This is a genomic window from Pseudomonas antarctica (genome assembly GCF_001647715.1).
Lineage (GTDB): Bacteria > Pseudomonadota > Gammaproteobacteria > Pseudomonadales > Pseudomonadaceae > Aquipseudomonas > Aquipseudomonas antarctica_A.
The window spans coordinates 5,120,338-5,178,008 of sequence record NZ_CP015600.1 but is presented as its reverse complement, the minus strand read 5'-3'; the positions used below and the strand labels follow the sequence as shown (position 1 = coordinate 5,178,008).

At 58.8% G+C, this 57,671-nt stretch carries 52 protein-coding genes, 1 tRNA gene and 1 pseudogene (3 of these 54 cut by a window edge); 32 read left to right on the top strand and 22 right to left on the bottom strand.

Annotated features, from left to right (window positions below):
• Positions 1-4, bottom strand: partial view of a DUF4129 domain-containing protein gene (locus tag A7J50_RS23505; RefSeq protein WP_064453947.1) — the start only. The gene continues 1,523 nt to the left of window position 1, outside the view; the window shows 4 of its 1,527 coding nt (coding positions 1-4); it begins with the start codon at positions 2-4; its stop codon lies beyond the left edge, outside the window.
• Positions 1-971, bottom strand: the 5' portion of a protein-coding gene (locus tag A7J50_RS23500; protein WP_064453946.1) for a stage II sporulation protein M. Its footprint begins 10 nt before the window's first position; only the first 971 of its 981 coding nucleotides appear in the window; the start codon lies at positions 969-971; its stop codon lies beyond the left edge, outside the window. The genes A7J50_RS23505 and A7J50_RS23500 overlap by 14 nt, the downstream gene beginning before the upstream one ends.
• A complete protein-coding gene (locus A7J50_RS23495; protein ID WP_064453945.1) occupies positions 968-1,660 on the bottom strand; it encodes an RDD family protein in 693 nt (230 codons plus the stop codon). The genes A7J50_RS23500 and A7J50_RS23495 overlap by 4 nt, the downstream gene beginning before the upstream one ends.
• A 166-nt stretch (positions 1,661-1,826) precedes the next feature.
• On the opposite strand from A7J50_RS23495, the gene sbcB reads away from it, so the two are divergent.
• Entirely contained in the window at positions 1,827-3,254 is a 1,428-nt protein-coding gene (gene sbcB / locus A7J50_RS23490) for an exodeoxyribonuclease I (protein WP_064453944.1), read from the top strand.
• 90 nt (positions 3,255-3,344) lie between these two features.
• Here sbcB and mvaT read toward each other — a convergent pair whose 3' ends face one another.
• Positions 3,345-3,719: a histone-like nucleoid-structuring protein MvaT gene (gene mvaT, locus A7J50_RS23485; RefSeq protein WP_064453943.1), complete on the bottom strand. Its 375-nt coding sequence runs from the start codon at positions 3,717-3,719 to the stop codon at positions 3,345-3,347.
• A 347-nt stretch (positions 3,720-4,066) separates the two neighbouring features.
• Between mvaT and purU the strand changes: the two genes are divergently transcribed.
• Positions 4,067-4,915 carry a formyltetrahydrofolate deformylase gene (gene purU / locus A7J50_RS23480; RefSeq protein WP_015885632.1) on the top strand — a complete coding sequence of 283 codons (849 nt, stop codon included), beginning with the start codon at positions 4,067-4,069 and terminating at the stop codon, positions 4,913-4,915.
• A gap of 86 nt (positions 4,916-5,001) precedes the next feature.
• Entirely contained in the window at positions 5,002-5,172 is a 171-nt protein-coding gene (locus tag A7J50_RS31700) for a hypothetical protein (protein ID WP_167353710.1), read from the top strand.
• 36 nt (positions 5,173-5,208) lie between these two features.
• On the opposite strand, the gene A7J50_RS32325 is transcribed toward A7J50_RS31700, so the two are convergent.
• Both A7J50_RS32325 and A7J50_RS32320 read right to left on the bottom strand, forming a co-directional pair.
• Positions 5,209-5,973 carry a methyl-accepting chemotaxis protein gene (locus A7J50_RS32325; protein ID WP_407016290.1) on the bottom strand — a complete coding sequence of 255 codons (765 nt, stop codon included), beginning with the start codon at positions 5,971-5,973 and terminating at the stop codon, positions 5,209-5,211.
• A gap of 93 nt (positions 5,974-6,066) precedes the next feature.
• A pseudogene (locus tag A7J50_RS32320) lies at positions 6,067-7,101 on the bottom strand (cache domain-containing protein); the annotation flags it as partial.
• A 205-nt stretch (positions 7,102-7,306) separates the two neighbouring features.
• Between A7J50_RS32320 and A7J50_RS23470 the strand changes: the two are divergent.
• On the top strand, positions 7,307-8,785 hold the full coding sequence (locus tag A7J50_RS23470; RefSeq protein ID WP_064453941.1) for a helicase HerA-like domain-containing protein: 1,479 nt from the start codon (positions 7,307-7,309) through the stop codon (positions 8,783-8,785).
• A gap of 4 nt (positions 8,786-8,789) precedes the next feature.
• On the opposite strand, the gene A7J50_RS23465 is transcribed toward A7J50_RS23470, so the two are convergent.
• Positions 8,790-9,245 (bottom strand): DUF721 domain-containing protein, encoded by a 456-nt coding sequence (locus A7J50_RS23465; protein WP_064453940.1) that lies wholly within the window; start codon positions 9,243-9,245, stop codon positions 8,790-8,792.
• A 305-nt stretch (positions 9,246-9,550) separates the two neighbouring features.
• On the opposite strand from A7J50_RS23465, the gene secA reads away from it, so the two are divergent.
• From secA to A7J50_RS23450, 3 genes are all read left to right on the top strand, one after another.
• A complete protein-coding gene (gene secA, locus A7J50_RS23460) occupies positions 9,551-12,286 on the top strand; it encodes a preprotein translocase subunit SecA (RefSeq protein WP_064453939.1) in 2,736 nt (911 codons plus the stop codon).
• A 122-nt stretch (positions 12,287-12,408) separates the two neighbouring features.
• Positions 12,409-13,626: a bifunctional glutamate N-acetyltransferase/amino-acid acetyltransferase ArgJ gene (gene argJ / locus A7J50_RS23455; protein WP_064453938.1), complete on the top strand. Its 1,218-nt coding sequence runs from the start codon at positions 12,409-12,411 to the stop codon at positions 13,624-13,626.
• 20 nt (positions 13,627-13,646) lie between these two features.
• On the top strand, positions 13,647-14,591 hold the full coding sequence (locus A7J50_RS23450; protein WP_064453937.1) for a Nudix family hydrolase: 945 nt from the start codon (positions 13,647-13,649) through the stop codon (positions 14,589-14,591).
• Between the two features lie 126 nt (positions 14,592-14,717).
• Here A7J50_RS23450 and A7J50_RS23445 read toward each other — a convergent pair whose 3' ends face one another.
• Genes A7J50_RS23445 through A7J50_RS23435 form a run of 3 tightly spaced genes read right to left on the bottom strand, consistent with a single transcriptional unit; the run spans position 14,718 to position 18,299 of the window.
• A complete protein-coding gene (locus A7J50_RS23445; protein WP_064453936.1) occupies positions 14,718-15,296 on the bottom strand; it encodes a cob(I)yrinic acid a,c-diamide adenosyltransferase in 579 nt (192 codons plus the stop codon).
• Positions 15,297-15,298: 2 nt separating this feature from the next.
• On the bottom strand, positions 15,299-17,335 hold the full coding sequence (locus tag A7J50_RS23440; protein WP_064453935.1) for a sensor histidine kinase: 2,037 nt from the start codon (positions 17,333-17,335) through the stop codon (positions 15,299-15,301).
• Between the two features lie 46 nt (positions 17,336-17,381).
• Positions 17,382-18,299 (bottom strand): putative 2-dehydropantoate 2-reductase, encoded by a 918-nt coding sequence (locus A7J50_RS23435; RefSeq protein ID WP_064453934.1) that lies wholly within the window; start codon positions 18,297-18,299, stop codon positions 17,382-17,384.
• Positions 18,300-18,422: 123 nt separating this feature from the next.
• On the opposite strand from A7J50_RS23435, the gene A7J50_RS23430 reads away from it, so the two are divergent.
• Together A7J50_RS23430 and A7J50_RS23425 are read left to right on the top strand one after the other, a co-directional pair.
• Positions 18,423-18,908 (top strand): YajQ family cyclic di-GMP-binding protein, encoded by a 486-nt coding sequence (locus tag A7J50_RS23430; RefSeq protein ID WP_053257767.1) that lies wholly within the window; start codon positions 18,423-18,425, stop codon positions 18,906-18,908.
• A 136-nt stretch (positions 18,909-19,044) separates the two neighbouring features.
• Complete coding sequence (locus A7J50_RS23425; RefSeq protein ID WP_064453933.1) at positions 19,045-19,887, top strand: mechanosensitive ion channel family protein; 843 nt, start codon at positions 19,045-19,047, stop codon at positions 19,885-19,887.
• Positions 19,888-20,077: 190 nt separating this feature from the next.
• On the opposite strand, the gene A7J50_RS23420 is transcribed toward A7J50_RS23425, so the two are convergent.
• On the bottom strand, positions 20,078-21,376 hold the full coding sequence (locus tag A7J50_RS23420) for an OprD family porin (RefSeq protein ID WP_064453932.1): 1,299 nt from the start codon (positions 21,374-21,376) through the stop codon (positions 20,078-20,080).
• 744 nt (positions 21,377-22,120) lie between these two features.
• Here A7J50_RS23420 and A7J50_RS23415 point away from each other — a divergent pair.
• A complete protein-coding gene (locus tag A7J50_RS23415; protein ID WP_064453931.1) occupies positions 22,121-22,546 on the top strand; it encodes an HIT domain-containing protein in 426 nt (141 codons plus the stop codon).
• A 3-nt stretch (positions 22,547-22,549) separates the two neighbouring features.
• A complete protein-coding gene (locus A7J50_RS23410) occupies positions 22,550-22,756 on the top strand; it encodes a SlyX family protein (RefSeq protein WP_053257763.1) in 207 nt (68 codons plus the stop codon).
• 69 nt (positions 22,757-22,825) lie between these two features.
• Here A7J50_RS23410 and A7J50_RS32145 read toward each other — a convergent pair whose 3' ends face one another.
• Positions 22,826-23,428: a cold-shock protein gene (locus tag A7J50_RS32145; protein ID WP_064453930.1), complete on the bottom strand. Its 603-nt coding sequence runs from the start codon at positions 23,426-23,428 to the stop codon at positions 22,826-22,828.
• A 439-nt stretch (positions 23,429-23,867) separates the two neighbouring features.
• Between A7J50_RS32145 and A7J50_RS23400 the strand changes: the two genes are divergently transcribed.
• The 19 genes from A7J50_RS23400 (at position 23,868) to A7J50_RS32000 (ending at position 39,032) form a co-directional block, all read left to right on the top strand.
• Positions 23,868-24,341, top strand: a complete 474-nt coding sequence (locus A7J50_RS23400; RefSeq protein WP_003193874.1) for a Dps family protein — start codon at positions 23,868-23,870, stop codon at positions 24,339-24,341.
• 181 nt (positions 24,342-24,522) lie between these two features.
• Positions 24,523-24,864 (top strand): ribbon-helix-helix domain-containing protein, encoded by a 342-nt coding sequence (locus A7J50_RS23395; protein WP_064453929.1) that lies wholly within the window; start codon positions 24,523-24,525, stop codon positions 24,862-24,864.
• Positions 24,865-25,035: 171 nt separating this feature from the next.
• Positions 25,036-25,257 carry an FmdB family zinc ribbon protein gene (locus A7J50_RS23390; RefSeq protein ID WP_017139808.1) on the top strand — a complete coding sequence of 74 codons (222 nt, stop codon included), beginning with the start codon at positions 25,036-25,038 and terminating at the stop codon, positions 25,255-25,257.
• Between the two features lie 107 nt (positions 25,258-25,364).
• Positions 25,365-27,140, top strand: coding sequence for an aspartate--tRNA ligase (gene aspS, locus A7J50_RS23385; protein ID WP_064453928.1), 1,776 nt, complete (start codon positions 25,365-25,367; stop codon positions 27,138-27,140).
• A 150-nt stretch (positions 27,141-27,290) separates the two neighbouring features.
• A complete protein-coding gene (locus A7J50_RS23380) occupies positions 27,291-28,037 on the top strand; it encodes a YebC/PmpR family DNA-binding transcriptional regulator (protein ID WP_064453927.1) in 747 nt (248 codons plus the stop codon).
• A 157-nt stretch (positions 28,038-28,194) separates the two neighbouring features.
• Complete coding sequence (gene ruvC / locus A7J50_RS23375; RefSeq protein ID WP_024077147.1) at positions 28,195-28,719, top strand: crossover junction endodeoxyribonuclease RuvC; 525 nt, start codon at positions 28,195-28,197, stop codon at positions 28,717-28,719.
• Between the two features lie 67 nt (positions 28,720-28,786).
• Positions 28,787-29,398, top strand: a complete 612-nt coding sequence (ruvA, locus tag A7J50_RS23370) for a Holliday junction branch migration protein RuvA (RefSeq protein ID WP_064453926.1) — start codon at positions 28,787-28,789, stop codon at positions 29,396-29,398.
• Positions 29,399-30,457: a Holliday junction branch migration DNA helicase RuvB gene (ruvB, locus tag A7J50_RS23365; RefSeq protein WP_064453925.1), complete on the top strand. Its 1,059-nt coding sequence runs from the start codon at positions 29,399-29,401 to the stop codon at positions 30,455-30,457.
• Positions 30,458-30,596: 139 nt separating this feature from the next.
• Positions 30,597-31,052: a tol-pal system-associated acyl-CoA thioesterase gene (gene ybgC / locus A7J50_RS23360; RefSeq protein WP_064453924.1), complete on the top strand. Its 456-nt coding sequence runs from the start codon at positions 30,597-30,599 to the stop codon at positions 31,050-31,052.
• Position 31,053: 1 nt separating this feature from the next.
• A complete protein-coding gene (gene tolQ / locus A7J50_RS23355; protein ID WP_024077143.1) occupies positions 31,054-31,749 on the top strand; it encodes a protein TolQ in 696 nt (231 codons plus the stop codon).
• Positions 31,750-31,772: 23 nt separating this feature from the next.
• A complete protein-coding gene (tolR, locus tag A7J50_RS23350) occupies positions 31,773-32,225 on the top strand; it encodes a protein TolR (RefSeq protein ID WP_161630238.1) in 453 nt (150 codons plus the stop codon).
• Positions 32,225-33,298, top strand: a complete 1,074-nt coding sequence (tolA, locus tag A7J50_RS23345) for a cell envelope integrity protein TolA (protein ID WP_064453923.1) — start codon at positions 32,225-32,227, stop codon at positions 33,296-33,298. The genes tolR and tolA overlap by 1 nt, the downstream gene beginning before the upstream one ends.
• Positions 33,299-33,315: 17 nt before the next feature.
• Complete coding sequence (gene tolB / locus A7J50_RS23340; RefSeq protein ID WP_152745290.1) at positions 33,316-34,596, top strand: Tol-Pal system beta propeller repeat protein TolB; 1,281 nt, start codon at positions 33,316-33,318, stop codon at positions 34,594-34,596.
• Between the two features lie 55 nt (positions 34,597-34,651).
• Positions 34,652-35,152: a peptidoglycan-associated lipoprotein Pal gene (pal, locus tag A7J50_RS23335; RefSeq protein ID WP_003209827.1), complete on the top strand. Its 501-nt coding sequence runs from the start codon at positions 34,652-34,654 to the stop codon at positions 35,150-35,152.
• Positions 35,153-35,158: 6 nt separating this feature from the next.
• A complete protein-coding gene (ybgF, locus tag A7J50_RS23330; RefSeq protein ID WP_064453922.1) occupies positions 35,159-35,995 on the top strand; it encodes a tol-pal system protein YbgF in 837 nt (278 codons plus the stop codon).
• A 164-nt stretch (positions 35,996-36,159) separates the two neighbouring features.
• Positions 36,160-36,807, top strand: a complete 648-nt coding sequence (gene queE, locus A7J50_RS23325; RefSeq protein WP_053257751.1) for a 7-carboxy-7-deazaguanine synthase QueE — start codon at positions 36,160-36,162, stop codon at positions 36,805-36,807.
• 1 nt (position 36,808) lies between these two features.
• The gene (gene queC, locus A7J50_RS23320) at positions 36,809-37,486 is read left to right on the top strand and encodes a 7-cyano-7-deazaguanine synthase QueC (protein WP_064453921.1); all 678 of its coding nucleotides are present in this window, start codon (positions 36,809-36,811) and stop codon (positions 37,484-37,486) included.
• A 63-nt stretch (positions 37,487-37,549) separates the two neighbouring features.
• Positions 37,550-37,625 (top strand) — tRNA-Lys (locus A7J50_RS23315).
• Positions 37,626-38,126: 501 nt separating this feature from the next.
• Complete coding sequence (locus tag A7J50_RS32000; protein ID WP_237140864.1) at positions 38,127-39,032, top strand: hypothetical protein; 906 nt, start codon at positions 38,127-38,129, stop codon at positions 39,030-39,032.
• 148 nt (positions 39,033-39,180) lie between these two features.
• Here A7J50_RS32000 and pstB read toward each other — a convergent pair whose 3' ends face one another.
• The 7 genes from pstB to A7J50_RS23275 form a co-directional block, all read right to left on the bottom strand.
• Positions 39,181-39,960, bottom strand: a complete 780-nt coding sequence (pstB, locus tag A7J50_RS23305) for a phosphate ABC transporter ATP-binding protein PstB (protein WP_064453920.1) — start codon at positions 39,958-39,960, stop codon at positions 39,181-39,183.
• Complete coding sequence (gene pstA / locus A7J50_RS23300) at positions 39,960-40,832, bottom strand: phosphate ABC transporter permease PstA (RefSeq protein WP_064453919.1); 873 nt, start codon at positions 40,830-40,832, stop codon at positions 39,960-39,962. Before pstA ends, pstB begins: the two co-directional genes overlap by 1 nt.
• Entirely contained in the window at positions 40,829-41,797 is a 969-nt protein-coding gene (gene pstC / locus A7J50_RS23295) for a phosphate ABC transporter permease subunit PstC (protein WP_167353738.1), read from the bottom strand. The genes pstA and pstC overlap by 4 nt, the downstream gene beginning before the upstream one ends.
• 82 nt (positions 41,798-41,879) lie before the next feature.
• Positions 41,880-42,896, bottom strand: a complete 1,017-nt coding sequence (gene pstS, locus A7J50_RS23290) for a phosphate ABC transporter substrate-binding protein PstS (RefSeq protein WP_082895948.1) — start codon at positions 42,894-42,896, stop codon at positions 41,880-41,882.
• A gap of 171 nt (positions 42,897-43,067) precedes the next feature.
• Entirely contained in the window at positions 43,068-48,011 is a 4,944-nt protein-coding gene (locus A7J50_RS23285) for a hemagglutinin repeat-containing protein (RefSeq protein ID WP_064453916.1), read from the bottom strand.
• 105 nt (positions 48,012-48,116) lie between these two features.
• A complete protein-coding gene (locus A7J50_RS23280; protein WP_064453915.1) occupies positions 48,117-49,832 on the bottom strand; it encodes a ShlB/FhaC/HecB family hemolysin secretion/activation protein in 1,716 nt (571 codons plus the stop codon).
• A 304-nt stretch (positions 49,833-50,136) separates the two neighbouring features.
• A complete protein-coding gene (locus tag A7J50_RS23275) occupies positions 50,137-52,167 on the bottom strand; it encodes a hybrid sensor histidine kinase/response regulator (RefSeq protein WP_407016251.1) in 2,031 nt (676 codons plus the stop codon).
• A 535-nt stretch (positions 52,168-52,702) separates the two neighbouring features.
• On the opposite strand from A7J50_RS23275, the gene A7J50_RS23270 reads away from it, so the two are divergent.
• Together A7J50_RS23270 and nadA are read left to right on the top strand one after the other, a co-directional pair.
• On the top strand, positions 52,703-54,103 hold the full coding sequence (locus tag A7J50_RS23270; RefSeq protein WP_064453914.1) for a hypothetical protein: 1,401 nt from the start codon (positions 52,703-52,705) through the stop codon (positions 54,101-54,103).
• A 231-nt stretch (positions 54,104-54,334) separates the two neighbouring features.
• Positions 54,335-55,393, top strand: a complete 1,059-nt coding sequence (nadA, locus tag A7J50_RS23265) for a quinolinate synthase NadA (protein WP_064453913.1) — start codon at positions 54,335-54,337, stop codon at positions 55,391-55,393.
• A gap of 131 nt (positions 55,394-55,524) precedes the next feature.
• On the opposite strand, the gene A7J50_RS23260 is transcribed toward nadA, so the two are convergent.
• The 3 genes from A7J50_RS23260 to gcvT form a co-directional block, all read right to left on the bottom strand.
• A complete protein-coding gene (locus A7J50_RS23260; RefSeq protein WP_064453912.1) occupies positions 55,525-56,013 on the bottom strand; it encodes an RDD family protein in 489 nt (162 codons plus the stop codon).
• Between the two features lie 94 nt (positions 56,014-56,107).
• Entirely contained in the window at positions 56,108-56,320 is a 213-nt protein-coding gene (locus tag A7J50_RS23255; RefSeq protein WP_003220045.1) for a cold-shock protein, read from the bottom strand.
• 389 nt (positions 56,321-56,709) lie between these two features.
• On the bottom strand, positions 56,710-57,671 hold the 3' portion of the coding sequence (gene gcvT, locus A7J50_RS23250) for a glycine cleavage system aminomethyltransferase GcvT (RefSeq protein WP_064453911.1). It continues 163 nt past the right edge of the window; the window shows 962 of its 1,125 coding nt (coding positions 164-1,125); its start codon lies off the right edge, out of view; its stop codon occupies positions 56,710-56,712.

Below are 57,671 nucleotides of genomic sequence, written 5' to 3'. Positions count from 1 at the left end.
GCATGGTGAGTCCGTCCGGCAAGGGTCAGGTAAGCGGCCATCAGCAGCCACAGCCCGGCGCCTGTCAGGTATTTGATCCAGGGGGCGATTGCGCTGGAAGAAGACCAGTAGGCTTCAATAAATGCCGCTATCAACAGGAATAACATGACCCCGCAGAGCATCTGCACGCTCTTGCGTGCCGCCAGGCGCAGAGATTCGCCGCGTGTCAGTTGCCCGGGGGCGATCAATGCCCATCCCATCTGCAGACCTGACGCGCCGGCCAGCGCAATGGCACTGAGCTCGAAAGCACCATGGCCGATGACAAATGACCAGAAGGTCTGGCCATAGCCGATCTCTGTGAGGTGCCCGGATACGGCGCCGATGATCAGGCCGTTGAAAATCAAAAAGAACACACTGCCCAGGCCGAACAGCAGGCCGGCGGCAAAGGTCTGGAAGGCAATACCGATGTTGTGCATCACGTAGTAGCCAAACATCATCCAGTCTTCACTGGATGCACGATCGGCGGCGCGTCCCAGGCGGCCGGCATCCGGGTCATACATGCTGTGCATCTCGGCTACCTGCTGGGGACTGACGATGCTGTAGATCAGGTCTGGAAACAGGTAGACCAGCAACCCAACCCCGACCAGGCTGCCGAAGAACAGCAGGCTGGCGATCAAAACGAAGCGCCACTGTTCACGTACCAGACGAGGAAAGTCAGCCAGGACGAAGCCCAATACGTTCGCCCCCAATTGGCTCCGATGGCGGTACAGCTGTTGGTGGCCGCGTAGAGCCAGTTGTTGCAATGGGTCTATCAGGTAGCTGCTGTAGCCACGCTCCTGGGCCAGCGCGAGGTGCTGGCACACGCGTCGATAATGGTGTGGAAAGTCAGCCACTTCGCTGGCTTTGGTCTTGCCTTGCTCCAACTGCTTGAGTTGTTCGGCAAAGGCTTGCCACTGCGGCTGATGGCGGCTTTCGAACAGGCTCTGCTTCATGTCGGCCCCAGCAAGCCGCGAGCCACGCCATTGAGTTGCTCCACGGCGCGAGCTGGCGAGACCTGCAGCGGCGTTGCAAGGATGGAAGCGAGTTCCTGTACCCGTTCGGCGGAGAGTTCACTTTGGCGTTCGGCGAAACCAAGGATGGCACGTTGCTCGCTGAGCTCCAGTGTAAAGGGCAGGCGCAGGGCGACGGCCTGAGGCACCTTGGGGCGAGCCAGTGGTTGTTCGCGGTAGATCACCAGCGTGCCGGCGGCAAGGTCGCCAAGCCGTTTGAAATGGGGGTGTTGCAGGCAACTGATGGCGCCGAGGAAGTAGCCGAAAGGCAGCATGTCGACAAAACGCAGCAGGTTGCGAATGAGTGAGGCGGACCAGCCAATGGGTGTGCCGTCATCCTGTACTACCCGCAAGCCCATGACCTGCTTGCCCGGAGAGCAACCCTGGTTGAGCACCTCAAAGAGCACCATGTACCACCAACTGATCAGGAACAGCAGCAGCGAACCCAGGCCGAAACCGATATTGCCGAGCAGCGCCAGCGGTACGAGCAGGATGCCCATGACCAGGCCGCGCAAACCCAAATCGAAAGCAAAGGCCAGTGCACGTGGCATCAGCCCGGCCGGGCGCAAGGGCAAGTCTATGCCCTCCGGGGTCTCGATCTGGTAATGGGTATCCAATGGAACTGATGGCATCGCGATCCTTGGCAGTGCGTGCGGCTCGAATGCACGGATGCTAGCAGTGTCGACGGTGGAAGCAACCATTCAAGGTTTTGCTGGATATTTGTACAGGTCAGGTATCGCTGGCCCCGGACGTATTACAGCGCCTAGACTTTGCCGATCTTCAGGACAGGAACAGCCCGTGACCACCATCTTCTGGTACGACTATGAAACCACCGGCATCAACCCGCGCAGCGATCGCCCGCTCCAGGTCGCCGGTATTCGTACCGACCTCGAACTCAACGAGGTCGGCCCGCCGGTCAACCTTTATTGCCGGCCGAGCGATGACATCCTGCCGCACCCGGCCGCCTGCGCGATAACCGGTATTACCCCCGGCATCCTGGCGGAAAAGGGCCTGGCCGAAGCCGACTTCATGACCCGCGTGCACGCCGAGTTGGCCGCGACGGGTACCTGTGGGGCCGGTTACAACACCTTGCGTTTTGATGATGAAATGACGCGCTACAGCCTGTACCGCAACTTTTTTGACCCCTACGCCCGTGAGTGGCAGGGCGGCAACAGTCGCTGGGACTTGATCGATGTGGTCCGCACAGCCTACGCGCTGCGCCCCGAAGGCATTGTCTGGCCCGAGCAGGACGGTCGTGTCACCCTCAAGCTTGAGCGGTTGACCGAAGCCAATGGCATAGACCATGGCCAGGCCCACGATGCCTTGTCGGACGTGCGAGCCACCATTGCCTTGGCCCGTTTGGTCCGCGAGAAACAGCCCAAGCTGTATGACTGGCTATTCCAACTGCGCAGCAAGCAGCGTGTGATGGATCAGGTTCGCCTGTTGCAACCCATGGTGCATATCTCAGGTCGTTTTTCCGCCGCGCGTCATTACCTGGGCGTGGTACTGCCCCTGGCCTGGCACCCGCGCAATCGCAATGCGTTGATTGTCTGTGACCTCGGGCTCGACCCGCAGGGTTTACTGGACCTGGACGCCAATACCTTGCGCCAGCGGCTCTACACGCGCCGTGAAGACCTGACGGACGGTGAACTGCCGGTGCCGCTCAAGTTGTTGCATATCAACCGTTGTCCGGTCGTTGCGCCCTTGAATGTGCTAAGGGCGCAGGATCGTGAGCGGCTTCAGTTGGATATGGCTGTCTGCCAGTCGCGGGCGCTGCGACTAACTGACGCACAGGAAGTTTGGCGCGACAAGTTGGCGGCGATGTATGCCGAGGAAGATTTTGTGCCGAGTCAGGACCCGGAGCAGCAGCTCTATGACGGTTTTATAGGTGACCGCGACCGGCGTTTATGCGAACAAGTCCGGGCGGCAGAACCTTCACAGTTAGCACATCAGCAGTGGCCTTTTGATGATCATCGATTGCCGGAATTATTATTCCGCTACCGTGCACGTAACTTTCCTGACACCTTGAACAACGAGGAGCAACAGCGCTGGAAACTTTTTTGCCAGCAACGTTTGTCAAACCCGGAATGGGGCGCGCCGAATACCTTGTTGGCATTTAAGCAGGCACGTGAGGAGTTGGCCGTTAGTGCTACATCGGTTCAGTGCCAGGTGCTGGATCAATGGCAGGAATATGCCGACTCTTTAGCGGCTCGCCTGGACCTGTAGTCAGGTAAGTGGAGAATATTCGGACAATAAAAAACGCCAGCAAGCTGGCGTTTTTAATGTGTTGCATATCAGGCGATAGCCCGACCAGGCTTAGCCCAGCAGGGTAGCCCAACCTTCAACGACGTCGCCGCCCCACTTGGCTTTCCACTCTTTCAGCGTCTTGTGGTTGCCACCTTTGGTTTCAATCACTTCGCCGTTGTGCGGGTTCTTGTATTGCTTGACCTTGCGAGCACGCTTGGTGCCGGTAGTTTTCACAGCGCCACGGGGTGCTTTGATTTTCGATTCCGGATCCAGCAGCGCGATGATGTCACGCAGGGATTTGGAGTATTCACCCATCAGGGTGCGCAGTTTGCCTTCGAATTCCAGCTCGGTTTGCAGCTTGTCGTCTTGGGACAGGTTCTTCAAACGGGCTTGCAGCTCTTTGATAGCTTCTTCGGTGGCGCGGTATTCGTTGATCAGAGACATGGGGACTACCTTATGTAGAGCACTGATTGACAGGAGTGGCCCAATAATAGTCAGGCAATTTCCCCAAGTAAACATTTAAGGAGACATTTATGTGAATTACGTTGAATGTTTGTGGCAAAGCTATGCAATCGAGTTAATTAGTAGGTGGTAGGTGTAAAGATAATCCCGTTTTATTTTTGATAACTGCCTGAGTGTGAGGTGGCACCGTCATATAGCGGCGCTAAAACCTTACGCTATTAAGGGATGTCGCCAGGCCATGTGTGCAGATTAAGCCGCAAGGAATACTGCAGTTTTTCTGCGTAATCGCTAGAATGGCGACCTTTGCGAAGTTCTGGAGTTTTCCCCTAATGCGCACTTTTCGGCTGGTGATTGCTTGCCCGGACCGGGTTGGCATCGTTGCCAAAGTCAGTAACTTTCTGGCCTCCCACAACGGCTGGATCACCGAGGCGAGCCATCACTCGGACAATCTCAGCGGTTGGTTTTTCATGCGTCACGAGATTCGTGCCGACACGCTGCCCTTTGGTCTTGAAGCTTTTCGTGAGGCGTTTGCGCCGATCGCCGAAGAGTTTTCGATGACCTGGCACATCACCGACACGGAGCAGAAAAAACGCGTCGTACTGATGGCCAGTCGTGAGTCCCATTGCCTGGCTGACCTGTTGCACCGCTGGCACAGCGATGAGCTGGACTGTGAGATTGCCTGTGTGATTTCCAACCATGACGACCTGCGCAGCATGGTCGAATGGCATGGCATCCCGTATTACCACGTGCCGGTCAACCCACAGGATAAAGAGCCGGCGTTCGCCGAGGTCTCCCGCCTGGTCAAGCAGCATGAGGCTGACGTCGTCGTGCTGGCGCGCTACATGCAAATCCTGCCGCCGGAACTGTGCCGCGAATACGCGGGTAAGGTGATCAATATTCACCATAGCTTCCTGCCGTCGTTTGTGGGTGCCAAGCCCTACCACCAGGCCTCCCTGCGTGGCGTGAAGCTGATTGGCGCAACCTGCCACTACGTCACCGAGGAGCTGGACGCTGGCCCGATCATCGAGCAGGACGTAGTACGCGTCAGCCACAGCGACAGCATCGAAGACATGGTGCGTTTCGGCCGTGACGTCGAGAAGATGGTCCTGGCCCGTGGCCTGCGTTACCACTTGGAAGATCGCGTGCTGGTGCACGGCAATAAGACCGTCGTGTTCTGATAGCGACGTGCTTATTGAAGAATAGGGGGCCTGGGCGTTAAATCGTCCCAGGCCCTTTTTCTTTGCCCGTCATTGAGGATTGATTGATGAGCGATCCGCTGGACAAAGCCACCTCCAAAGCCCCAGCTACGCTGGGGGAGGGGTGTTTGAGCCGGTTCGACCCGGATGAGCTGGACGCAGAGGACGGCACCGAGTTTCCCGGTGCGGTCGAGTTATGGGCGCGCGAACAGGCTAAAGCCGAACCCAAGGAAGAATAGTGGCCCGCCGCCATACCAGGCGGCGGGCTGCTTGCATCAGATCCGGAAACTGCCCACCAACTGCTTCAGGCGTGCTGCCTGTTGTTCCAGGTCGGTACAGGCCCGCAGGGTTGAGTGCAGGTTTTCCACACCCTCCTGGTTGAGTGTGTTGATCTCGGTGATGTCCATGTTGATCGACTCCACCACCGAGGTCTGTTCTTCGGTAGCGGTGGCCACTGACTGGTTCATGCCGTCGATCTCGCCAATGCGCTGGGTCACGCTGTTAAGGCGTTCGCCGGCCAGGTTGGCGATGTCCACACTCTCGAGGCTGTGGCGCTGGCTTTCGCTCATGGTGCTGACCGATTCCCGGGCGCCGACTTGCAGCTCTTCAATCATCTTTTGCACTTGTTGCGCCGATTCCTGGGTGCGGTGGGCCAGGTTGCGCACTTCATCGGCCACTACCGCAAACCCGCGCCCGGCTTCCCCTGCACGCGCCGCTTCGATCGCGGCGTTAAGGGCCAGCAGGTTGGTTTGCTGGGAGATGCTGGTAATGACTTCCAGAATTTGCCCGATATTCACGGTCTTGCTGTTGAGCGCTTCAATATTGCTGCTGGAAGCGCTGATCATCGCGGATAACTTGGTCATCGCCGTGATATTGCGATCAACCACTTGCTGGCCGTCTTCGGCCAATTGCCGCGCATCGCTGGCCTGGCCGGAAGCCTGCGCAGCATTACGGGCGATCTCTTGTGCAGCGGCGCCCAGTTCGTTGATGGCGGCGGCGACACTGTTGGTACGGTTGGCCTGCTCGTCGGAATTGACCATGGACGAGTTGGACGCACTGACCACGCGCAGGGCGACTTCGTTGACCTGCTCGGTGGCCGAGGACACTTCGCGAATGGAGGTATGAATCCGTTCCACGAAGCGGTTGAATGCATTACCCAGCGTGCCAAATTCGTCGTGATTCTGGATGCTCAGGCGGCGTGTCAGGTCACCTTCGCCATCGGCGATGTCCTGCATGGCACGGGTCATCACGTGCAAGGGTTGCAACAGCACTCGGATCAGCATGCCGAGCAGCGCGATGATGATCACCACGGCAATGATCGTGGCAATCACGGCCGAGGTGCGGAATTTGCTGAGCATGGCGAAGGATTTGTCTTTATCCACCGAAACGCCCAGGTACCAGTTCACCGACGGCAGGCCCTTGATCGGTGTAAACGTGACGATGTTGTCCTTGCCGTTGGCTTCAACTTCGCTGAAGTCGCCGCTGATTTTCGGTGTGTTTTTCGGGTACACGTCAGCCAGGGTTTTCATCACCAGGTTTTTGTCCGGGTGCACCAGCACTTTGCCATCGGCACTGACCAGGAAGGCATAGCCCATGCCACCGAAGTTCAGTGCGCCGATGTTATCCACCAGGGTTTGCAGGCTCAGGTCGCCGCCCACCACGCCAATGCTCTGGCCGGTCTTGGTACTGCTGGGGGTGGCAACAGAAATGATCAATTGCCCGGTAGCGGCGTCGATGTAGGGTTCGGTCAGGGTCGAGCCGTTGCTGCTCTGGGCGCCTTTGTACCAAGGGCGAACCCGTGGATCGAAGCCATCCGGCATCTTGGTGTCGGGGCGGATGGTGAAGGCGCCTTTGCTGTCACCCACGTAGGTTGCCATGAACGAGGAGGTCAGCGCTTTCTGCTCGAGCAGGCTGGCAACCACACTGGGTTCAGGATTGATGGCGATGTTTTGTGCCGCATTCTCCACCAGGGCAATGCGACCGGTAAGCCAGGTTTGAATATTGCTGGCGGTGACATCGCCCATTTCATGCAGGTAATTATTGAGGTCGTCGCGAATCGCGTTGCGTTGCAGGTAGTCGTTATAGAGGGTAAACAGCGCGAAAGCGGCGATGACGATAAGGGAGGCTGCAAGCAGGATCTTGTGGCTGAAGCGCAGGTTTTTATTCATGGCTTGTAGGGTCCGCTATGGTCTTAATATCCGAAGCGCATCCTCTTGGGATACGCAAAATGACAGCGTCAAAAAAGGTGTGATATTTCTTGTGATAGCTCTGTGGGTCCCTTATAGGAGCTATCTGACCTATTTTTAGACTTTGTGGGTCGTACATCCGTCTGTATCGACCTGGCGGCACTAAAGATTAACCAAAGGTGACGAAATGCCTGATTCCTCGCAACTCCTTATCGGCGCCGGCCTTGACGGCCAACCCATCGCCCAGGCCATGCGTCTGGCCAACCGTCACGGGTTGATTGCCGGCGCCACCGGCACGGGCAAGACCGTCACGTTGCAGCGCCTGGCGGAAGCTTTCAGTGATGCGGGTGTGGCGGTGTTCGCCGCGGATATCAAGGGCGACCTGTGTGGTCTGGGGGCAGCGGCCAACCCGCAAGGTAAAGTGGCCGAGCGCATCGCGGGTATGCCCTTCCTTAACTATACGGCCAAGGCTTATCCGGTGACGCTGTGGGATATCCACGGGCAGTCCGGTCATCCGCTTCGCACCACCATCAGCGAAATGGGGCCGTTATTGCTCGGCAGCCTGTTGGAACTCACCGACAGCCAGCAGTCGGCACTCTATGCCACGTTCAAGGTGGCTGACCGCGAAGGCTTGTTGCTGCTCGACCTCAAAGACCTCAAGGCATTGCTCAACCACTTGCGTTATCACCCGGAGCTGCTGGGCGATGATGCGGCGCTGATGACCACCGGCTCCAGCCAGGCGCTGTTGCGGCGCCTGGCCGTGCTGGAGCAGCAGGGCGCCGAAGCCTTGTTTGGTGAGCCGGCCCTGCAACTTGAGGATATTTTGCAGCCGGCCAGCGATGGCCGTGGGCGCATCCACCTGCTCGACGCCAGCCGATTGGTGCATGAAGCGCCAAAGGTCTACGCGACCTTCCTGCTGTGGCTGCTGGCCGAGCTGTTCGAACAGTTGCCTGAGCGCGGTGACGCCGATAAACCGCTGCTTGCGTTGTTTTTCGACGAGGCGCATTTGTTGTTTGCCGATACACCCAAGGCGTTGCAGGATCGCCTGGAGCAAGTGGTGCGTTTGATCCGGTCCAAAGGGGTAGGTGTGTATTTCGTCACTCAGTCTCCAGGTGATTTGCCGGACACGGTATTGGCGCAATTGGGCTTGCGTATTCAGCACGGTCTGCGTGCGTTCACGACTAAAGAGCAGAAATCCTTGCGCGCCGTGGCGGACGGTTTCCGGCCCAACCCGGCGTTCGATGCCTTGTCGGTACTGACTGAGTTGGGCACCGGTGAGGCATTGGTGGGCACGTTGCAGGAAAAGGGCACACCGGAAGTCGTCCAACGCGTGCTGGTTGCGCCTCCACAGTCGCGAATCGGGCCACTGAGTGAGGCCGAACGTGCGGCATTGATCGCCAGTTCGCCGTTGCTGGGGCGGTATGACAAGCCGATTGACCGGGAGTCGGCCTATGAAGTGCTGATGGCGCGTAAAGAGCTTGGGGTGACCGAAGCGGCGAAGCCCGCGGCCGAAGAGCCGAGCTTTACCGACAAAGCGGGTGCCTTTCTGGGCACTACGGCTGGCAAGGCACTCAAGTCGGCGATGCAGCAGGCCGCCAATCAGATGGGCCGGCAGTTGGTGCGGGGCTTGTTGGGGTCGTTGCTGGGCGGCAGCAAGCGCAAATAGGGGTTCAGGATTTGGGTTTGCCGTGGGCGGCCAACCGCTCGAGCGCCGCGCGCAAGCCCGGATCACTGATCCCGTCAGCCGTAGCCTGAATGGTTTCGGCTGCATTCTCCGAAAGGTCCATCGTATGCCCCACCGCGCCTTGCTGTACGGTGGGTGGCTGCACCTTGAACTGGATACGGGTCAAGCTGGCAAATACATCAAATGCCATCAATTGTCGCTGCAGGCGTTTTTGCTGGTAGCGCAAACGGGTCGCCCAATGGCCGTCGGTGACAATTAACAGCAAATTACCCTCGCGCCAGGACGCCACATGGCAATGCTCGCGGGCGGCAGGTTGCAGCTGGCTTTCTACCAGGCGTTGCAAATGGCCCAAGCGTTGCGCGTGGCCGAAGATGGCTTTCAACGGCTTGGCTTCGCGAAGCAACACGCTGGGAGCGCGGGCTGTAAGAGGGCGAAATGCCATGTTTAGACACCTTAAGTAACAGAGCGGCCATCTTAGCAGAAAGCGCCTGAGCGGCCCCAGGCAATGCGATAACGGGGCAATGCCCGTGAAATCAATAGTTAACTTCTGCGTTCAATGGGTTGAAGTTCCAGCAAAAGCCCTTATTTTAAACAGGCCCTCTCACAGCACCATGCCAGCATCGGGGAACAACGCCACTTTCCTCACCCACGATTCCGGGTAGAATGCGCGTTCGCATGCGGCCGTGAGGGCTGCTCGGGCCACTCACGGTGCGCCCTCCATCCCTATGTGTGGAAGAACCTGCCGATATGTTTGCGCCTTTGTTAAAGAAACTTTTTGGAAGCAAGAATGAGCGCGAAGTCAAACGCATGCTCAAGACGGTGCAGCTGGTTAATGCCTTCGAAGAGCAGATGGTTGCCCTTTCGGACGAGCAATTGCGCGCCAAGACCCAAGAGTTCAAGGCCCGCATAGCCAAAGGTGAAACCCTCGACAAGCTGCTTCCCGAAGCCTTTGCGGTCGCCCGTGAAGCCGGTAAGCGTGTCATGGGCATGCGCCACTTCGACGTCCAGTTGATCGGCGGCATGACCTTGCATGAAGGCATGATTGCCGAAATGCGTACGGGTGAAGGCAAGACCCTGGTGGCAACCCTGGGTGTTTACCTCAACGCACTGTCCGGCAAGGGCGTGCACGTTGTGACGGTGAACGACTACCTGGCCCGCCGGGACGCCAACTGGATGCGCCCGCTGTATGAATTCCTCGGCCTGACCGTCGGCGTGGTAACGCCGTTCCAGCCGCCGGAAGAGAAGCGCGCCGCCTACGCTGCCGACATCACCTACGGCACCAACAACGAATTCGGTTTCGACTACCTGCGCGACAACATGGCGTTCAGCATGGAAGAAAAATTCCAGCGCGAACTCAACTTTGCCGTGATCGACGAAGTCGACTCCATCCTGATCGACGAAGCCCGTACCCCGCTTATCATCTCCGGCCAGGCCGAAGACAGCTCGCGCCTGTACACCGAGATCAACAAGTTGGTCCCGCGTCTGGAGCAGCACATCGAGGAAGTGGAAGGCGTGGTGACCAAAGAAGGTCACTTCACCATCGACGAGAAGACTCGTCAGGTCGAACTCAACGAAGCCGGTCACCAGTTTGTCGAAGACATGCTGACCCAGATCGGCGAGCTGGCCGAGGGTGAAAGCCTGTACTCGGCGCACAACCTGGGCCTGTTGACCCACGTGTATGCCGGCCTGCGCGCCCACAAGCTGTTCCATCGCAACGTTGAATACATCGTCCAGGACGGCCAGGTCGTACTGGTTGACGAACACACTGGCCGTACCATGCCGGGTCGTCGTCTGTCCGAAGGCCTGCACCAGGCTATCGAAGCGAAGGAAGGGCTCAACATCCAGGCTGAAAGCCAGACGTTGGCCTCCACTACCTTCCAGAACTACTTCCGTCTGTACAACAAGCTGTCCGGCATGACCGGTACGGCCGACACCGAAGCGTTCGAATTCCACCAGATCTACAGCCTGGCCGTGATGGTGATTCCACCGAACAAGCCGCTGGCGCGTAAAGATTTCAACGACCTGGTGTTCCTGACTGCCGAAGAGAAATACGCGGCAATCATCAACGACATCAAGGACGGCATGGCCCAGGGTCGTCCGATCCTGGTGGGTACCGCCACCATCGAAACTTCCGAGCACGTGTCCAACCTGCTTAACAAGGAAGGTATCGAGCACAAGGTCCTCAACGCCAAGTTCCACGAAAAAGAAGCCGAGATCATCGCCCAGGCCGGTCGCCCAGGCGCACTCACCATCGCCACCAACATGGCCGGTCGTGGTACCGACATCCTGTTGGGCGGTAACTGGGAAGTGGAAGTGGCCTCGCTCGACAACCCGACCCCTGAGCAGATCGCCCAGATCAAGGCCGACTGGCAGAAACGCCACCAGGCTGTGCTCGAATCCGGCGGCTTGCAGGTCATCGCGTCCGAGCGTCACGAGTCGCGCCGTATCGACAACCAGCTGCGTGGTCGTGCCGGTCGTCAGGGTGACGCCGGTTCCAGCCGTTTCTACCTGTCGCTGGAAGACAGCCTGATGCGTATCTTCGCCTCGGACCGGGTGAAGAACTTCATGAAAGCCCTGGGCATGCAGTCCGGTGAAGCTATCGAGCACCGCATGGTGACCAACGCCATCGAGAAGGCCCAGCGCAAGGTAGAAGGCCGTAACTTCGACATTCGCAAGCAACTGCTTGAGTTCGATGACGTCAACAACGAACAGCGTAAAGTGATCTATCACATGCGTAACACGTTGCTGGCCGCCGACAACATTGGCGAGACCATTGCCGATTTCCGTCAGGACGTGCTCAACGCCACCGTCAGCGCCCATATCCCGCCACAGTCCCTGCCTGAGCAGTGGGATGTTGCCGGCCTGGAAGCCGCGTTGAAGAACGACTTCGGTGTCGACTTGCCGGTTCAACAGTGGCTGGACGAAGACGATCACCTGTACGAAGAAACCCTGCGCGAGAAGCTGATGACCGAGCTGCTCGCCGCGTACAACGAGAAAGAAGAGCAGGCGAGTGCGGAAGCACTGCGTACCTTCGAGAAACAAATCGTACTGCGCGTGCTGGACGACCTGTGGAAAGACCACCTGTCGACCATGGACCACCTGCGTCACGGTATCCACCTGCGTGGCTATGCCCAGAAGAACCCGAAGCAAGAGTACAAGCGTGAGTCGTTCACCCTGTTCTCCGAGCTGCTGGATTCGATCAAGCGCGATTCGATTCGTGTGCTGTCCCACGTTCAAGTGCGTCGCGAAGACCCGATCGAGGAAGAAGCTCGCCTGCGTCAGGAAGCCGAAGCACTAGCCGCGCGCATGCAGTTCCAGCATGACGAAGCACCAGGTCTGGAAGCGCCGGAAGTCTTGGGCGAGGAGGTCGATGTGGCCTTGGCTCAAGCCCCGGTTCGCAATGATCAGAAGCTGGGTCGCAACGAACTGTGCTGGTGCGGTTCGGGCAAGAAGTTCAAACACTGCCACGGCGAAATCAACTAAGATTTTTGCCTGACGCTGCAACACCCCGCGCCGCGACCGGCTTTTGCCGTCGCGGCGTTTTGCCATTAATTCACCGTCGATAGCGACGGCACACACATCACCTATTTTTAAGGAGCGCATTCATGGCTGTTGGTCTTGGTCCTTTGCCCACATTGCACCCGGTTGCCGGTTTTGAACTCGGTATCGCTTCGGCCGGCATCAAACGCCCGGGGCGCAAGGATGTGGTGGTGATGCGCTGTGCCGAAGGCTCGACTGTCGCGGGTGTGTTCACCCTTAATGCCTTCTGCGCTGCACCGGTTATCCTGGCCAAGCAACGCGTTGCCGGCCCGATCCGTTACCTGCTGACCAACACCGGCAATGCCAACGCCGGTACCGGCGAGCCTGGTCTGGTCGCCGCAGCCCGCACCTGCGCCAAGCTGGCGCAACTGGCCGGCGTCGACGCCAGCCAAGTGCTGCCTTACTCCACCGGCGTGATCGGTGAGCCGCTGCCTGTGGAAAAGATCGAAGGTGCATTGCAAGCGGCACTAGACGACCTGTCTGTGGATAACTGGGCTGCCGCGGCCACCGGCATCATGACCACCGACACGCTGCCCAAGGGCGCGAGCCGTCAGTTCGTGCACGACGGCGTGACCGTTACTGTGACCGGCATCAGCAAGGGCGCTGGCATGATCCGTCCGAACATGGCCACCATGCTCGGCTATATTGCCACCGACGCCAAAGTCTCCCGCGACGTGCTGCAGCGCCTGATGCTGGACGGCGCCAACAAGTCGTTCAACCGCATTACCATCGATGGTGACACCTCGACCAACGACTGCTGCATGCTGATCGCTACCGGCCAGGCCAACCTGCCGCAAATCACCTCCACCGAGGGCCCGCTGTTCGCGGCGCTGAAACAGGCAGTGTTCGAGGTGTGCATGGACGTGGCCCAGGCCATCGTGCGTGACGGTGAGGGCGCGACCAAGTTCGTCACCGTTGAAGTCAACGGCGGCGGCAATCACCAGGAATGCCTGGATGTTGGCTACACCGTGGCGCATTCGCCGCTGATCAAGACCGCTTTGTTCGCCTCCGACCCGAACTGGGGCCGTATCCTCGCAGCCGTTGGCCGTGCCGGCGTGCCTGACCTGGACGTGAGCAAGATCGACGTATTCCTCGGCGACGTGTGCATTGCCAGCCGTGGTGCTCGCGCCGAAACCTACACCGAGGCCCAAGGCTCGGCAGTGATGCAGCAGGAAGAAATCACCATCCGTATCGAGCTGGGTCGCGGCGAGTGCAGCGAAACCATCTGGACCACCGACCTGTCCCACGAGTACGTGAAGATCAATGCGGAATACCGCACCTGATAGCCAAGAGGATAAGCGCGGTGAAACGAGTGCATGTAGCAGCAGCAGTGATCCGCGGTGTCGATGGCAGAATCCTGCTGGCGCGCCGCGCGGATACTCAGCATCAGGGCGGCCTTTGGGAGTTCCCCGGCGGCAAGGTGGAGGCTGAGGAATCGGTCGCCACTGCGCTGTCCCGCGAGTTGAAGGAAGAGCTGGGCATTCAGGTCACCACAGCGCGACCGCTGATCAAGGTGCAGCATGACTACTCGGACAAGCAGGTGTTGCTGGATGTCTGGGAAGTATCGGCCTTTACCGGCGAGCCCCATGGTGCCGAAGGGCAACCGTTGGAATGGGTTGCTCCTCGGGATTTGCCCAACTATGAGTTCCCTGCGGCCAATGCCCCGATCGTTGCGGCGGCACGGTTACCGGCCGAGTACCTGATTACCCCGGGTGAGCTGGAGACCCCGACGCTGTTGCGCGGTATTCAAAAAGCCATCGCGGGTGGCATCAAGCTGATTCAACTGCGTGCGCCCAATGGTTACGACCCTAAATACCGTGACTTGGCGGTGGACGCTGTAGGCCTGTGTGCCGGCAAGGCGCAGTTGATGCTCAAGGGGCCGTTTGAATGGCTGGGGGATTTCCCGGCGGCGGGCTGGCATATGACTTCAGCGCAGTTGCGTAAATATGCGAGCAAGGGCCGTCCGCTGCCGAAGGATCGCTGGTTGGCGGCCTCGTGCCATAACGCCGAAGAACTGGCGCTGGCGCGAATGATGGATGTGGATTTCGTCACGCTGTCGCCGGTGCAACCGACCCAGACTCATCCTGATGCCCAGCCACTGGGTTGGGAGCAGGCGGCAGAGTTGATACGTGGGTTCAGCAAGCCGGTGTTTCTGTTGGGTGGGGTTGGGCCTGCCGAGCGGGAACAGGCTTGGGAAGCCGGTGCTCAGGGTGTGGCGGGCATTCGGGCGTTCTGGCCTGAGGTTTAATGTTGTTCTGACGGGCTTCTTCGCGAGCAAGCCCGCTCCCACACTCGACCGAGTTCCACCCTTGGAACCCGGTTAAATGTGGGAGCTGGCTTGCCTGCGATGAGGCCCTATCAGTCGCAAAAAATATCAGTGGGGCTTCGCCGCCGCCTGCCACAACACCTCCGCAACACCCTGGCGCTTGGCAATCACCCTGGCGGCCACAAACAACAAATCCGACAGCCGATTGATATACGCCAACCCCAAGCCTTCCAACGGCTCAACCGCATTCAAATGCTGACACCGCCGTTCCGCACTGCGCGCTACGCTGCGGCACACATGGGCCTGGGCAATCAGCGCTGAACCACCGGGCAGGATGAAGTTCTCCAAAGGCCCGACTTCCTCGTTCCAGCGATCAATCGCGGCTTCCAGCCGATCGATTTCGGCCGCATTCAACGCCTTGTACACCGGCATTGCCAGTTCACCGCCGAGGTCGAACAAACGATGTTGGCAAGGGGTGAGCACCTCAATCACATCCGTCAGTGCCGGATGTTTGCCGCTCTGTTCTTCAAGATTGGCCAGCAGCAAACCCAACTGACTGTTCAGCGTGTCGACCTCGCCAATCGCTTCCACCCGAGGGTGGTCCTTGGGGACGCGGCGGCCGTCGCCGAGGCCCGTCTCGCCCTTGTCGCCGGTGCGGGTGTAGATCTTCGACAGGCGAAAGCCCATGGTCATTGCTCCAGTTGAGTCAGTTCATTGGGTGGCATTTGGCTGCCGGCCAAAGGCAGGCGCAGCGTGAAGCAGGTGCCCTGGCCGAGGGTGGAGTGCACCTCCATCTGGCCCTTATGGTTGTTGGTGATGATGAAGTACGACACCGACAGCCCAAGCCCGGTGCCTTGGCCAATTTCCTTGGTGGTGAAAAACGGCTCGAAGGTGCGTTTGCGCACGTTTTCACTCATGCCGATGCCGTTGTCTTCCACCTGGATCTCCGCCCACGGCGGATTGAGGCGGGTGCGCAGGATGATTCGTCCCGGCTCGCGGTCGTCTTCGCGCAGGTGAATGGCCTGGGCGGCGTTTTTCAGCAAGTTGAGCAGCACCTGTTCCAGTTCGTTGGCCGTGCCGGGAACCGGGCCCAGTTGCGGGTCAAACTGGCGAATGATCGCCTGGCCTTTGAAGTCGAAGCCGATCGTCAGGTCGAAGTCATTACCGGCAATTTCCACGGCCTGATCGATCAGTGCCGGCAAATCGCAAGGCGCCATCTGGCGATTACTGCGGCGACTGAAACTGAGCATGTGGGTAACGATTTTCGCCGCTCGGGCGCCAGCTTGCTGAATGCCATCGAGCAGTTGCGGTACTTCGCGGCTTTGCAGGTAGTGGTTGACCGTGTCCAGCTCGAGGCCCGCCTGTTCGGCATACTCCAGGTTCTTGGGCAGGTCGGGGGATAGGCGGCGGCGGATATTCTGCACGTTATGCAGGATAGCCCCCAGCGGGTTGTTGATCTCATGGGCCATGCCCGCGGCAAGGCCGCCGACGGAGAGCATTTTTTCCGACTGCACCATCATTTCTTCCAGGGACAAGCGCTGGGTGATGTCGTCGATACGAATGACCACGCCGCGCCCGGCGCCGCCCATCAATGGATAGAAGGTCAGGGCGTAATGCTTGGGCTCGTCATCCTTGACCCACGTGACCCGCTCAATGCGCTCCACCGTGTGCTGCTCAACCGTCGCCTTGATTTGCGGCAGGTAGGGCTTGAGCGGCTGGAACGCAAGGAAGATCGGCTGATTCAACGCTTCATCCAGGCGCGTGCCGGAAAGGGCAGTCGCTTCCTGGTTCCACTGGGTGACATAAAGCTGTTCGTCCAGCGCGATCAACGCCGATGGCATCGAGTCGATGATGCTGTTCAGGTAGTTCTGGAAACCGGTGAGTTTTTTCTCGATCTTGCTGCGAACCTGGACTTCGAGTTCCAGCTTGCGGTTGGTATGGCGTGTCTCCTCGGCCAGGCCTTGGGCCTGGTCGTACGCAGCCTGTGAGTCGTCGCGCGCACGTTTGAGCTGCTGCTCGCGGGCTTCGATACGCGACAACATGGTGTTGAACGCTTCGGCCAGGCTGCCGATTTCATCATGGTTGCCACGTCCGGCGCGCAGGGCGTAGTTCTCCTCGCGAGTCACCTGGCGCGACAGTTCTTCCAGTTCGTGGATCGGGCGAGTGATCAGGCGTTTGATCTGCCGGGCGATGACCAGCCAGAGCAACACACTGAAAATCAGGATGCCCAGGCTGGCGGTCAACGTGCCGGTATAGAAGGCCATCGGTAGCTCACTGCTGGCCACCAACAGTAAATGCCCGGAAGGCTGGCCGGCACGGGGCAGGGTGATGACCTGGTTGCTGCGAAACTCGGTCAGGCGCCACGCCTCGATATGCCGGTAGTTGTCCGGCAGATGCAGGCGATTGCCATGCTGCATCTGCGCCAGGCGGGTGCCCTCGCCGTCGTACAACGCCGCCGCGCGCAACGGCGAATAGCTGGTCAGCTCATTGAGCAGGGCGTCGGCCTTGGCTGGGGACTCGAGGGCTTCGGCGGCAAGTGACGGGCTCGAAACCAGCCGACCGATGGCCTGCAGTGCCTGGGGCGCCATGCTTTCCTGGGAGATCCAATAGGCGGCACTGATAAACGTCAGGTTGGCCACCAGCAATACAGTGGTCAACAGCACCAGCAGGGCGGCCAGCAGTTTCTGCCCTACCGGTAGATTTTCAAGACGCTGGCGCAGTGGCATCAGGGTTTTTCCAGGTGATAGACAGGTAGGCAGGGTAGCGCGTGCCTCAGTCGCTGGCCAATCCGCGTGCGTGCAAGTAGTCGACCAGGCGCGCCTGCACCTGTTGCAGATGCGGCAGCACCAATTGATGGCGGGCAGCCGCCAGGCAGGCATAGCCCAGCAGGTAGCTGATTTCGGTGCGCCGGGCGTTGGCCACGTCCTGATACATGGAGGAGTAATTGGCGGCAGTGGCCTGGATCACCCTTTCCACTTCGCTTTGCAAATGTTCGGCGGCAGCCGGTTGACCGCAGCATTCAAGCAACTCGGCCAACTCGGCGCACAGGGTCGCGACTTCACACTGATGGGCTTGCAAGCCGCCGTTGCGGCACTGGTAAAGCACGGTTAACGGGTTGATCGCGCAATTAAGGGCCAGCTTGCGCCACAGACGGGTGAGGATATCGGTGCTCCATTCGTGGGGGATGCCGGCGGTGTGCAGGTCTTCCAGCCATAGCGGCGCAGTAGGGTGGCCCACGTCCCCCAGCCAGGTGTAGCCATGGCCCGCAAACACTACGCGCCAGTCGCCGTCGCGGAATGCGCCTTCGGTACTGGAGGCAAAGAGGCAGCGAGCCTGGGGCAGTTGCGCGGCTACCGCGTCCTGGCTGCCGAGGCCGTTTTGCAGCAGGATCAGTTCGGCGTTCGGCACCAATCGGTGTTGCAACTGTGCGATGGCGCTCTGGGCATCGTAGGCTTTGCACGCCACCAGCAGCCGATGAATCGGCTCGGGGCTGTCAGGTGTTTCGCCGATCACTGGGTAGGTGCTTTCTACTCCTTGCTCCACCAGGGTCAGGCCTTTTGCGCTCTGATAGCTGGCCAGGCGGGTTTGATCGCGCAAGATCAGCCTGACGGGCACGCCCGCGCGCGCCAGTCGTGTGGCCCACAGTGTGCCCAGGCTGCCGGCGCCGAGAATATGCCAGGTGGTCGACATGAGTTTGTGCTCCGTAGGGTCGCTCACAGTGAACGGGGCGAAAGAACCGCTATAATGCCTGCGCATTTTAGCTCGGGCGCGCTCCATCTCTACTGAGCCCGCCCCTTATATTGGAGAAATGACATGCCTTCGTTCGACGTGGTATCCGAACTGGACAAACACGAAGTCACCAACGCCGTCGAGAACGCCGTCAAGGAACTGGACCGTCGCTATGACTTGAAAGGCAAGGGCAGCTTCGAATTCAAGGAAAAGGAACTGACCGTCAACCTGACCGCTGAAGCCGATTTCCAGCTGGAAGCGATGATCGAGATCCTTAAGTTGTCCCTGGTCAAGCGCAAGATCGACGCGCAGTGCCTTGAAATCAAAGAAGCCTATGCTTCCGGCAAGCTGATGAAGCAGGAAGCGGTTCTCAAGGAAGGCATCGACAAAGAGCTGGCGAAGAAGATCGTTGCTCATGTGAAGGATGCCAAGCTGAAAGTCCAGGCCGCCATCCAGGGTGAGCAGGTTCGCATCACTGGCAAGAAACGGGATGATTTGCAGGAAGCAATCGCTGCCCTGCGCGCGAAGACCTTCGACATGCCGCTGCAGTTCAATAACTTCCGCGACTGATGGCACATTGTGGAACCTGTGGGCGTTTTTGACGTCCCACGCCCCAGAACCTGCGCCTACACTTGAGCCCTACGGGGCTCAATTGCGTTTTCAGGTAGTCAATAAAGCCGCACATCCGCAAAACTGGAGAATGTAGATGGATTTGAATGCTGAAGTGGATCGCCTGATCAAGACCTCGCAGTCTTGGATCCCGATGATTATGGAATATGGCAGCCGGGTGTTGCTGGCGGTAATCACCCTGGCCATCGGCTGGTGGCTCATCAACCGACTGACGCACCGGGTGGGACGCTTGCTGGCGCTGCGTAACGCGGACTTGGCACTGCAGCATTTTATTACCAGCCTTGCGAATATCGCGCTGAAAGTCATGCTGATCGTCAGCGTGGCATCGATGATTGGCGTGGCAACAACCTCGTTCGTCGCCGCGATCGGTGCGGCTACCCTGGCGATCGGCCTGGCGCTGCAAGGCAGCCTGGCCAACTTCGCCGGTGGTGTGCTGATTCTGCTGTTCCGCCCGTTCCGCATCGGTGACTGGATTGAAGCCCAAGGCACTTCCGGCACTGTCGACAGCATCCAGATCTTCCATACCGTGCTGCGTACCGGTGACAACAAAACCGTGATCGTGCCGAACGGTATTCTCTCCAACGGCATCATCACCAACACCAACCGTCAGCCTACCCGCAAGGTGGTGTTCGACGTGGGTGTCGACTATGAAGCCGACCTGCAGAAAGCCCGTGAAGTGCTGCTGGAACTGGCGAAAGACCCGCGCGTAATGGCTGACCCGGCGGCAGTGGTCGTGGTGTCGACCCTGGGCGATAGCTCGATCACGGTGTCGTTGCGTTGCTGGACCAAGACTGCAGATTATTGGGACGTTGTGTTCATGCTGAATGAACTGTCGCGTGACCGCCTGAAAGGCGCGGGGATTGATATTCCGTTCCCGCAGCGAGTGATTCGCGTGATGCAGGAACCGGTTGCAAAATAACTAAGCAGCAGGACGTCGAACTTGGCCGATAGGTCAGGTTCGATGCAAGCGTTTAATCTCGTTAGTTAGCTTGCTAGTTATGTCGCCATTGAAATAAAACTGCAATAAAAAAGCCGCTCCTTTGCATGCAAGGGAGCGGCTTTTTAGTTAAGGCCGAAGCCTTAAGTCATCGTTGTAATCAAACAGCCAATTACAAGATGTTCAGCGGGTATTGCGCGATCAGACGCAGCTCGTCGATAGACGCCGAACCGTAGTACACGCCGTCAGACGAACGATAGGTCGCTTGACGTACGCGCAGGCTCAGGTCTTTCGCTGGGCCGCTCTGGATCACGTATTTGGCTTCGATATCACGTTCCCATTCTTTGGCATTGGTGGTGGTGCCGTTGTCGGCGCCGCTGCCAGTGACATAGCGGGTCATGAAGCTCAGGCCTGGAACGCCGAATTTGGCCATGTTCAGGTCGTAGCGAGCTTGCCAGGATTTTTCACCCTCGGCGTTGAAGTCGGAACGCGCAACGGAGTTAGCCAGGAAGATCGAGCCGCCGCCGTCTACGCCGTAGCCGTAGTCGCCATCACCGCTAACCTTCTGATAGGCCAGGGTAAAGGTGTGAGCGTCGAGGGTGTACGCGCCTTGCAAGCTGAATGCACGGTTGTTGAGCTTGGTGGTGTTGTCTTTTTCAGCGCGTTGCAGGCCGGCGCCATCGCTTTTGGTGTCGTAGATGTTGAAGTCAACGGCCACCGACTGGTTGTCGGTAAGCGCGTGGGTCCAGTTCACGTTGGCGTAGAGTTTCTTCCAATAGTCTTCGACTTTCGAGTAGTAGAGGCTGGTGGTGAACTCAGGCGTCCAGGCGTAAACGCCACCCACGAAGTTAGCATCTCTCAGGCCGCGACCGGTGTTGGGTTCGGAGCTGCTGATACTGTCTTTGTAGGTGTGGTCCTGGGCAACGATCGAGGTGAAGTGACCGGCTTCAAGTTTCAGGTCTTTGATTTCGTTGCTGGTCAGAGAGAAGCCTTGCGGCAGCTCTGGAAGCAGACGGCTGTCATCGGAGGCGAACACCGGTGCGGTGGTGTATTGATCACCCACTTTCAGCACGGTGTTGGAAATACGGAACTTAACCGCAGCGCCGCCTTTGGAGTAATCGTCTTCGGAGCGACCGTCAGAACCGGTAGGGAACAGGCCGGTACCGGCGCGACCCTTGCCGCTGTCGAGCTTGACGCCCAAAAGGCCAATGGCATCAACACCGACACCAATGGTGCCTTGGGTAAAGCCGGATTGGTACAGGCCGTTGAAACCAAGACCGGTTTCTTCGGTGCGGCTTTGGCCGGAGTCGTTGTTGCGCTTGTCACGGCTGAAATACAGCAACCGGGTGTTGATGCTGAAAGTGCTGTCTTCAACAAAACCCTTGGCGTCGTCTTGTGCGGACGCCATTGCGTATTGCGAGGTGCCTGCTGAAACAGCCAGGGCGATCATGCTCCACTTCATCACGCGCATCGTGATTTGCTCCTTTGGTTTTAGGAAGAGTACTGCCGTCCCACCTGTATTTTTATCTGGGCGGCTCTTTCTTTTTTGTGTCGGCGCAAAGTTATATCACGCAGACCCTATTGACGATACTTACCCATCTATCCTTTCAGCTTCTTTACGAGGCTGTCGTAAATTGCTAGTTCCATGTCGCAAATTCACAGCCCGAATGTAACAAGGCTGACAACTTAAGTGCTGTTTTCAGACCGCTTTCGAAGTTTGAATTCGTCCTTGATGTGCACTCAAACGCTGCTGATTTTTATCGCGAAACACCTGCTTCCAGGCGGGTGCCCTTGCCGACTATACGGGTGTCAATGCAACAAGCGTGCACAAAGCGGTAACCGAATGTCATTTTTTCGTGAAAACCGTTACGGCAGTGTAAAAACCGCATAAGCACGGGCTTCTTACGTCGTTTGGTTTGGGCTTGACGCCCGGGTATGTCACCGGTGAGGAGGTACATAAATCCTGCGCCAGAACAAAACGTTACCGGTTCACCCCCTTGAGTGGGTAGTTTGCGGATCTCTTTGAAGCACAGGTGGGTCATTTTGGTGCACCCCGTTCAGGCCCGAATCAGCGTAGCTCAATTATTCGGCTGCCTCGAAAGGGTGCAGGTTTTTTATTCGGTTGCATCACGGCTCCCCTGCATTCGCTGTGAAGCCTCAAGCATTCAAAGGTATGCTGGGCACCTGATATCGACCTGCCGAACGGAGTGCCCGCGTGTTCGCCTTAGATCAACGCCTGCAACAAGACACACTGGCCATTGGGGACTTTCCGCTCTGTCGCCTGCTGTTGTCCAAAGACTCGAATTACCCCTGGTTCATCCTGGTGCCGCGCATTGAGGGTATCAGTGAAGTGTTTCAGCTGGATGTCGCAGATCAACAAACACTGTGGCAAGAAACAACGGCCTTGGCGCAACTGCTCAATGAAGGCTTTGTGGCCGACAAGATGAACATTGGCGCCTTGGGCAACGTTGTCAGCCAACTGCATGTGCATGTGATTGTGCGCAAACGGGATGACGCCGCGTGGCCCGCACCGGTCTGGGGCAAGCACCCGACCCAGCCTTATACCGAGGAGCAAGTGGCGGCGATTCGCAGCCGACTGCGCGTGTTATTGCCCGCCGGCTTCATCTTTACCCAGGACTGACTCATGGACCTGCAAGAACGCGTCACCGACCTGGAAAGCCGCCTGGCCTTTCAGGACGACACCATCGATACCCTCAATGGCATCCTCGTCGCTCAGCAACGTGCGGTTGAGCGCCTGCAACTGCAGATGATGGCGCTGCTCAAGCGCCAGGAAGAAATGGGTGGCCAGTTCGAGTCATCCGAAGAAGAGGCGCCGCCGCCTCACTATTAATAAGCACGCAATAAAAAACCGCGACCCAGCCTAGCTGGATCGCGGTTTTTTTTGCGCTGCGGGTGGGAATCAGCGACGCGGTAATGCCGCAATCACGTCTTCGGCCTGCAGGCCCTTGTCGCGGTTCATGACGGAGAACTCCACGCGCTGGCCTTCGACCAGGACGCGGTGGCCTTCGCCACGGATGGCCCGGAAGTGGACGAAGATATCGTCGCCCGAATCGCGGGAAATAAAGCCGAAGCCTTTGGAGGTGTTGAACCACTTGACGGTCCCGGTATCCCGGTTGGTCATGTCGTAGTTTTGCGACGCAGCGGCAGGGGACGAACGGTAGAAGCTGATGGCCAGGTGAAGAACGATGGCGACCACAGCAATCACCAGGCTGAGCAGGATGGCCGGGTGGCCGCCCACTTCAGGCATCGGTGCCAGGAGGGTGAGGGTTTGAACGACAACGGTCAGTACCAGCAACGCGCTGACCAGGTTTTGCAGTTGATGACGCGTGCCTTTGTTCCAGTAAGGGATTACCGGTACCAGCGTCAGGTTAAGAAGGCCGAACAAGGCCAGGTACAGAGCGTCGTGTTGTTCCAGGTAGGGAGGGCTTCCCTGTTGCAAGCTCGGTATAAAGGACAGCAGCAACGCTGCAACGCCCGTTAGCAGGTGGACGATTTTCAACATTTTGATTAACTCACGTTAAGAAGGATCACAAGGAAGAGCTGACTGGCACGGTTCGCTTCTGAACAATGGGAGGCGTTGAGCACGTGCGCGGGTATCAGCCTATGTGGCGGCCGCAGAAATAAACGGCTAGCCACACGACGTCTATTTAACAGCAAAGGCTGTGCCTACTCAAATCAAGCATTTCGGGGCGTTAAAGCCAGCGGGGCATTTGTGCAGCAAACGCTTGTCCTAGACAGGTGCGGGCTGTTCGGGCGACATTTTGAATGTTTCCTGACCGGCGCAAAGGCTTGCCCGCCGGTCGCAGGCGAGCGACCGCCTTGGGGTAGCGGGGCGATTTGTCGCACGGCACCTGCGTGAGGTGGGCTGCACACAGGCGGTACTCTTGCTAGAGTGGTCCTGCACCTGATCAATGAATATTCGTCAATTGAAGGGGAAAAACATGGCAATCGATATTGGTATCAGTGAAGAAGATCGTAAATCCATCGTCGATGGGCTTTCACGACTGCTGTCCGATACCTATGTACTGTATTTGAAAACCCACAACTTCCATTGGAACGTCACGGGCCCCATGTTTCGTACGCTGCACTTGATGTTTGAAGAGCAGTACAACGAACTCGCACTGGCCGTGGACTCCATTGCCGAGCGTATCCGCGCCTTGGGCTTCCCGGCACCGGGGGCTTATTCGATCTACGCCCGCCTGTCTTCCATCAAGGAAGAGGAGGGTGTGCCTAGCGCCGAAGAAATGATCAAGCAGTTGGTGGCCGGCCAGGAAGCAGTGACACGTACCGCACGCGGGATCTTCCCATTACTCGACAAGGTCAGCGATGAGCCCACGGCGGACTTGTTGACCCAGCGCATGCAAGTACACGAGAAAACCGCGTGGATGCTGCGTTCCCTGCTCGAAAATCAATAAGCTTCGTGCCTGAGTGGCGCCTTCCTGGCGCCGCTCGCTTGTTTCTCTGCGCTTCCTGGCGTTGTCCTACGATTATCAACGCCCCGTCTTCTGGCTGCCCCTCTCGTCCTGCTGTTTTATAGAGCCACTGTCCAATGGGAGAAACCCGTGGGCTGCTGTTTGGCAATGGAGTGTCAGGTGTATGTCACGTGGTGTGGGTAATGGAGTGATGGAAGCCGGTGGTTTTCATAAGATAAAGGTCGACCCCTTTGCAAAAGGGTTCGACATGGGGCTGGCCAAGCCATTGTCCCGGTCAGTCAGGCTCAACGGGTTTTCGACCTGCCTGCGGCTCGAACAGATCTACTGGAATATCCTCACGGAGATAGCCGGGATCAATGCCTGCTCGGTCAGTGCGTTGCTGTCTTACGTCGACCGGGAAGTGCATTTGAGGTACGGAGGGGTGAAGAACTTCAGCGGGCTGGTCAGGGTGGTGTGCGTGGTTCACGTATTAAAAGGGCGTGTCAGCGCCCTTGACCTCGATTAATACGGCCGTTGCGAAGCGGGTCCACCGTCAAGGCGGGCCAGGCTTCGGGCAGAAAGCCGGCTGCACTGCCTCGATTTACCAGATATAATCCCGCGCTTTGCTGCGCATGCCTGGGGTTTATCCACAGGGCAGGGCGTGGCGCAGTAACGATCTGATCGCCGAGACATCTCCATGCCCATGTACGACTATCAATGTGCTTCCTGTGGTCATCAGTTGGAAGCCATTCAGAAGATCAGCGCAGCGCCGCTGGTCGATTGCCCTGCCTGCCAGGCTCCTGAGCTGAAGAAGATGTTGTCCATGCCGGGCTTCCGCCTGAGCGGCGGCGGCTGGTACGAGACCGACTTCAAGACCGGCGCCAAGAAGAACCTGGCGGGCGGCGACAAAGCAGACTGAGTTGAACTCTACGCGCAGGCTCCTGCATTATCCGTCCCCTGCTTAACTGTACGGTGACGAGGCGAGCCTCCACCGAATTTCGAATTACGAGAAGTGAAACCACTACCATGATGCGCAGCCACTATTGCGGCCAACTGAACGAGACCCTGGAAGGTCAGGAAATCACCCTTTGCGGATGGGTTCACCGTCGCCGCGACCACGGCGGGGTGATTTTCCTCGATATCCGTGATCGTGATGGTCTGGCCCAGGTGGTGTTCGATCCGGACCGCGCCGAGAGCTTCGCCGCCGCCGACCGTGTGCGCAGCGAGTACGTTGTCAAGATCACCGGCAAGGTTCGCCTGCGTCCGGCCGGTGCCGTGAACGCGAACATGGCCTCCGGCGCCATCGAAGTGCTGGGCTACGAGCTGGAAGTGCTGAACGAGTCGGAAACCCCGCCGTTCCCACTCAACGAGTATTCCGACGTGGGCGAAGAAACTCGCCTGCGCTACCGCTTCCTGGACCTGCGTCGTCCGGAAATGGCCGAGAAGCTGCGTCTGCGTTCGCGCATGACCACCAGCATCCGCCGCTTCCTCGACGAGAACGGCTTCCTCGACGTCGAAACGCCGATCCTGACCCGGGCCACCCCGGAAGGCGCGCGTGACTATCTGGTGCCAAGCCGTACCCACGCCGGCTCCTTCTTCGCCTTGCCGCAATCGCCGCAGCTGTTCAAACAACTGCTGATGGTGGCCGGCTTCGACCGTTACTACCAGATCGCCAAGTGCTTCCGCGACGAAGACCTGCGTGCCGACCGCCAGCCTGAATTCACCCAGATCGACATCGAGACCAGCTTCCTCGATGAAAAAGAGATCATGGGCCTGACCGAACAAATGATCCGCAACCTGTTCAAGGAAGTGCTGGACCTGGAGTTCGGCGAGTTCCCGCACATGACCTTCGAAGAAGCCATGCGCCGCTACGGTTCCGACAAGCCAGACCTGCGTAACCCGCTGGAACTGGTGGACGTGGCCGACCAGCTCAAAGCAGTCGACTTCAAGGTGTTCAGCGGCCCGGCCAACGACCCTAAATGCCGTATCGCCGCCCTGCGTGTACCAGGCGGCGCGAGCATGCCGCGCAAACAGATCGACGACTACACCAAGTTCGTCGGCATCTACGGTGCCAAAGGCCTGGCGTACATCAAGGTCAACGAGCGTGCTAACGGTGTTGATGGTCTGCAATCGCCGATCGTGAAAAACATCCCGCTGGACAACCTGAACGCGATCCTCGATCGCGTTGGCGCGGTTGACGGCGACATCGTGTTCTTCGGTGCCGACAAAGCCAAGATCGTCAGCGAAGCCCTGGGCGCGCTGCGGATCAAGCTGGGCCACGACCTGGACCTGCTGACCTGCAAGTGGGCACCGATGTGGGTGGTCGACTTCCCGATGTTCGAAGAGAACGACGACGGCAGCTTCAGCGCCTTGCACCACCCGTTCACTGCGCCGAAGTGCTCGCCGCAAGAGCTGGAAGCCAACCCCGCTGGAGCTCTGTCCCGCGCCTACGACATGGTGTTGAACGGCACTGAGTTGGGTGGCGGTTCGATCCGTATCCACCGCAAAGAGATGCAACAAGCGGTCTTCCGCCTGTTGGGCATCAACGAAGCGGAACAGGAAGAGAAATTCGGCTTCCTGCTCGACGCCCTGAAATACGGCGCGCCGCCGCACGGTGGCCTGGCGTTCGGTCTGGACCGTCTGGTGATGCTGATGACCGGCGCCCAGTCGATCCGTGAAGTGATCGCCTTCCCGAAAACCCAGAGTGCTGCGGACGTCATGACCCAGGCTCCGGGCGTGGTGGATGCCAAGGCCCTGCGCGAACTGCATATCCGTCTGCGTGAGGCGCCGAAGGCTGAGTAAGGCCGCTGCGTGAAAGCGCACTGAGGTTTACGCAGTCTAAAAAGGCGCATCTTCGGATGCGCCTTTGCGTTACAAGGGTTGTGCTTTAAAGAGAGAAGTCCGGCCTGGGGCTGGATCGATAAGGTTTCTAGAGAATTTCGGAGTTGTGTTATGGCTGGCCATTCCAAGTGGGCGAACATCAAGCACCGCAAAGAGCGTCAGGATGCCAAGAAAGGCAAGATCTTCACCAAGTGGATTCGCGAGCTGACCGTCGCTGCTCGCCAGGGTGGCGGTGACCCGGGCTCCAACCCGCGTCTGCGCCTGGCGCTGGACAAGGCGTTGGGCGCCAACATGAGCCGCGACATTATTGATCGCGCCGTGGCGCGTGGTGCCGGTGCAGCTGACACCGACGACATGGTCGAGCTGAGCTATGAAGGCTATGGCCCGGGTGGCGTGGCGGTGATGGTCGAGTGCATGACCGACAACCGCAACCGTACGGCGGCAGCCGTGCGCCATGCGTTCAGCAAATGTGGCGGCAACCTCGGCACCGACGGTTCGGTGGCCTACCTGTTCGAACGCAAGGGGCAGATCTCCTTCGCACCGGGCGTGGATGAAGACGCACTGATCGAAGCCGCCATGGAAGCGGACGCCGACGACGTAGTCACCAACGAAGACGGCTCCATCGACGTATTCACCTCGTTTGCCGGGTTCTATACCGTGCGTAACGCGTTGGAAGCGGCCGGTTTCAAAGGCACTGACGCGGAAATCGTGATGCTGCCGACCACCAGCGCCGAGCTGGACCTGGACGGCGCGCAGAAAGTGCTGAAGATGCTCGATATGCTCGAAGACCTGGACGATGTGCAGAACGTTTATTCCAATGCCGACATTCCAGAAGAAGTCGCAGCACAGCTAGTCTGAAAAATGATGTAGATCAACATGTGGGAGCTGGCTTGCCTGCGATAGCATCACCTCGGTTTAGAAGACGCACCGAGGTGCCTGCATCGCAGGCAAGCCAGCTCCCACAGTTGATCGATGTTGGCCGCAAGAATTGTGTTTCCCCCACCCCGCAGGCGTTATGACTTTAATCCTAGGTATCGACCCCGGTTCGCGCATTACCGGTTTTGGCGTGGTGCAACACACCCCGCGTGGCTGCGTCTACGTCGCCTCGGGCTGCATCCGCACTGGCGCGGGCGAGTTGGCCGAGCGCCTGCAGATCGTCTATCGCGGCGTGCGTGAAGTGATCCAGACCTACGGGCCGGTCACCATGGGCATCGAAAAAGTCTTCATGGCCAAAAACGCCGACTCCGCCCTGAAACTCGGCCAGGCCCGTGGCGCCGCGATCGTCGCCGGTGCGGAAGAGGGCATGGAAATCGCCGAATACACGGCGACCCAGGTCAAGCAGGCCGTGGTGGGCACCGGTGCGGCAAACAAGGAGCAGGTGCAGATGATGGTCATGCACATGCTCAAGCTCACCTCAAAACCGCAAATCGACGCCTCCGACGCCCTGGCCATTGCCATTTGCCATGCCCACACCCGCTCCAGCCTGTTGCCGCATGGCCTGGGCACGGCACGCAGTCGTGGCGGGCGGCTGCGTCTCTGATAGCATCAGCGCAATCGTTATTTCCGGTCAGGCCTTGTTCTGACCCCAAGCTTTAAGGATCTGAACCGTGATTGGACGCTTGCGCGGCACCCTGGCTGAAAAACAGCCGCCGCACCTGATTCTGGATGTAAATGGGTTGGGGTATGAGCTGGAAGTGCCCATGACCACCCTCTATCGCCTGCCGTCGATCGGCGAGCCAATAACGCTGCACACACATCTGGTGGTGCGCGAAGATGCGCAATTGCTCTATGGTTTCATAGGCAAGCGCGACCGCGACTTCTTCCGCGAACTGATTCGCCTCAATGGCGTGGGGCCCAAGCTTGCGCTGGCGTTGATGTCGAGCCTGGAAGTGGATGAATTGGTACGCGCTGTTTCGGCCCAGGACACCTCTGCGCTGACCAAGGTGCCGGGTGTCGGCAAGAAAACCGCGGAGCGCCTGCTGGTGGAACTCAAGGATCGCTTCAAGGCCTGGGAAGTCGTACCGAGCATGTTTGCCCTGGTGCCGAACCAGCCGGATATGCCGGTGGGGCAGGTTGCCAGTGCCGAAAGCGATGCCGTCAGCGCGTTGATCTCCTTGGGCTACAAGCCGCAGGAGGCCAGCAAAGCGGTGTCGGCCATCAAGGACAAGAACCTGAGCAGCGAAGACATGATCCGCCGAGCCCTGAAGGGAATGATTTAAGTGATTGAAGCTGATCGTCTGATCGCGGCCACCGGCCCGCGCGACCGTGAAGAGGTCCAGGACCGCGCCATCCGCCCCCTGAGCCTGGCCGACTACATTGGCCAGCCCACCGTGCGCGAGCAGATGGAGTTGTTCATCCAGGCCGCGCGCGGGCGCAGTGAGTCCCTCGACCACACGTTGATCTTCGGTCCGCCGGGGCTGGGTAAAACCACGCTGGCCATGATTATCGCCCATGAAATGGGCGTGTCGATCAAGTCCACCTCCGGCCCGGTGCTGGAGCGTCCGGGTGACCTGGCGGCGTTGCTGACCAATCTTGAACCCCACGACGTGCTGTTTATCGACGAGATCCACCGGCTGTCGCCGATCGTCGAAGAAGTGCTGTACCCGGCCATGGAAGACTTCCAGCTCGACATCATGATCGGCGAGGGCCCGGCGGCCCGCTCGATCAAGCTCGACCTGCCGCCTTTCACATTGGTCGGCGCAACCACCCGCGCGGGCATGCTGACCAACCCGCTACGAGACCGTTTCGGCATTGTGCAACGTCTAGAGTTCTATAGCACCGCTGACCTGGCGACCATCGTCAGCCGGTCTGCGAGCATTCTCGGCTTGCCCCTGGACCCGGAAGGCGCCTTTGAAATCGCCCGCCGGGCCCGTGGCACGCCACGGATCGCCAACCGTTTGTTGCGTCGCGTACGCGATTTTGCCGAGGTGCGGGCCAAGGGGCATATCACCAAGGCCGTGGCCGACCTGGCCTTGAACCTGTTGGATGTGGACGAGCATGGCTTCGATCATCAGGATCGACGTCTACTCTTGACCATGATCGAGAAGTTCGACGGTGGCCCGGTGGGCGTGGACAGCCTGGCAGCCGCCATCAGTGAAGAGCGCCATACCATTGAGGATGTGCTGGAGCCGTACCTGATCCAGCAGGGCTACATCATGCGCACGCCACGGGGGCGAGTGGTCACGCGCCACGCCTATTTGCACTTTGGGTTAAACATTCCGTCACGATTGGGCGAGATGCCTGTAGTAGACGAATTCCTCGATGCAGTGGACGATTAAAAAGGTCACGCCAGTCGATTTATCTGAAGTTTGTGCTGTCCTAGTGGCTGGTGTCGTCATTCAGTCGTTAGAAATGTTGCTTGGAATGAAAAAACAGTTGCCTGGCCGGATTGGCAACCTGAGGAGTAAGCACTAGAGTATGCGCGCGCAAAACGGGGATCAGTCGTTCGTACATCGCTGTCGCGTTTATTACGAGGACACCGATGCTGGCGGCATCGTGTATTACGTCAACTACCTCAAGTTCATGGAGCGGGCTCGAACCGAGCGGCTACGGGAGTTGGGCTTTGCCCAATCCACGCTTGCGGGGGAAGACCTGTTGTTTGTCGTGCATTCCAGCGAGGCGCGTTACCACGCACCGGCGCGGCTGGACGATGAACTGCTGGTCAGCGCGCAAGTAATCGAATTGAACCGTGTCAGCCTGCGCTTTAAACAGCAAGTCAGGCGGGCAACGGATGCAACGCTGCTCTGTGAGGGGCAGTTCCTGGTGGCCTGTGTGCGCACCAATAGTTTGAAACCCCGGGCCATTCCCGAAGCTCTACGTGCGGCCTTTGCCGGCGTAAGCGGCGCGGGTAAACAATCAAAGCAGGAGATTTAGCGTGGAACCTACCGTCGTCGACCATTCCTCCATGTGGAGCCTGGTCAGCAATGCCAGTGTTGTGGTTCAACTGGTAATGCTGATCCTGGTAGCCGCATCGGTTACCTCTTGGGTCATGATTTTTCAGCGCAGCAACTTGCTGCGTGCCGGTCGACGTGCCCTGGAGAGCTTCGAAGAGCGCTTCTGGTCGGGTATCGACCTGTCCAAGCTGTACCGTCAGGCGGGCAGCAACCCGGACCCGGATTCGGGCGTCGAGCAGATCTTCCGCGCCGGCTTCAAGGAATTCTCGCGCCTGCGCCAGCAGCCGGGCGTCGACCCTGAAGCGGTCATGGAAGGTGTGGCCCGTGCCATGCGCGTCGCGATTTCACGCGAAGAAGAGAAACTGGAGCAGAGCCTGCCGTTCCTCGCTACCGTCGGCTCCGTCAGCCCGTACATCGGTCTGTTCGGCACCGTCTGGGGGATCATGAACTCCTTCCGTGGCCTGGCTCAGGCCCAGCAAGCGACCCTGGCCACTGTGGCCCCGGGTATCGCCGAAGCCCTGGTCGCTACCGCGATCGGCCTGTTCGCTGCTATCCCAGCAGTAATCGCTTACAACCGTTTTGCCGCACGCGGCGAAACCTTGATCAGCCGTTACTACACCTTCGCCGACGAGTTCCAGGCGATCCTGCACCGTAAAGTGCACACCAGCGAAGAATAAGCAGGTAATTCCCAATGGCTTTAATCGCTCGAGCTCGCAAAAAGCGCAAGCCGGTCGCCGAGATGAACGTAGTGCCCTACATCGACGTGATGTTGGTGCTGCTGGTCATCTTCATGGTGACCGCGCCGATGCTCAATCAGGGCGTGAAGGTTGATCTGCCCAAGGTTTCCAGCGAAGCCTTGCCGCAAGACAACAACACTCAGGTCCTGACCATTTCGATCAAGGCTGACAAGACCTATTACTGGAACCTTGGCAGCGAAGTCGACACTCAGAAACAGCAGGACAAGGCCATGACCTTGCCGCAGATGACCGACGCCGTGACCAAGATCATCCGGTCCGGCAACGAAGGCGGCAAGCACACGCAAGTGTTCATTCGCGGCGACAAAGTGGTCGACTATGGCTCCGTCATGGGTGCCATGGGTGGGCTGCAGAAGGCCGGCGTCGGTAACGTTGGCTTGATTACCGAGGCGCCCTGATGCACCAACAGCGAGAGCCGTCCGCCTCGGAAAGCTTCTTCTGGCCTAGCGTCTGGGCAATTGCCCTGCACGTCCTGGTGTTTGGCATGCTGTTCGTCAGCTTTGCCATGACCCCGGACCTGCCGCCAGCCAAGCCGATCGTGCAGGCGACCCTGTATCAGCTGAAATCGAAAAGTCAGGCCACTACCCAGACCAATCAGAAGATTGCGGGTGAGGCCCAGAAGTCGGCTGCGCGCCAGACCGAAGTCGAGCAGATGGAACAGAAGAAGGTCGAGCAGGAAGCGGTGAAGGCTGCTGCGGAACAAAAGAAAGAAGAGGCGGCTCAAAAGGCCGAGGAATCGAAAAAGGCTGACGAAGCCAAGAAAGCTGACGAGGCGAAAAAGGCTGATGAAGCCAAGAAAGCCGACAAAGCTGCCGAAGCTAAAAAGGCTGAAGAGAAACAACTGGCTGATATAGCCAAGAAGAAGTCTGAAGAAGAAGCCAAAAAAGCGGCCGAAGAAGAGGCCAAGAAAAAGGCCGCTGAAGACGCCAAGAAAAAGATAGTCGAAGACGCGAAGAAGAAAGCCGCCGAAGACGCCAAGAAAAAAGCTGAAGCAGACGAGGCGAAGAAAAAGATCGCCGACGACGCGAAGAAGAAAGCTGCCGCCGACGCCACCAAGAAAAAGGCCCAGGAAGCAGCACGTAAATCCGCCGAAGAGAAAAAGGCCCAGGCCTTGGCAGATTTGCTTTCCGACACGCCGCAGCGTCAGCAAGCCTTGGCCGATGAACGTGGTGATGAAGTCGCGGGCAGTTTCGACGACCTGATTCGGGCACGGGCAGCGGAAGGCTGGACACGTCCACCTTCGGCACGCAAAGGTATGACAGTAGTGCTGCAGATCGGCATGTTGCCGGACGGTACGGTGACTTCGGTCAGCGTGGCCAAGTCCAGTGGTGACGGTTCGTTCGACAGTTCGGCGGTTGCCGCGGTCAAGAACATTGGCCGGTTGACCGAGATGCAGGGAATGAAACCAAGCGACTTCGCTCCCTATCGTTCATTCAAGATGACATTCACACCTGAGGATCTAGCCTTGTGAGAAACCTTCTTCGAGGAATGCTTGTCGTTATTTGCTGTATGGCAGGGATAGCGGCGGCGGATGAAAAGAACATCCTGGTCACCAGCGGTAGTGATCGGGCCACCCCGATCGCGGTAGTACCGTTCGGCTGGCAGGGCGGCAGCGTGCTGCCGGACGACATGGCCCAGATCGTCAGCGACGACCTGCGCAACTCCGGCTACTACGCGCCGATTCCGAAAGGCAACATGATCAGCCAGCCGAACCAGGCCAGCGAAGTTGTGTTCCGTGACTGGAAGGCCGTTGGCGCCCAGTACCTGATGGTCGGCAACATCACGCCAGCCGGTGGTCGCCTGCAGATCCAGTACACGTTGTTCAACGTGGCTACCGAGCAGCAGGTCTTGACCGGCAGCGTATCGGGCACCGCCGAACAACTGCGGGACATGGCCCACTACATCTCGGACCAGTCGTTTGAAAAACTCACCGGTATCAAAGGTGCGTTCTCGACACGCCTGCTTTATGTAACGGCTGAGCGTTTCTCTGTAGACAACACTCGTTATACGTTGCAGCGCTCGGACTACGACGGTGCACGCGCCGTGACCTTGCTGCAGTCCCGTGAGCCAATCCTGTCGCCGCGCTTTGCGCCGGATGGCAAGCGTATTGCCTACGTGTCTTTCGAACAGCGCCGTCCGCGTATCTTCGTCCAGCACATCGATACTGGCCGTCGTGAGCAGATCACCAACTTCGAAGGCCTCAACGGCGCACCTGCATGGTCACCGGATGGTTCGCGCCTGGCATTCGTGCTGTCCAAGGATGGCAACCCGGATATCTACGTGATGAACATGGCTTCGCGCCAGATCAGCCGAGTTACCAGCGGCCCGGGCATCAACACCGAACCGTTCTGGGGTAAGGATGGTTCGACCATCTATTTCACCTCTGACCGTGGCGGCAAGCCTCAAATCTACAAAACAAGCGTAGGTGGCGGTGGCGCAGAACGCGTGACCTTTATTGGTAACTACAATGCCAACCCTAAGCTTTCGGCTGATGAAAAGACGTTGGTGATGATTCACCGTCAGGATGGTTTCACTAATTTCCGGGTTGCGGCCCAGGATTTGCAGCGTGGAACGGTAAAAATCCTCACAGACACCAACCTTGATGAGTCAGCTACTGTTGCGCCCAACGGCACCATGGTAATCTACGCCACCCGCCAGCAGGGCCGGGGAGTCTTGATGCTCGTGTCCATTAATGGACGCGTAAGGCTCCCGCTTCCTACCGCACAAGGCGAAGTCAGAGAACCGTCCTGGTCCCCTTACCTGAACTGACGCGGCGCTACAAAAAGATTTGCTTAACACACTGGGGTTCATTAGGAGTTTCACGATGGAAATGCTGAAGTTTGGTAAGTTTGCTGCTCTGGCTCTGGCTCTGTCCGTAGCCGTTGGTTGCTCGTCTAAAGGCGGCGACAATGCCGGTGAAGGCGCAGCTGTTGATCCAAACGCTGGTTACGGCGCTAACACTGGTGCAGTTGACGGCTCCCTGAGCGAAGAAGCTGCTCTGCGCGCTATCACCACTTTCTACTTCGAATACGACAGTTCGGACCTGAAGCCAGAAGCCATGCGCGCTCTGGACGTTCACGCGAAGGACCTGAAAGCTAACGGCGCTCGCGTTGTTCTGGAAGGTAACACCGACGAACGTGGTACTCGTGAGTACAACATGGCACTGGGCGAGCGTCGTGCGAAAGCCGTTCAGCGCTACCTGGTACTGCAAGGTGTTGCTCCGGGCCAACTGGAACTGGTTTCCTACGGTAAAGAGCGTCCAGTTGCTACTGGCCACGACGAGCAGTCCTGGGCTCAAAACCGTCGCGTCGAACTGCGTAAGTAATTCGTCATGCGAACGTGCCGTCGTGCTCTAACTGTATTGGCTCTCAGCCTCGCACCGCTTGCGGTGTGGGCTGCGGTTCCTGTGGAAGATAGCAACTCTGGCTATAACAATAGCGGGAGCAGTTATCCGCCAGCGGGTTATGGCACGAACGGCGCCTATGCTGGGGGGGCGGCTACGTCCGCCCCCTCGGCACAGGGCGAACTGTTCAACCAGCTGCAACGCATGCAGGATCAATTGTCGCAGCAACAAGGCACCATTGAAGTTCTGCAGAATCAAGTGAACCAGCTGAAGCAAGAAGGCCTGGAGCGTTACCAGGATCTTGATCGACGTATTGGAGCCGGCGTAACACCTGCCGCAACTCCTGATAATTCTTCTGCCGGTGGCGCGCCAAGCGCTGCCGCCGGTGGTGCCGCAGCAGGGGCAGCGGCTGCTGGCCAAGCCCCTGCCGCGAGCAGCGAACCGGGTGATCCGGCGAAGGAAAAACTGTATTACGACGCAGCCTTCGACCTGATCAAAGCCAAGGATTTCGATAAGGCCAGCCAGGCTTTTACCGCATTCCTGCGCAAATACCCGAACAGCCAATACGCGGGCAATGCCCAGTACTGGTTGGGTGAGGTGAACCTGGCAAAGGGTGATTTACAAGCGGCGGGCCAGGCATTTGCCAAGGTCAGCCAGCTGTACCCAAAGCACGCCAAGGTGCCTGACTCGCTGTACAAACTGGCTGACGTAGAACGCCGCCTGGGTCATACCGACAAGGTCAAAGGCATTCTGCAGCAAGTGGTTGCCCAATATCCGGGTACGTCTGCTGCCCAGTTGGCCCAGCGGGATCTGCAGCGCTTGTAAGCGATGTAGCCCGTTTAGAAGAAACCCGCGCCTGGCGCGGGTTTTTTCGTTAGAATCCACGCCCTTTTATGAAACACGCTTCCCGGGGTTGGCGCGTTGGCGCAATCCCTTGAAGTGCCTGACGGAGGCGGACAGCCTGTTTAGCTGTTACGCCCGTGGCGACTATGCAAGACACATTACGTATTACCGAAGTTTTTTACTCGTTGCAGGGTGAAACGCGAACCGCTGGCCTGCCCACCGTATTTGTACGGCTGACCGGCTGCCCGTTGCGTTGCCAATACTGTGACAGCGCCTACGCTTTCAGTGGCGGCACTGTGCGCACTCTCGACGATATCCTTGAGCAGGTTGCCGGCTTCAAGCCGCGCTACGTCTGTGTGACCGGTGGCGAGCCTCTGGCCCAGCCCAATGCCATCCCGTTGCTCAAGCAACTGTGTGATGCCGGTTACGAAGTCTCGCTGGAGACCAGCGGTGCCCTGGACATCTCTGCTGTGGATTCGCGCGTAAGCCGAGTGGTCGATCTGAAGACGCCAGGCTCCAAGGAAGCGCACCGTAACCTTTACGAGAACATCGATCTGCTGACGGCCAACGATCAGGTCAAGTTCGTGATCTGTTCGCGTGACGATTATGACTGGGCGGCTTCCAAGCTGATCCAATACGGCCTCGACCGCCGTGCCGGCGAAGTGCTGTTCTCGCCGAGCCATCATGACCTGAACGCCCGCGACCTGGCCGACTGGGTCGTGGCGGACAACCTGCCGGTACGCCTGCAATTGCAGTTGCATAAATACCTGTGGAATGACGAGCCGGGGCGCTGACATGACGGATCAAAAACGCGCCGTCATCTTGCTGTCCGGCGGCCTTGACTCCGCCACCATGGTTGCCATGGCGCAGGCGCAAGGCTACCGCTGCTACACCATGAGCTTCGACTACGGCCAACGCCACCGCGCCGAGCTGGACGCCGCCGCGCGTGTCGCCCGTGACCTGAGTGTGGTCGAGCACAAAGTGATCGGACTCAACCTCAATGGCATCGGCGGCTCGGCTCTTACCGACAGCAGCATCGATGTGCCCGAGGCGCCCAGCGAAGGCATCCCGCTGACCTACGTGCCGGCGCGCAATACCGTGTTCCTGTCGCTGGCCCTTGGTTGGGCCGAAGTATTGAATGCCCGTGACATCTTCATCGGCGTCAATGCACTGGACTACAACGGTTATCCGGACTGCCGTCCAGAGTACGTCGAGTCATTCGAGCGCATGGCCAACCTGGCGACCAAGGCTGGTGTGGAAGGGCAAAGCTTTCGTATCCAGGCCCCGCTGCAGAACATGAGCAAGGCAGACATTGTGAAGGCTGGCGTAGGACTTGGCGTGGATTACGCGCTGACTGTTTCCTGCTACCAGGCAGACGATGCTGGCCGCGCTTGTGGGAAATGTGACGCTTGCCGACTGCGTGCAGAAGGCTTCCAAACGGCCGGAATTACAGACCCAACGCGTTATTTCTGATTTATTTCAAATAAGGTGTTGAATAATCCTTAGAAATCAGTATTATACGCGCCACAACACAGCGGGTCGTTAGCTCAGTTGGTAGAGCAGTTGGCTTTTAACCAATTGGTCGTAGGTTCGAATCCCACACGACCCACCATTTTTGGCGGTTTAGAAAATCCGGAAGGCCCACGCAAGTGAGGATTTCCGGGTTTTTTTTTGCCTGGGATTTGGTTGAGAAGTAGAGCCTGGGTGAGGGGTTACCACTAAAGCCGGTGCAGGGGGCGTGCCGTCGCGGCGTTCGCTACGCGAGGTTTCAATAGAATGTCTTGAGTGATGGGCAACTCAGATATATCTCCCGCAATTGTCAGTTATAGACCTTATCTGCTTTAGGAAAAGTCCACGCCGTCCGAGCGCTCTTTCTGATAGCGCGGTTTGGTGTCAGCCATTTACTGTCATATCGTGAAATGTGCGTACAAGTCGTCAGTTGCCTTGATCGAAATCAGCAATTATTTACAGCCGACAATGACGACGTTCACACCGCTAGGGCATTCATCGGTGTCAGCACTATGGATGCGTGTGAGGCCTTATAACCATGCCTATGAACGGGCATTGCATTGACGCCTATTGATGGCTGTTCCAAAAGAGGGCTGTGGTTGTTATGAATATCTACCGTTCGCAACTTTCTCCACAAGCAATACATGTTCAACTGCCAACACAATCGCCAGCGAGTGTGACGGTAAAAAAATCTGAAGACAGTGCTTCGCGTACTCCGCTTATTTCCGATGCCTCAGTGCTCGATAAAGTAAGCGATCCAAAATTTGAAATGAAGAAAGAGTTCACATCCCCCAACGGATTGTTTGGTGTGAAGTACTCGCTTGCCGCTCCGCGCCCTGGGTTGAGCAACATTACGTTCCCTATCATTATCGACGAAGGTCTTCAAAAAAAGGCTGACAAGGACGCAGGGATTTACTACGCGATGATGTTCGGCGTCAATACTGAGAAAGGTACAGCCCTTGGTCGTGGCTATATCGGGATGCAACCCCGAGGGGATGGCAAGGCGCTGATTATTTTTTCCGGATATGGCCCGCATTTCAATGCGCCCAAAGGGCGTGCTGAATTTGATGGGGTAACAGGCGCGAGCAATAGCACCTTGGTGGACTTTAAGTTTGGCAATAAGTATGAACTTACTGTCGAACGAGACCCCGCAGCCCCGCGAATTTTGAGCGCCTATGTTCAGGATGTTACGGATCCTGATAACCCTGGGCCAAAACAACATGTCAAAGATATATACGTCGATCAGAATGTTGCGCTAGCGGGTAGTGACGCTGGCTTCGTCGAACAATACGGCGCGAAAATAAATAAAAGCTCGCAGATAGCGCCTACCCGCGGTAGTTTTTTTGCACCCTTTACTACTGATGACAAGGGGGATGTAAAGGTGGGTGAAATCATGAGCACAGGTCTGTATGGCAGGTATAAAAATTCGACGGTAGGTAAACAGCATATTGTCAAAGAACAGGGCATAGGTAAGGAGTTGGAGTTCTCTTTGCAAGGTGTTGGCTCTTAGGCGCAAACTGACGGCTGGCAGTATAGGTAGTGTTTTCGAAGGGCCTGTAAAACTTTATTCCCACCGCCTTATGGCGGTTTAGAAAATCCGGACGGCTCACGCAAATGAGGCGTTCCGGATTTTTTGGTTAAAGAGTATTGGCGTCCGCTCAACCAAACCGCCCGGTAATATAGTCCTCCGTCTGCTTCATCTGCGGCTTGGTGAAGATCTCGTCCGTATTCCCATACTCAATCAATTCCCCCATGAACATGAACGCGGTGTTGTCCGACACCCGCGCGGCTTGCTGCATGTTGTGGGTCACGATGATCACCGTGTACTGCGTCTTCAACTCTGTAATCAACTGCTCGATACGCCCGGTCGAGATGGGGTCGAGCGCTGAGGTCGGTTCGTCCAGCAGTAACACCTGCGGTCGCAGGGCAATGGTGCGCGCGATGCACAGTCGCTGTTGCTGGCCACCCGAGAGGCTCTGCGCGCTCTGGTTGAGTTTGTCTTTCACTTCATCCCACAGGGCGCCGCCGCGCAAGGCTTGCTCGACGCGGTCATTCATTTCACGCCGGGACAATTTTTCATGATGGCGCACCGCGTAGGCGATGTTGTCGAAGATCGACATTGGAAACGGCACGGGCTTCTGGAACACCATGCCCACATGGCTGCGCAGGCGGTTCATCGAGTAGCCGGGGGCGAGGATGTTTTCGCCATTGAGCAGCACTTCGCCACGCGCTTCCTGCTTGGGGTACATCGAGTAGATGCGATTGAACACCCGCAGCAAGGTGGACTTGCCGCAGCCCGAGGGACCGATGATGGCGGTGATGCGCTTTTCCGGAATGTCGATGTCGATGGATTTCAGGGAGCGTTGGTTGTTGTAGAAAAACTCCAACCCGCGCACCTGGATTTTGGTTTTTTCGTGAGCAATGCCGGTGGCGTCCATCAGTGAGACCTATTGCGTAAAAGAATCAGGCGGGATGCCAGGCTGAGTACCAGCACGAACAGCGTGAGGACCAATGCACCGGCCCACGCGAGCGCATGCCAGTCGTCGAACGGGCTCATGGCGTACTGGAAAATAACCACAGGCACACTGGCAATCGGCTTGAGCAGGTTGCTGCTCCAGAACTGATTGCCGAAGGCGGTGAACAGCAGCGGGGCCGTTTCCCCGGTAATCCTGGCCAGCGCGAGCAGGATGCCGGTGACCACGCCGGCTTTGGCCGCTCTCAACACGATCTGCAGCGTCAGCTTCCATTGCGGCACACCCAGTGCCAGGGCCGCCTCGCGCATGGTCGAGGGTTGTAGCTGGAGCATTTCATCGGTGGTGCGTACCACCACCGGAATTACCAGCAGGGCCAAGGCCAATGCCCCCGCGATGGCAGAAAAGCCGACCTGATGATTGGTCAGCAGGTTGAGCGGCAAGATGACGCCGGTGTAGATGAACAGCCCCAGCACAATTGACGGCGCGGACAGCAGAATGTCGTTGATGAACCGCACGGTAGTTCCCAGGCGCGAGTGTCGTGCGAACTCTGCCAGCCAGATGCCCGCCATCAGCCCGATGGGTGTGCCGATCAGCAACGCGATAGCGGACATCAGTGCGCTGCCATAAAACGCATTGGCCAGGCCGCCTTCGGTGCCGGGCGGTGGGGTCATCTGGGTAAACAGGCGCAGGTTGAGCGCCTGGAAGCCGTTGATGATGGTCGTCACTAAAATCCACGCCAGCCACAGCAGGCCAAAGGCCGTAGCGCCGCAACTGAGGAACATGGCCACGCCGTTTTTAAGCGCGCGTGTTCGATAAAGGCGTTCGTTCGCGTTCATAGCCCTTCCTTACGCGACAGGCGCATCAGCATCAACCGCGCCAATGCCAGTACGATGAAGGTCACGATAAACAGCAGGAAGCCCAAGGCGATCAGCGCCGAGCGATGCAGGTCGGTGTAGGCCTCGCTGAACTCGTTGGCGATGACGGACGCGATGGAACTGCTGGGCATCAGCAACGAGGCGGAAAACTGCTGGGCGTTACCCAGTACGAAGGTCACGGCCATGGTCTCGCCAAGGGCACGACCCAGGCCGAGAAAGATGCCGCCGACCACCGCCGACCGGGTGTAGGGCAAGACGATGTCCCACACCACTTCCCACGTGGTGCTGCCCAAGGCGTAGGCGGATTCTTTCAACTGTGTCGGCACACTGCGAAACACCTCATGCATCACCGACGTGATAAACGGCATGATCATCACCGCCAGCACGATGCCGGCGGTCAGCATGCCAATCCCCAGCGGTGGGCCCTGGAACAGCGAGCCGACAAAGGGCAGGGCGCCCAGGTAGTCATTGATCAAGGGCGACAGGTGTTCGGCCATAAACGGCCCGAAAACGAACAGGCCCCACATGCCATAGATGATCGATGGAATACCAGCGAGCAATTCAATGGCTGAGGCGACCGGCATCTTCAGCCAGGGCGGCGCGACTTCCGTGAGAAAAATCGCGATGCCGAAACTGACCGGGACGGCAATCAGCAAGGCCAGAAACGAGGTCACCAGGGTGCCGTAGATCGGCACCACGGCGCCAAAGTGGTTATTGACCGCATCCCACTCGGTGCTGGTGATGAAATCGAAACCAAAGGTCTTGAACGCCAGTGCGCCTCCCCAAAGCGTCGAGGCTGCAATGGCTGCCAGCAGCAGTAAGACCAACATGGCTGCGCCGAACAGTGTGCGTTTGAACCACAGATCGTGGCGTTGATCGCGGGCCGCGCGGCTGTCGCTCCGTGAGTCGCCCGCGTGAGTTGTCATAACCAGGGTTTGGACGCTTTCGTTCATATCAGATGTGCTCACCGCCTTCCTCAAGCAATGAGGAAGGCGGTCATAGGGCGAATCAGTTGGTGAAGTCAGACTTCCAGTAACCTTCGATTCGCGTCACCAGAGAGTCCGGCAATGCTACGTAGTCCAGTGCCGCTGCCTGTTGCTGACCTTTTTCCAGTGACCACTTGAAGAAGCTGAACGCCGCCTGGCTCTGCTCGGCGTTCTTGGGCTGCTTGTACATGATGATCCAGGTGGTGGCCGTAATCGGCCACGCGCCTTCGCCTGGCGCGTTGGTCATGATCAGGTTGAAGTCTTTGGCGTTGGCCCAGTCGGCGGTGTCAGCGGCGGCCTGGAACGCCTTGGCGTCAGGTTTGACGAACTTCCCCGAAGCATTCTTCAACTGGGCGTACGTCATCTTGTTCTGTAAGGCGTAGGCGTATTCCACAAAGCCGATGGAGTTTTTGATCTGCTTCACGTAGGCAGAAACGCCTTCGTTACCCTTGCCACCCACGCCTACCGGCCAAGGCACGGTGGTGCCGAAGCCGATCTTGGTTTTCCAGCTCTCGCTGACTTTGGACAGGTAGTTGGTGAAGTTGTACGAAGTGCCCGAGCCGTCGGAGCGGTGCACCACGGTGATGTTCGCCACCGGCAGGTTCAAGCCGGGGTTGAGCGCAGCAATTGCCGGGTCGTTCCAGGCCTTGATGTCACCGAGAAAGATCTTCGCCAGGACGTCACCATCGAGTTTCAACTGGCCTGCGGCCACACCTTCGACGTTCATCACCGGCACGATGCCGCCAATCACGCTGGGGAACTGGCCCAGGCCGCCGGCTTTGAGTTCATCGGCGGACAGCGGCGCGTCAGAGGCGCCAAAGTCAACGGTGGCCGCCTTGATTTGGGCGATACCGCCGCCGGAGCCGATTGACTGGTAGTTGATGCGGTTGCTGGAGTTCTTACTGTAGTCCTGTGACCACTTGGACAGCACCGGGTAGACGAAGCTCGACCCGGCACCGGTAACGTCAGTGGCGTGGGCCACGCCGCTCAGGCACAGGGCGGTCAACAAAACGGACAGACTTTTTTTGCTCGGCAACATCACGACAACACCTCAAGGAAGGGGTAAGTGGATAGGTCCACCTGTCTAAGACGTGACGATTTAATTCCTGGGATGTGTCTGTTTAATGACGGTTTGGCTTTATGAAGAAACATTTAGAAATGTTTACCCCGGTGAAAACGGGCTTAACCTTTTCCACCGGGGCATTGCTGCTTAGTTGACGTCCTGATCAATCCCCGCCTGCAATTGCTGGCTGTCACTGTGCCCGCCTACCCGCAGCGGCCCAAGGTTGATGGCTTGATCCTTACGTGTGGCGTCGTCCTGTTTCTGGGTTAATTCGTCCTTGGCGCCCAGCACCAGGTTGACCGGTGATTTTGAAACGTTCAGCCCGACATCGACGCGATAATCGCTGCCTGCCAACGTCGTTGCCTTCACCTTGGAACCGCCCAGATCGACGTTGCCTGCCGGCGCGCTGATCCGTGCGCCGGTCAGGTGCGTTTCACCGCTCACCTGCAGATTGACGCCCTGAGTACCCCGGATACCGGACGCTTGAGTGACGCTGTCTTTGGCGACATGGCTGACATCCAGGTTCAAGGTCGGGGTGTAGGTGGTTTTACCGCTCTTGTCACCGAACAGCACGCTTTCTGCGGTATCAGCCACCGAGCTGCCTGGGGTGTTCTTGCCACTGACGGCAACGCTGTCACTGGTTTTTGGCCAAACCTTATCCTTGAGGTTGGACAGGTGAGAGCCCAAAGCATCCTTCTTGTCCGCGAGGTACGTCTTGGCCTTGTCGACGCGGGTACCGATCGCTCCACGGGGTTGCGGGTTCACGTCGTAGCTGTCGCTACGGGTGAGTTTCTCGCCCAGGCGCTCCTTGGCGTTGGCCACGTTTTCCTTGGCTGAAGCGAGGTGTTCGGTGCCCTTGTCGACGGCGTTCTCCAGCTTTTCGCGGTGCTTGTCGAAGGCGCCCTCGGCCTTGGCTTGCACCTTGTCCTTGAGCGGCCCGGTGGTCTTGGCCAGTTTGTTGACCACGCCGGGCTGGTTTTTCTCGACGTCGAGCTTGGCATCGACATTGACCTGAGTACTGCTGATGTGGTCCTGGCGACTCTCGACCACCAAGTCCCCGTCAACCTTGCCGCTCACCTGACCCGCTTCGATCCGTGCGCCAGCCAGGTGGGTATCGCCGGCACTGTTGATCGTCACGCTATCTGCCTTGATCAGGCTGTCGTGCTGTGCAGTGCTTTGCAGGTGATCCACATCGACCTTGGCCCGGGCATTGATGCCAAGTTGGGTCTTGGGTGTGTCGTGCTCACCGGCATCGGCCAGGGTGGTCTTGCCGCCACTGCCGCCCGCGCCGAGGGTGACGCCCCAGCTGTCATGGGCCTGAGTGGACTGCGCCGACTCTTGCAGGACGCCGCCTTTTTGCGCGTCGAGTTTGACGCTGGCAGCGGTGATCTGCGTGCCTTGCAAGTGGATGGCATCCTTCGCATCCGCGCCGCTGGCGAGGCTGACCTTGCCGTTGCTGTGCAACTGCCCAACGACTGCAGTCTGATCGTTTTCGGCGACCTTGCCGATGTTGAAGTTGGCGCTCAGGTTGCCGGTCTTGCCGCTGCTTTCGGCACTGCTGGTCTTGCCGGCACCGACGGTCAGGCCGCCGCCCAGGTTGCTGCCGTTACTCACGTGGGTGTCGGTTGCCGCCTGCAGGTCCAGCTTGCCGCCGGAAGTCAGGCTGATATCGCCGGTGTTGGCGGTGCTGCTGCCGACCTGTGTGCCTTGCAGGGTCATGTCGCCGCCGCTGCTGAGTGCGATGGGCCCGCTGCCCTGAAGCGTCGCGACACGTGCCTGGCTGTCGCGGGTGTCCAGTTGCTTATGGTCCAACTGCACACCGGCACCGAGGTTGACGTTTGTGCCGTTCGCGCCTGGCGCCGTGCCCACGGTCAATGAACCATTGCCGCGCAGACTGCTGCTGGTTTCGCTCTGGGTATCGTTGGCCTGATTGAGCGCCAACTCACCCCCCGCCTTGAGGTTGATGCCCGCCTGGCCACCGTTGAACTGGCTGCCCTCATAACGTACATCGCCCTTGGCCTCGATGTTCACGCCTTGGGTGGCGGCGTAGCTGCCGACCACCGCCGTGCTGGCGGTTTGGCTCACGTCGCTGCTGCCGCCTGTGCCGCTGCCGCGTAGGTTCAGGTCTTCACCGGTGGTGGTGTAGACCCGCACGCCCGCCTTGGCGTCCACGCCTTGCTCGCTGCTGCTGTGGGTATTGGCCGCCGCCGTGGCGACATGCTCGCCGGCATCGATCTTCAGGCCGCCATCGGTGGCGCGGTATTGAGTGCCTTCATCCTGCAACTTGCCGGCAACATTGACCTGCACCGTGGCACCACTGAACTGGCTGACCACGGCCGTGCTGTCCTGCTGTGTGCGACTTTTGCTGGTATGACCGACTTCCACATCCAGTCCGACATTGGGTTGCTCGAAGGCATCGAGCAAACCTGGCTGATGGAATTTAGCCTGGGCCATGCCTTCGATCGCTTTTTCGATAGGCCGGGTGACACCTTTGTATTCGACATTGGCGCCGACATCGGCGGTCCAACCGTTCTCCTTGTGGGTGCTGGTCTCGCTGTTATGCGCCGCCTGGTTATCGACCTGACCTGCATTGACCACTAACTCGGCACCGGCCTGGACCTGCGCGCCCTGGCTGGTGAGGGTGTTGCCGGCGTTGAGGGTCAGTTTGCCGGCCGCCGCGACGTTGCTGGTTTGCGCGGTGGTTGTACTGCGGGTGTCATTGCTGCTCTGGTGGCTGAACTGCGCGCCGTTGCCGGCGCGGTCAAGGCCTGCGGTGTAGTAGACGCCGCCGCCGATGGTGGTCTGGTCGGTGTCGCTGTGAGTGCTGTCATGGGCCGACAGCAGTTCGACGTTTTTGCCGCTCAAGGTCGCATCGCCCTCGGTGGCCTTGAGGTCGGAGCCCTTGATGCTTACGTCGCCACCGGCCGTAACGGCCACGCTGCCGCCGCTGAGGCTGGACGCCTGCTGTTGCGTGGTGTCGGTCTTGTTGGTGTGCTGCTGGTCTTCGTAGCTCACGCCGGCGCGGTACTGGCGGGTGCCATCGGCGGTTTCCCTGGCGTAGCCCTCAAAGCCTCGGGTGTGGGTGCTGGTGGTGTTGTGGGAGGTGTTTTCAGCAGCAGTGACCTTGATATCACCCTTGGCATCCGCCTGCAGTTCACCGGCGGCGGACACGTGTGAGCCGCTGACGTGGATGTCCTTGGCGCTTTGCAGCTTGAGGTTGCTGTCCGAGCGCAGGTTGCTGGCAACCACGGTGCTGTCCTTGAGGTTCTGGCGGCTTTCATCCTTGGCGATGCCGAAGAATTTGCTGTCCTTGCTGTAGCTATTGTCGTGGGACGTGTCTTGTACGCCGTCGATCACCAGCGAACCTTTGTCGCTGATCACGCTGGCCTGTTTGCCGCCACGGGCCTGGCTGCCGCTGATGCGCACTTCATCCGCCTTGACGATCAGCTTGCCGTCGGCGTTGACCTTGCTGCCGGTGTTCAAGGTTTTGCCTTTATCCCCGTCGCCGTTTTTGCCGAAGAAGCTGCCACCTGTCAGGTCGCCGGAGTACGCCGTATTACTGCTGCGTTGAGTGCGGCTGGCGCTGGTGATGTCCACTTGGCGGGCGGCCAATTGGAGGTCACCCGGTGTTTTCAGCTCGGCGCCTTGCAATTGCAGTTTCTGCTGGCTGGTCAGCTCCAGGGCCTTGCCGGCCTTGAGGCTGCTGGTGACGCTGCGCTGTTCGCTGCTGGAGGTGTCCCAGTTGGCTTTCCACAGGTGCTTGCGATGATTGCCCTGATCGCGTGTTTCATGGGTTTCGGTGGCAGCGATCACCTGAAGGTCGGCGCCGCTGTTGACGTGTAAAGCAGCCCCCGCTTCCACGTTGCTCGCTTTGATCTCGGTTTTGGCGCCGGACGAGAGCGCTGCGTCCTGTTGCGCTACGACCTTGTTGCCGTGCTGGCGCGAGTCCTTGTCGGTGGTGGTGCGGTCATAGGTTTCATAGGTGAACAGGAAGTTGCTGTTGTCCCACTGTTCACGCTTTTCCTGGAGCTTGCGGCTTTCCAGGCTGCCAAGCGTCAGGTTGCGGCCGGCGTCGAGTTTGACGTTGCGCGCGCTGACATCGGTGGCGGCCAGGCTCAGGTCCTTGGCGCTGTGCACGTCGACATCGCCCTGGCGGCTTTGCACGCTCGCGCGGGTGGCGTCGAGGCTGTTGGCGTGGACTTGGCCGCTGATATCGAGGTCGCCGGCCGAGCTGATCTTCACCCCGTCACGCCCCTCCACGTTTACGGCACCCACGCGCACGCCGGCGCCGTCGGCGGTGCTGACGATGTTGATGCGCCCGGCCTGCATCGCCCCGAACAGACGGGCGTCGATACGCTGGTCCTGGGTTTTGCTGGCCGGGTCTACCTGGTGCACCTGGCCGCTGGCGTAGTCGACCTGGTTGCGGCCGACGGTGAGGTTCAATTGATCACGCGCACTCAGGCGACCGTCGCTGTCGATGCGCGGCGCGATCAGGTTGATCGAACCCTCGCGGTTTTGCAGGCCTTGGCCTTGTACCGTCAGATGGCCACGGGCATCACGGGTGTTCAAGGCTTGCAGCTTGCCGTCGTTGAGTTCAGGGCGGCCCACCACCAGGCTGGCATTCGGGGTGTTGATGAAACTGCCGCCGTTGACAGAGATGCCGTTAGGGTTGGCCAGCACATAGTCGGCCGCCCGGCCAAAAATCTCCTGGGCGCCGTTGAGGGTTGAGGCGTTGCGGCTGATCACTTCGTTGAGGATCACGCTTGCCGCCTGGCCCTGGAACTGCGGGTTGGCTGCCAACTGCCCGGCGAGTTGGGATTGGCCGGCCTGCAAGGCGTTGTTCAGCACGACGCCCTGGCGGTCGACGTTGTAGTCCAGAAACTGGTTATGGGACAGGCCACCGGCATTCGGCGCGACGATGTTGATGATCGGCACGCCCCCCTGGTTTTGCAGTTGCGGCGTACCGCCGGGCCCTTCGACGACGGTCAACCCTGCGGCCACCACCAGTTGCGGCAGCAGAAACAGGCTGGCGATGGCCCAGCGCAGTCTGCCTTGAGGTGAAAGGTGAAACGTATGTGTGTCAGTCGGCATAAATAATTTCGCTCTGTGTTGGCTGATCCGCGACGTGCGTTGTTCGTTGCAACGCTGCTGTGGTGGTCAGGGATTACGGTTAATTCAGGCTAAACAGATATCGGCTCATATTTGCAGGCTCAGGCGCGTCAGCCACACATCCGGCTCCTGGGCAAAACCTGCGGGGGTGTTGAGGTTGCGTTGGTAATCGAGGTCGAGCTGCACGTTCTTCCAGCTCAGGTTGAGCCCGGCACTGGCAGCGCTCAGGCGTTGGCCTTGGGCGCCGTGTTCGCGTTTGACCCAGCCGTTGTCCAGGCCCAGGCGTGGCGTGATCTTGACCGCCAGGTCGCTGTTGAGCGGCAGGCGCAAGGTGTTGCGCCATACCGCGCCGATGGCTCCCGACGCGCTGTTTTCGCGGTAGCCACGCACGGCCGAGTCGTCGGTGCCCAGCAGTTGTTCAATGGCGGGCAGCGTGTCCGGGCTGTATTGCGCCGACAGCTGGCTCTGCCACTGCCACGGTTGGCCCAGCCATTGGCCGTTGCGCCATTGAGTCAGGTTGGCGCGGTACTTGTGGAATTGCGCCTGAGGCAGGTTTTTCTGCACGTGGTCGGCATCGCGATCGGCGCCGAACCAGGTCAGGCCTTGGGCGTAATTGACGTCGAGGTTCCACACCGCGCTGTTGAGCCAGAACAGGTTCACGCCGGCCTCGGCCACGGTCAGCGTTGGGCTCTGGATGCCCAGGCGAACCTTTTGCAGGTAGCTGTCGACGTCCTTGTAGGCCAGTTGCAGGTTGGCGCTGAGTTGATGGCCCTGGTCGCGCCACAACACCCGGTCGGTGCGCAAGCTGACCTGATCGGTGCGGCCGCTGTTATAAAACGTGGCGCTGCTGAGCTTGAAGGGCGAGCGGTATTCGGCATGGCTGGCGAACAGGCTGTAGGTCCAGTAGCCGTAAGGGATGGAATAAAACAGGCTGTTGCTGCGGCTGTAGCGCGGGCCGTGATTGAGCGTGTCGCTGAAGCTCAGGTTGAGCGAATCGTTGAGTTCCAACGGGCTGTCCAGGCTCAGGCTGATGGCATTGCGATCACGGCCGGTGCCGGCGCTGCCGAGGTTATCCACACCCAGTCCGAGCCCCCAACGCGAGGCCGTGCTGCGCGAGTGCAGGATGATTCGCGATGCGCCAGGTTCGCTGCCAGGGGCGATGTCGGCGGTGAGGTCCACCGAGCGCAGGCGATTGAGCTGGTCCAGGCCTTGTTCCAGGTCGCGCAGGTTCAGCGGCTTGCCGAGCATCCCGGGAAACGCTCCGCGTAACGACACGGGCAAGCTCTGGTCAGTCAATTCGACGGCTTCGACGTAGCCTTCTTCGACGTGAATATCCAGCGGGTGCCCAGCGGCCGGCGTGCTGATCAGGTACGGGCGGCTGGCGATGTAGCCGGCCTCAACGTACAGGCGGGTAATCTCGGCCAACAGGCGGTTGATCTGGGTGACGCCCATGCAGGCGGCCACATAGGGTTCGACGTGTTTGTTCAGCTCAGCGTTACTGAACAAGGTCACACCGGCCACGCGTGTACCGCGCAAGGGCCAGCAGCGTTGGTCTTTGGCGACCCCCTCAGGCAAGGCCGGTGTGGCCGGTTGCGCGCCGAAACTGCCTCTTTGTATCTGCCGCTGGCGTTGCTCGAGTTGCAGTTGTTGCAAGTCGCGCTGCTGTTGTTGCTGCAGGCGCAGGGCTTCCTGACCGAGCTGCGGTCCCTCGGCGGCGGCCACCGGCAGCGCACACAGGCAGAGCAGGGCGGCGCCTATTTTCTGGATACAACACGGGCGATTGGTTGAGGGCTGATTCGGCACTCGACATCCTTAACGTAGAAATACACTCGATTCATGCCCATCGAGCCAAACCATCAACTCGGGGACTTGCCGCACTTGAGTTATCAATAAACGGTTTGTTACATCGTCTGTAGGATTTATTACGTAAAACGTGAGGAATGCCGCGTTATTCAGCAAAAAAATGCACAAAGGTGGTGCGCAGGTGCCCTGTGGGCACCTGATGGGGTTGGTTTTGCGGGTTATTTCGTATTAACGGAGTGGTGCGAGGTTTTTGATTGTTGCGAAATAACTGTTTAATCGGCGTGTTTATACAAGCGGCTCAGGCTCAGTCTTGGGGAATCAGGTTCAGGCGGCTCTTGACCACTTTGTGCAACTGCACTGCCAACGCCTCGGTGGAATAGGGTTTTTGCAGCAGCACAAAGCGTTGCGCTTCTTCCTGGGCGATGCGTGCGTATTCATCGTTGTAGCCTGTGGTCAGTACCACGGGGAGCCACGGGTAGAGGGCTTCGATCGCGTCGAGCAACTCCAGCCCGCTCATGCCTGGCATCGAGATGTCGGAGAACACCACTTGGAAGCTCTCCGGGTTGGGCGCCAGGGCGTCGAGTGCACTGTTGGCGTCGGGCACCCACAGCACTTTAAAACCCATTTGCTCCAGAGTCTGCGAGGTGTAGAGGCCGACATCGGCGTTGTCCTCGACCATCAGCACGCACAAGTCGCAAGCAATCGGGGCGCACTGGTTTTCCGGGGTGGCTGACGTCACGCCCGCCTCGACTTCAGGCAAGTACAAAACAAACTGGCTGCCTTTGCCGCATTCGCTCTGCACCAGGATTTCACCCCCCGATTGTTTGGCAAAACCGTACACCTGTGACAACCCCAAGCCGGTGCCCTGGCCGATGCCCTTGGTGGTGTAGAACGGTTCGAAGATGGCGTCGAGCTTTTCCGGCGCGATGCCTGAACCGGTATCGCTTAGCTCAATGGTCACGTAGTCGGCGACACGTACCGGATGGGCACGCACCGAAGGCAGCCAGTTGGCCGTCGCCACTTTGATCGACAATTGGCCATTGCCAGCCATGGCATCGCGTGCGTTGACCACCATATTCACCAGGGCGGTCTCGAACTGGCTTTCATCGGCGTTGATAAAGCGCGGTTTCTGCGGCACCTCGATAGTGACCTTGATGCGTGAACCGGTCAGGCTGTCCATCATTTCGCCCACCCGTAATACGCTGTCGCCGACGTTGAAGACTTCCGGGCGCAGGGCCTGGCGGCGGGCGAATGTCAGCAGCTGCGCCGTCAGGCGGGCGGCACGGTCCACGGTATTGGCGATGGCTTCCACATACTTGATGCGCCGTACTTCGCTCAGCGAAGGCGTTTTGAGCAAGTCGGCACAGGACTTGATCACTGTCAGCAGGTTATTGAAATCGTGTGCGACGCCGCCGGTGAGTTGGCCAATCGCTTCCAGTTTCTGTGATTGACGCAGGGCGTCTTCCGACAAGCGCAAGGCTTCCTTGGCCTCTTCCTCGGCCTGGATATCACGGCCCACCGCGTGGATGTAGTCGCTGTCGGGCACAGCGGTCCAGGCGATCATGCGGTAGCTGCCATCCTGGTGGCGGTAACGATTCTTGAAGTTGGGAAAGTTCTTGCCATCTCCCAGGCGGCTGACCGCCGATGACGAGACGGCCAGGTCGTCCGGGTGCACCAGGGCCAGCAATTGACTGCCCACCAGGTCGTGTTCGGTGTGACCGAGCATGCGTGTCCAGGCCGGGTTGACGGCAGAGATAACACCGTCGAGCTGAGCGACCAGCATCAGGTCCGGCGACAGACGCCAGATACGGTCGCGATCACGGGTACGCTCCACCACCCGCTGCTCCAGGGATTCATTGAGTTTACGCAGTGACTCTTCGGCTTCACGCAGGGCGGTGATATCACGGGAGACGCAGAGGATCTGCTCCGGCCGGCCGTCGCTGTCCAGGATCGGACTGACCTGCACATGCCACCATTTCAGGTTGCCGGCCAAGGTTTGGGCGGGGCCGATAAAGCTCGCGCTGTCACCGTTTTGGGCAGCCTGCACGGCGGCCTTGGCATCCAGGTTTCCCTGGTCCTGCCAGAAGTCGGGCCAGGGGCAGCCGCGGATGCTGTTGAAGTCACTGACTTCCATGATTTTCTGGCCACCTTCACTCATAAAGGTGAGGCGGGCGTCAAGGTCCAGGACTTTGATGCAATCGTTGATGCTGGCCAGCACGCGCTCGGTGAACGCTTCGTTTCTACCCAAGCCAGTGGTGGCCAGCTCGCTTGCGCCGCCTTTGATGGGATTGGGCGCGTGACTTGCCTCGGGGCCCATCCCGACGGTGCTATTCATTTGAGTTTGGCCGAATGCGTTAAATGGCCTTCATCATGTCATTACGATACCTATCCCACCAGCGACTTGAGCGTGATTACACGGGCGCGTGCTCAATAAACCGCGGGCAGACTTGAAAGAAGAACCGATCAAGGTTCGCCAGATCCCACCAGCATGTGGCCTGACCTGTGACGCCAGGTATGAAAACAGCGCCAATGATCTTGGCGGTTCGGTGACTTACCGGTTCTGATCTGCGCAATACGGCAAAGAGCCGGTTTTTTGGCATGGCTCTTTGCTATTTATTTCGGCTTCAATGCTGTCAATGCCGATGCGTCTTGGTTAAATTGAACGCTACTCAGCTTTCAAGACACGGACTGTCATGACTACGCTAACGCCTATCATCGCTACCAATCCCCTCATCGTTCGCGCGGCCACCACGCCGTCGCCGGCCACCGTGGCGAACACTGTCGATGTCTCACCGGTTCGGCCCTCTGCGGTGGTCAGCCTCGGCAATCCAGCGGCTGATGTCGTCGATATCTACTCTCGAGACGGGCAGATGCCCGGCCAGGAAACGGTGCGGGCCTGGGAAAACAGCAGCCAGGATGCAGTGACCAAGGCCATCAACAGCAGCTTTAATTCGATCTCCACGGCCAGTCGCTACAGCGGCCTGGGCGCGGCGTTGGTGGATCAATTCACCCAGGGCGGCGGTGTCGGTATTTCACAGTCCGTGCTCAACACCACGGCTGCCCGGGCCGGGGACGCCGGCGCGATCAAGACCGACCAGACGGTACTGCACAACAAGGCCGACAACCAGGTCAGCCTCAGCATCAAGACCGCCAGCGGCAAGACCGTCACCTTCAGCCTGTCCAGCCAGAAAGATGGCCTGGGTGTGCAGGCCACGGTAGAGGGCGGCGACTTGACGGCTGATGAGCTCAAGGCCGTCGGTCAATTGGGCAGTGCCTTCCAGGCCTCGGTGGACGGGCTGACCGCCGTGCCGCCAAAACTCGATCTGAGCAAGTTGACCCAGTTCGATACCCAGGTGCTGGCTTCCGTCGACCTCAATGCCAACCTGAAGGCCCTGGACGGCAAGGACCTGAGCCTGGCTTTTCACGCCGACAGTCAGAGCCGTACCACACGAATGAGTGGCCCGGCCGGTAACATTGACCTGGCAGTGGACCTCAAAAACGCGACGATCCTTGGCGATGCCAAACAACAAGCCAATGCGCTGAAAACCTACCTTGCACAATTTGACCGGGTGCAACAGCGCGGCAGTGCCAATGCGGACTTGATGGCAATGTTCAAGGACGCATTCAGCGCCATGAACAGCAACTATCCACAAGGCACGACCGCTCCCGCCGCCTTGAGCAACAACCCAAGCGACAAAGGCTTGTTGACTGGCCTGGCTGACTTCAAAGCCTCGATCCAGCAGGCCGTTGACGGCACCAACCCAATGCGCCCGTCGGAAGTCGATAGCTTTTCCTACAACGTGTCGCAGAAAACCCAGGTCAACGGTCGCAGTACCGCAGATCGTAGCGTTACCCAGCACCAGCAGTCGGCGCTTTCTGCGAACTTCCACACCAGCCTCAACGGTGGCAAACCGCCGGTTTTTGACGGCAACCGTGAATCGCAGAACTACCTGTATGTGCAAGTGCAGGACAAGGCCAGCAGTACGGCGAGCTTCGCCTACAAAGACGGCCAACTGGCCAGCGCGTCTGTCTCGCAAACGGCTGTACAGAACACCCATACGCAGAAATATGTGATGGCCAAGCTGGTAGAGGACACCGTGGTGCCGAAGGAGGGCTCATCCAGGCGCGACTACCTGGCGTTGCTTGAGCACGCGGCCCAGGAAAGCAAAAAATCCAAGGATGCGCTGGAGCAGTCAACGCTAAAGGATGCGTTGGCGAGCCTGCATGACTCGGTGATGCTGCAGGAAGACCCCTCCGTACTGCAGCGCTGACACCGGTTGGAAAACGGGAAACCCCTGCGTCGGGTTTCCCGTTTTTTTTTGCCCGACCGATGCACCTGTGAATGCCAGATTAGGCTTTTGAATCCATTCGATATTCTGTAGCCTTGCGCAGCTTCACCCGTGCTTGATGAACACAATCACTTCGTCCGGCGGCGCCCGAAGGGCTCCAGAGCCGGTGGTACACTCGACTTTCGCGCAACTGCGCCTGCAGGTCTTGCGAACATGACGCAAATTTCCGAACGCCTACTGGTTCAAGCTCACCTCGACGCCAAGCAGCCCAAGGCCCTCAGCGCCGAAGAAGAGGCGAGCCTGCGTGTCGCCATCGCCGCCGAGCTCAAGGCTCAAGACGCGGTGCTGGTTGCCCACTTTTATTGCGACCCGGTGATTCAGGCCCTGGCCGAAGAAACCGGCGGCTGTGTCTCCGATTCCCTGGAAATGGCGCGCTTCGGCGCTGCCCACCCGGCCAAGACCGTATTGGTTGCCGGTGTGCGTTTCATGGGCGAGACCGCCAAAATCCTCACCCCCGAAAAACGCATCCTCATGCCCACCCTGGAAGCCACGTGTTCCCTGGACCTGGGCTGCCCGGTGGATGAGTTTTCGGCATTTTGCGACCAGCATCCCGAGCGCACCGTGGTGGTCTACGCCAACACCTCGGCCGCGGTCAAAGCCCGGGCGGATTGGGTCGTGACCTCCAGCTGCGCACTGGAAATCGTCGAAAGCCTGATGGACAACGGCGAGACAATTATCTGGGGCCCGGACAAGCACTTGGGCACCTACATCCAGCGCCAGACCGGCGCGGATATGTTGCTGTGGGACGGGGCGTGCATCGTCCACGAGGAGTTCAAGTCCAAGCAGCTTGAAGACATGAAGGCGCTGTATCCGGACGCGGCGATTCTGGTGCACCCGGAGTCGCCGACCGCGGTGATCGAGCTCGCGGACGCGGTGGGCTCCACCAGCCAGCTGATTGCCGCCGCACAGCGTTTGCCGAACAAGACGTTCATCGTGGCGACCGACCGCGGCATCTTCTACAAGATGCAGCAGCTGTGCCCGGATAAAGTCTTCATTGAGGCGCCTACTGCCGGTAACGGCGCGGCGTGCCGCAGTTGCGCGCACTGCCCGTGGATGGCGATGAACACGCTGGAGCGCACGCTGCAGTGCCTGCGTGAGGGCAGTAATGAGATATTCGTCGAGCCGTCGGTGATTCCACACGCCGTGCGCCCGTTAAAGCGCATGCTGGACTTCACCCAGGCTGCGCGCTTGAAGCTCGCCGGCAACGCTTAATTTAATTGTAAACGCGGTCAAAATGTGGGAGCTGGCTTGCCTGCGATAGCATCACCCTGGTCTGCCTGATAGACCGAGGTGCCCGCATCGCAGGCAAGCCAGCTCCCACAGTTGTTTTGTGCGGTTTGGAATTATTTCTTCTGCTTCGGAATCCGCACCAGTTGGGTATCCGAATAAATGTCATGCCAGCTGCGTTTCTGTTTATCAAACAGCGACCAGATAAACCCCAGCCCCACGCACAACCACGACGCAATCGACACCACAAACCGCAACAGCGCCTGCCACAGGCTGATGCGTGAGCCGTCGGCGTTCTGTACGCGCACGCCCCACACCTGCATGCCCAGCGTCTGCCCGGAATGGGTCCAGAATTTGGCAAAAAAACCAAACAATACAAAAAACAAAATCGTCGACAGCAGCGGGTCGCCGTCCAGCGCGCCGGATTCGGTGAGCGTGCGCATCTTGGCTTCGCCGATAAACGCCATCCACACCATCTTGTAGATAAACGCCGTGACGATCAGCAGGGCCGTGCACAACAGAAAGTCATAGAACATCGCTGCCAGACGACGGCCCAGGCCGACGGCGGGAAACTCGCCTTGGGGGCTCAGCAGGGGTTTGGACATGGCAGTTTCTCTTGAGAAAAAAGCCATTTTACGGATAAACGCTTATAAAAAAGCCCCTGATGTCACCATCAGGGGCTTTTTGTCGCAGCAGGGATCAGCCTTCTGCTTGTACTTCGTCAGCCTGCATGCCTTTCTGGCCCTGCACGGCGATGAAAGTCACTTTCTGGCCTTCTTTGAGGCTCTTGAAGCCGTTGCCCTGAATAGCGCGGAAATGGACGAACAGATCCGGACCGCTTTCTGGAGTGATAAAACCAAACCCTTTCTCGTCGTTAAACCACTTGACGGTACCGCTCTGACGATCAGCCATTTTCTTATTTCCTTGACGCTAAAAATTAATGACAGCCCCTTTCACATGAAAGAGTACTGGGCTGGGTTGCAGGAAAGTAAGAGACGTCGAACGGGTTGTAGCAAACTTTGGCTACTGCCCAGGTCCAGGTTCAAAGCGACCCATGCAAACACAGTGAGCAAACTCTACGCCAACTAATGGAGAAAAAACAAGCCCTGCCAAAAGCCCAGCGTTTGCTTGGCTTCATGACTGTTTGATCAACAATATGGAACCCGCTTATTCGATAGAGTTGATCACTTGTTATCGGTGGGCCCCTATTACATTGACTATCGCGGATGCACTGTTTTATGGCGGTTGCGTTACAGTTTAGTGCACGTTAACGCAACCGCGTTACTTATAGGAACAGTCAATCAGCCACGATAGTAACGCTGCGGTACAAATGGCATTTTACTTACACGCAGTGGCACCTTTTTCCCACGTACCAACGCAGACACTTCGGTGTCGAGTGCAATAAACGCACTGTCCAGGTAACCCATGGCAAGCGGGCCGCCCAACGTCGGGCCGAAGCCACCGCTGCACACGCTGCCGATCACGGTGCCGTGTTCATCGACGATTTCGGCGCCCTCACGCACGGGTGTGCGTTCCTGTGGCAGCAGGCCGACACGCTTGCGGCTCACACCGGCTTGCTGTTGGCTGAAAATGCGCTCGGCACCCGGGAAACCACCGGCACGTGCGCCGTCGGCACGGCGGGCCTTGGAGATCGCCCACAGCAGGCTGGCTTCGATGGGGGTGGTCTCGGTGTTCATGTCGTGGCCGTACAGGCACAGGCCCGCTTCCAGGCGCAGCGAGTCGCGGGCGCCCAGGCCGATGGCTTGCACTTCGGCTTCGGCCAGCAGGCTGCGCGCAAGGCTTTCGGCGTTGGCGGCCGGCACCGAGATTTCAAAACCGTCTTCGCCCGTGTAACCGGAGCGGCTGACGTAGCAGTCCACACCCAACAGGCGCAGGCTGGCGAACTGCATGAACGTCATCTTGGTCACTTCAGGGGCCAGGCGCGCCAGGACCTTCACGGCCGCCGGGCCTTGCAGGGCCAGCAAGGCGCGCTCTTCGAACAGCGGCTCAATGGTGCACTGGTCGCCGATATGTTTGCGCAGGTGCGCCAGGTCCTGGTCCTTGCAGGCGGCGTTGACCACCAGGAACAGTTCGTCGTTACCCAGGTTGGCCACCATCAGGTCGTCGAGAATGCCGCCCTGGTCGTTGGTGAACATGGCATAGCGCTGCATGCCGACCGGCAGGTCGATGATGTCGACGGGCACCAGCGTTTCGAGGGCTTTGGCGGCATTGGCGCCGGTCAGGCGGATTTGGCCCATGTGGG

Bases quoted from the DNA above. Each gene is read 5' to 3' on its own strand.
- A7J50_RS23495 (WP_064453945.1), bottom strand. From the start codon at position 1,660: ATGCCATCAGTTCCATTGGATACCCATTACCAGATCGAGACCCCGGAG.
- mvaT (WP_064453943.1), bottom strand. From the start codon at position 3,719: ATGTCTCTGATCAACGAATACCGCGCCACCGAAGAAGCTATCAAAGAG.
- purU (WP_015885632.1), top strand. From the start codon at position 4,067: ATGCGCACTTTTCGGCTGGTGATTGCTTGCCCGGACCGGGTTGGCATC.
- A7J50_RS31700 (WP_167353710.1), top strand. From the start codon at position 5,002: ATGAGCGATCCGCTGGACAAAGCCACCTCCAAAGCCCCAGCTACGCTG.
- A7J50_RS32325 (WP_407016290.1), bottom strand. From the start codon at position 5,973: ATGGTCAATTCCGACGAGCAGGCCAACCGTACCAACAGTGTCGCCGCC.
- A7J50_RS23470 (WP_064453941.1), top strand. From the start codon at position 7,307: ATGCCTGATTCCTCGCAACTCCTTATCGGCGCCGGCCTTGACGGCCAA.
- A7J50_RS23465 (WP_064453940.1), bottom strand. From the start codon at position 9,245: ATGGCATTTCGCCCTCTTACAGCCCGCGCTCCCAGCGTGTTGCTTCGC.
- secA (WP_064453939.1), top strand. From the start codon at position 9,551: ATGTTTGCGCCTTTGTTAAAGAAACTTTTTGGAAGCAAGAATGAGCGC.
- argJ (WP_064453938.1), top strand. From the start codon at position 12,409: ATGGCTGTTGGTCTTGGTCCTTTGCCCACATTGCACCCGGTTGCCGGT.
- A7J50_RS23445 (WP_064453936.1), bottom strand. From the start codon at position 15,296: ATGGGCTTTCGCCTGTCGAAGATCTACACCCGCACCGGCGACAAGGGC.
- A7J50_RS23440 (WP_064453935.1), bottom strand. From the start codon at position 17,335: ATGCCACTGCGCCAGCGTCTTGAAAATCTACCGGTAGGGCAGAAACTG.
- A7J50_RS23435 (WP_064453934.1), bottom strand. From the start codon at position 18,299: ATGTCGACCACCTGGCATATTCTCGGCGCCGGCAGCCTGGGCACACTG.
- A7J50_RS23430 (WP_053257767.1), top strand. From the start codon at position 18,423: ATGCCTTCGTTCGACGTGGTATCCGAACTGGACAAACACGAAGTCACC.
- A7J50_RS23425 (WP_064453933.1), top strand. From the start codon at position 19,045: ATGGATTTGAATGCTGAAGTGGATCGCCTGATCAAGACCTCGCAGTCT.
- A7J50_RS23420 (WP_064453932.1), bottom strand. From the start codon at position 21,376: ATGCGCGTGATGAAGTGGAGCATGATCGCCCTGGCTGTTTCAGCAGGC.
- A7J50_RS23410 (WP_053257763.1), top strand. From the start codon at position 22,550: ATGGACCTGCAAGAACGCGTCACCGACCTGGAAAGCCGCCTGGCCTTT.
- A7J50_RS32145 (WP_064453930.1), bottom strand. From the start codon at position 23,428: ATGTTGAAAATCGTCCACCTGCTAACGGGCGTTGCAGCGTTGCTGCTG.
- A7J50_RS23400 (WP_003193874.1), top strand. From the start codon at position 23,868: ATGGCAATCGATATTGGTATCAGTGAAGAAGATCGTAAATCCATCGTC.
- A7J50_RS23395 (WP_064453929.1), top strand. From the start codon at position 24,523: ATGTCACGTGGTGTGGGTAATGGAGTGATGGAAGCCGGTGGTTTTCAT.
- A7J50_RS23390 (WP_017139808.1), top strand. From the start codon at position 25,036: ATGCCCATGTACGACTATCAATGTGCTTCCTGTGGTCATCAGTTGGAA.
- aspS (WP_064453928.1), top strand. From the start codon at position 25,365: ATGATGCGCAGCCACTATTGCGGCCAACTGAACGAGACCCTGGAAGGT.
- A7J50_RS23380 (WP_064453927.1), top strand. From the start codon at position 27,291: ATGGCTGGCCATTCCAAGTGGGCGAACATCAAGCACCGCAAAGAGCGT.
- ruvC (WP_024077147.1), top strand. From the start codon at position 28,195: ATGACTTTAATCCTAGGTATCGACCCCGGTTCGCGCATTACCGGTTTT.
- ybgC (WP_064453924.1), top strand. From the start codon at position 30,597: ATGCGCGCGCAAAACGGGGATCAGTCGTTCGTACATCGCTGTCGCGTT.
- tolA (WP_064453923.1), top strand. From the start codon at position 32,225: ATGCACCAACAGCGAGAGCCGTCCGCCTCGGAAAGCTTCTTCTGGCCT.
- tolB (WP_152745290.1), top strand. From the start codon at position 33,316: ATGCTTGTCGTTATTTGCTGTATGGCAGGGATAGCGGCGGCGGATGAA.
- pal (WP_003209827.1), top strand. From the start codon at position 34,652: ATGGAAATGCTGAAGTTTGGTAAGTTTGCTGCTCTGGCTCTGGCTCTG.
- ybgF (WP_064453922.1), top strand. From the start codon at position 35,159: ATGCGAACGTGCCGTCGTGCTCTAACTGTATTGGCTCTCAGCCTCGCA.
- queE (WP_053257751.1), top strand. From the start codon at position 36,160: ATGCAAGACACATTACGTATTACCGAAGTTTTTTACTCGTTGCAGGGT.
- queC (WP_064453921.1), top strand. From the start codon at position 36,809: ATGACGGATCAAAAACGCGCCGTCATCTTGCTGTCCGGCGGCCTTGAC.
- A7J50_RS32000 (WP_237140864.1), top strand. From the start codon at position 38,127: ATGAATATCTACCGTTCGCAACTTTCTCCACAAGCAATACATGTTCAA.
- pstB (WP_064453920.1), bottom strand. From the start codon at position 39,960: ATGGACGCCACCGGCATTGCTCACGAAAAAACCAAAATCCAGGTGCGC.
- pstA (WP_064453919.1), bottom strand. From the start codon at position 40,832: ATGAACGCGAACGAACGCCTTTATCGAACACGCGCGCTTAAAAACGGC.
- pstC (WP_167353738.1), bottom strand. From the start codon at position 41,797: ATGACAACTCACGCGGGCGACTCACGGAGCGACAGCCGCGCGGCCCGC.
- pstS (WP_082895948.1), bottom strand. From the start codon at position 42,896: ATGTTGCCGAGCAAAAAAAGTCTGTCCGTTTTGTTGACCGCCCTGTGC.
- A7J50_RS23285 (WP_064453916.1), bottom strand. From the start codon at position 48,011: ATGCCGACTGACACACATACGTTTCACCTTTCACCTCAAGGCAGACTG.
- A7J50_RS23275 (WP_407016251.1), bottom strand. From the start codon at position 52,167: ATGAATAGCACCGTCGGGATGGGCCCCGAGGCAAGTCACGCGCCCAAT.
- A7J50_RS23270 (WP_064453914.1), top strand. From the start codon at position 52,703: ATGCCCGGCCAGGAAACGGTGCGGGCCTGGGAAAACAGCAGCCAGGAT.
- nadA (WP_064453913.1), top strand. From the start codon at position 54,335: ATGACGCAAATTTCCGAACGCCTACTGGTTCAAGCTCACCTCGACGCC.
- A7J50_RS23260 (WP_064453912.1), bottom strand. From the start codon at position 56,013: ATGTCCAAACCCCTGCTGAGCCCCCAAGGCGAGTTTCCCGCCGTCGGC.
- A7J50_RS23255 (WP_003220045.1), bottom strand. From the start codon at position 56,320: ATGGCTGATCGTCAGAGCGGTACCGTCAAGTGGTTTAACGACGAGAAA.